This window comes from Achromobacter sp. FW305-C-13, assembly GCF_058783475.1.
In genome coordinates, this window is sequence record NZ_JBYSYN010000001.1 from 1938977 (window position 1) to 1994923 (window position 55947).

56 protein-coding genes (2 of these 56 only partly in view) are annotated in these 55947 nt (G+C 66.2%); 19 read left to right on the forward strand and 37 right to left on the reverse strand.

Going from position 1 to position 55947, the window contains the following annotated elements; all coding sequences use genetic code 11:
• From AC3WMU_RS08665 to xsc, 11 genes are all read right to left on the reverse strand, one after another.
• Positions 1-531, reverse strand: partial view of an NAD(P)/FAD-dependent oxidoreductase gene (locus tag AC3WMU_RS08665; protein WP_006223347.1) — the 5' portion only. 885 nt of this gene lie to the left of the window's left edge; the window shows 531 of its 1416 coding nt (coding positions 1-531); it begins with the start codon at positions 529-531; its stop codon lies off the left edge, out of view.
• Positions 532-602: 71 nt separating this feature from the next.
• Positions 603-995 carry a nuclear transport factor 2 family protein gene (locus tag AC3WMU_RS08670; protein ID WP_006223348.1) on the reverse strand — a complete coding sequence of 131 codons (393 nt, stop codon included), beginning with the start codon at positions 993-995 and terminating at the stop codon, positions 603-605.
• Between the two features lie 110 nt (positions 996-1105).
• Complete coding sequence (locus AC3WMU_RS08675) at positions 1106-2080, reverse strand: CobW family GTP-binding protein (protein ID WP_492282189.1); 975 nt, start codon at positions 2078-2080, stop codon at positions 1106-1108.
• Position 2081: 1 nt separating this feature from the next.
• A complete protein-coding gene (locus tag AC3WMU_RS08680; protein WP_492282190.1) occupies positions 2082-3737 on the reverse strand; it encodes an amidohydrolase in 1656 nt (551 codons plus the stop codon).
• Between the two features lie 25 nt (positions 3738-3762).
• Positions 3763-4788 (reverse strand): ABC transporter ATP-binding protein, encoded by a 1026-nt coding sequence (locus tag AC3WMU_RS08685; RefSeq protein ID WP_006223351.1) that lies wholly within the window; start codon positions 4786-4788, stop codon positions 3763-3765.
• On the reverse strand, positions 4785-5783 hold the full coding sequence (locus AC3WMU_RS08690) for an ABC transporter ATP-binding protein (protein ID WP_006223352.1): 999 nt from the start codon (positions 5781-5783) through the stop codon (positions 4785-4787). Before AC3WMU_RS08690 ends, AC3WMU_RS08685 begins: the two co-directional genes overlap by 4 nt.
• A complete protein-coding gene (locus AC3WMU_RS08695) occupies positions 5780-6682 on the reverse strand; it encodes an ABC transporter permease (protein WP_088588284.1) in 903 nt (300 codons plus the stop codon). The genes AC3WMU_RS08690 and AC3WMU_RS08695 overlap by 4 nt, the downstream gene beginning before the upstream one ends.
• Positions 6679-7647 carry an ABC transporter permease gene (locus AC3WMU_RS08700; protein WP_006223354.1) on the reverse strand — a complete coding sequence of 323 codons (969 nt, stop codon included), beginning with the start codon at positions 7645-7647 and terminating at the stop codon, positions 6679-6681. Before AC3WMU_RS08700 ends, AC3WMU_RS08695 begins: the two co-directional genes overlap by 4 nt.
• Positions 7648-7659: 12 nt before the next feature.
• Positions 7660-9243 (reverse strand): ABC transporter substrate-binding protein, encoded by a 1584-nt coding sequence (locus AC3WMU_RS08705; protein WP_492282191.1) that lies wholly within the window; start codon positions 9241-9243, stop codon positions 7660-7662.
• 124 nt (positions 9244-9367) lie between these two features.
• Positions 9368-10306, reverse strand: a complete 939-nt coding sequence (locus AC3WMU_RS08710; RefSeq protein ID WP_006223356.1) for a bifunctional enoyl-CoA hydratase/phosphate acetyltransferase — start codon at positions 10304-10306, stop codon at positions 9368-9370.
• A gap of 81 nt (positions 10307-10387) precedes the next feature.
• Positions 10388-12199, reverse strand: a complete 1812-nt coding sequence (gene xsc / locus AC3WMU_RS08715) for a sulfoacetaldehyde acetyltransferase (protein ID WP_006223357.1) — start codon at positions 12197-12199, stop codon at positions 10388-10390.
• 161 nt (positions 12200-12360) lie between these two features.
• Here xsc and AC3WMU_RS08720 point away from each other — a divergent pair, with 161 nt between their 5' ends.
• From AC3WMU_RS08720 to AC3WMU_RS08745, 6 genes are all read left to right on the forward strand, one after another.
• Positions 12361-13119 (forward strand): IclR family transcriptional regulator, encoded by a 759-nt coding sequence (locus AC3WMU_RS08720; protein ID WP_006223358.1) that lies wholly within the window; start codon positions 12361-12363, stop codon positions 13117-13119.
• A 132-nt stretch (positions 13120-13251) separates the two neighbouring features.
• Positions 13252-14640 carry an ATP-dependent RNA helicase DbpA gene (dbpA, locus tag AC3WMU_RS08725; RefSeq protein ID WP_492282192.1) on the forward strand — a complete coding sequence of 463 codons (1389 nt, stop codon included), beginning with the start codon at positions 13252-13254 and terminating at the stop codon, positions 14638-14640.
• 204 nt (positions 14641-14844) lie between these two features.
• On the forward strand, positions 14845-15252 hold the full coding sequence (locus AC3WMU_RS08730) for a DoxX family protein (protein ID WP_006223360.1): 408 nt from the start codon (positions 14845-14847) through the stop codon (positions 15250-15252).
• A 250-nt stretch (positions 15253-15502) separates the two neighbouring features.
• Positions 15503-15667 (forward strand): hypothetical protein, encoded by a 165-nt coding sequence (locus AC3WMU_RS08735; protein ID WP_006223361.1) that lies wholly within the window; start codon positions 15503-15505, stop codon positions 15665-15667.
• A 30-nt stretch (positions 15668-15697) separates the two neighbouring features.
• Positions 15698-17068: an adenylate cyclase gene (locus AC3WMU_RS08740; RefSeq protein ID WP_492282193.1), complete on the forward strand. Its 1371-nt coding sequence runs from the start codon at positions 15698-15700 to the stop codon at positions 17066-17068.
• An 82-nt stretch (positions 17069-17150) separates the two neighbouring features.
• The gene (locus AC3WMU_RS08745; RefSeq protein WP_088588289.1) at positions 17151-17687 is read left to right on the forward strand and encodes a peroxiredoxin; all 537 of its coding nucleotides are present in this window, start codon (positions 17151-17153) and stop codon (positions 17685-17687) included.
• A gap of 54 nt (positions 17688-17741) precedes the next feature.
• Here AC3WMU_RS08745 and AC3WMU_RS08750 read toward each other — a convergent pair whose 3' ends face one another.
• Positions 17742-19190: a CoA transferase gene (locus tag AC3WMU_RS08750; RefSeq protein WP_492282367.1), complete on the reverse strand. Its 1449-nt coding sequence runs from the start codon at positions 19188-19190 to the stop codon at positions 17742-17744.
• 275 nt (positions 19191-19465) lie between these two features.
• On the opposite strand from AC3WMU_RS08750, the gene phrB reads away from it, so the two are divergent.
• Both phrB and AC3WMU_RS08760 read left to right on the forward strand, forming a co-directional pair.
• Entirely contained in the window at positions 19466-20884 is a 1419-nt protein-coding gene (gene phrB, locus AC3WMU_RS08755) for a deoxyribodipyrimidine photo-lyase (RefSeq protein WP_006223365.1), read from the forward strand.
• Positions 20885-21013: 129 nt separating this feature from the next.
• A complete protein-coding gene (locus AC3WMU_RS08760; RefSeq protein WP_006223366.1) occupies positions 21014-22699 on the forward strand; it encodes a methyl-accepting chemotaxis protein in 1686 nt (561 codons plus the stop codon).
• 18 nt (positions 22700-22717) lie between these two features.
• Here the strand turns inward: AC3WMU_RS08760 and AC3WMU_RS08765 are convergent, their stop codons facing one another.
• Positions 22718-23050 carry a tetratricopeptide repeat protein gene (locus AC3WMU_RS08765; RefSeq protein WP_006223368.1) on the reverse strand — a complete coding sequence of 111 codons (333 nt, stop codon included), beginning with the start codon at positions 23048-23050 and terminating at the stop codon, positions 22718-22720.
• A gap of 207 nt (positions 23051-23257) precedes the next feature.
• Between AC3WMU_RS08765 and AC3WMU_RS08770 the strand changes: the two genes are divergently transcribed.
• The 3 genes from AC3WMU_RS08770 (at position 23258) to AC3WMU_RS08780 (ending at position 26588) form a co-directional block, all read left to right on the forward strand.
• Complete coding sequence (locus tag AC3WMU_RS08770; protein ID WP_492282194.1) at positions 23258-24796, forward strand: DUF1800 domain-containing protein; 1539 nt, start codon at positions 23258-23260, stop codon at positions 24794-24796.
• A gap of 10 nt (positions 24797-24806) precedes the next feature.
• A complete protein-coding gene (locus AC3WMU_RS08775) occupies positions 24807-26003 on the forward strand; it encodes a DUF1501 domain-containing protein (protein WP_006223370.1) in 1197 nt (398 codons plus the stop codon).
• Between the two features lie 93 nt (positions 26004-26096).
• Complete coding sequence (locus AC3WMU_RS08780) at positions 26097-26588, forward strand: glutathione peroxidase (RefSeq protein ID WP_006223371.1); 492 nt, start codon at positions 26097-26099, stop codon at positions 26586-26588.
• A 29-nt stretch (positions 26589-26617) separates the two neighbouring features.
• Here AC3WMU_RS08780 and AC3WMU_RS08785 read toward each other — a convergent pair whose 3' ends face one another.
• Complete coding sequence (locus AC3WMU_RS08785; protein WP_006223372.1) at positions 26618-27085, reverse strand: Lrp/AsnC family transcriptional regulator; 468 nt, start codon at positions 27083-27085, stop codon at positions 26618-26620.
• A 121-nt stretch (positions 27086-27206) separates the two neighbouring features.
• Here AC3WMU_RS08785 and AC3WMU_RS08790 point away from each other — a divergent pair, with 121 nt between their 5' ends.
• From AC3WMU_RS08790 to AC3WMU_RS08815, 6 genes are all read left to right on the forward strand, one after another.
• Complete coding sequence (locus AC3WMU_RS08790) at positions 27207-28118, forward strand: DMT family transporter (protein WP_280027363.1); 912 nt, start codon at positions 27207-27209, stop codon at positions 28116-28118.
• A gap of 131 nt (positions 28119-28249) precedes the next feature.
• Positions 28250-28951: a glutathione S-transferase N-terminal domain-containing protein gene (locus tag AC3WMU_RS08795; RefSeq protein WP_280027361.1), complete on the forward strand. Its 702-nt coding sequence runs from the start codon at positions 28250-28252 to the stop codon at positions 28949-28951.
• 17 nt (positions 28952-28968) lie between these two features.
• Positions 28969-29433 (forward strand): GNAT family N-acetyltransferase, encoded by a 465-nt coding sequence (locus AC3WMU_RS08800; protein ID WP_006223376.1) that lies wholly within the window; start codon positions 28969-28971, stop codon positions 29431-29433.
• Positions 29434-29463: 30 nt separating this feature from the next.
• Entirely contained in the window at positions 29464-29739 is a 276-nt protein-coding gene (gene lplB / locus AC3WMU_RS08805) for a lipoate-protein ligase small subunit (RefSeq protein WP_006223377.1), read from the forward strand.
• Positions 29736-30512 carry a lipoate--protein ligase family protein gene (locus AC3WMU_RS08810; RefSeq protein WP_006223378.1) on the forward strand — a complete coding sequence of 259 codons (777 nt, stop codon included), beginning with the start codon at positions 29736-29738 and terminating at the stop codon, positions 30510-30512. The genes lplB and AC3WMU_RS08810 overlap by 4 nt, the downstream gene beginning before the upstream one ends.
• A gap of 48 nt (positions 30513-30560) precedes the next feature.
• A complete protein-coding gene (locus tag AC3WMU_RS08815; protein WP_315130994.1) occupies positions 30561-31370 on the forward strand; it encodes an RsiV family protein in 810 nt (269 codons plus the stop codon).
• A gap of 296 nt (positions 31371-31666) precedes the next feature.
• Here AC3WMU_RS08815 and AC3WMU_RS08820 read toward each other — a convergent pair whose 3' ends face one another.
• The 18 genes from AC3WMU_RS08820 to gabT form a co-directional block, all read right to left on the reverse strand.
• Positions 31667-32782: a porin gene (locus tag AC3WMU_RS08820; RefSeq protein WP_280028504.1), complete on the reverse strand. Its 1116-nt coding sequence runs from the start codon at positions 32780-32782 to the stop codon at positions 31667-31669.
• 291 nt (positions 32783-33073) lie between these two features.
• Entirely contained in the window at positions 33074-33553 is a 480-nt protein-coding gene (locus AC3WMU_RS08825) for a thioesterase family protein (RefSeq protein WP_088588302.1), read from the reverse strand.
• A 104-nt stretch (positions 33554-33657) separates the two neighbouring features.
• A complete protein-coding gene (locus tag AC3WMU_RS08830; protein ID WP_006223382.1) occupies positions 33658-34947 on the reverse strand; it encodes a Glu/Leu/Phe/Val family dehydrogenase in 1290 nt (429 codons plus the stop codon).
• A gap of 273 nt (positions 34948-35220) precedes the next feature.
• A complete protein-coding gene (hutG, locus tag AC3WMU_RS08835) occupies positions 35221-36168 on the reverse strand; it encodes a formimidoylglutamase (protein WP_492282195.1) in 948 nt (315 codons plus the stop codon).
• Complete coding sequence (locus AC3WMU_RS08840) at positions 36165-36953, reverse strand: amino acid ABC transporter ATP-binding protein (protein WP_006223384.1); 789 nt, start codon at positions 36951-36953, stop codon at positions 36165-36167. The genes hutG and AC3WMU_RS08840 overlap by 4 nt, the downstream gene beginning before the upstream one ends.
• On the reverse strand, positions 36950-37618 hold the full coding sequence (locus AC3WMU_RS08845) for an amino acid ABC transporter permease (protein WP_006223385.1): 669 nt from the start codon (positions 37616-37618) through the stop codon (positions 36950-36952). Before AC3WMU_RS08845 ends, AC3WMU_RS08840 begins: the two co-directional genes overlap by 4 nt.
• Entirely contained in the window at positions 37615-38358 is a 744-nt protein-coding gene (locus tag AC3WMU_RS08850; protein WP_006223386.1) for a transporter substrate-binding domain-containing protein, read from the reverse strand. Before AC3WMU_RS08850 ends, AC3WMU_RS08845 begins: the two co-directional genes overlap by 4 nt.
• Positions 38359-38482: 124 nt before the next feature.
• Positions 38483-39223, reverse strand: coding sequence for an IclR family transcriptional regulator (locus AC3WMU_RS08855; protein ID WP_492282368.1), 741 nt, complete (start codon positions 39221-39223; stop codon positions 38483-38485).
• A gap of 197 nt (positions 39224-39420) precedes the next feature.
• Positions 39421-40773 carry an amidase gene (locus AC3WMU_RS08860; protein ID WP_006223388.1) on the reverse strand — a complete coding sequence of 451 codons (1353 nt, stop codon included), beginning with the start codon at positions 40771-40773 and terminating at the stop codon, positions 39421-39423.
• Positions 40774-40823: 50 nt separating this feature from the next.
• The gene (locus AC3WMU_RS08865) at positions 40824-41555 is read right to left on the reverse strand and encodes an ABC transporter ATP-binding protein (protein ID WP_492282196.1); all 732 of its coding nucleotides are present in this window, start codon (positions 41553-41555) and stop codon (positions 40824-40826) included.
• The gene (locus AC3WMU_RS08870; RefSeq protein WP_006223391.1) at positions 41552-42313 is read right to left on the reverse strand and encodes an ABC transporter ATP-binding protein; all 762 of its coding nucleotides are present in this window, start codon (positions 42311-42313) and stop codon (positions 41552-41554) included. Before AC3WMU_RS08870 ends, AC3WMU_RS08865 begins: the two co-directional genes overlap by 4 nt.
• A complete protein-coding gene (locus AC3WMU_RS08875; protein ID WP_006223392.1) occupies positions 42310-43209 on the reverse strand; it encodes a branched-chain amino acid ABC transporter permease in 900 nt (299 codons plus the stop codon). Before AC3WMU_RS08875 ends, AC3WMU_RS08870 begins: the two co-directional genes overlap by 4 nt.
• Before the next feature lie 4 nt (positions 43210-43213).
• Positions 43214-44089, reverse strand: coding sequence for a branched-chain amino acid ABC transporter permease (locus AC3WMU_RS08880; RefSeq protein ID WP_006223393.1), 876 nt, complete (start codon positions 44087-44089; stop codon positions 43214-43216).
• 24 nt (positions 44090-44113) lie between these two features.
• A complete protein-coding gene (locus AC3WMU_RS08885) occupies positions 44114-45355 on the reverse strand; it encodes an ABC transporter substrate-binding protein (protein ID WP_234704757.1) in 1242 nt (413 codons plus the stop codon).
• 120 nt (positions 45356-45475) lie between these two features.
• Entirely contained in the window at positions 45476-46675 is a 1200-nt protein-coding gene (locus AC3WMU_RS08890) for a CaiB/BaiF CoA transferase family protein (protein ID WP_492282197.1), read from the reverse strand.
• A gap of 28 nt (positions 46676-46703) precedes the next feature.
• On the reverse strand, positions 46704-47477 hold the full coding sequence (locus AC3WMU_RS08895) for an enoyl-CoA hydratase/isomerase family protein (RefSeq protein WP_006223397.1): 774 nt from the start codon (positions 47475-47477) through the stop codon (positions 46704-46706).
• Positions 47474-48454: an aminopeptidase gene (locus AC3WMU_RS08900; RefSeq protein WP_424626010.1), complete on the reverse strand. Its 981-nt coding sequence runs from the start codon at positions 48452-48454 to the stop codon at positions 47474-47476. The genes AC3WMU_RS08895 and AC3WMU_RS08900 overlap by 4 nt, the downstream gene beginning before the upstream one ends.
• 12 nt (positions 48455-48466) lie before the next feature.
• Positions 48467-49825 (reverse strand): 4-aminobutyrate--2-oxoglutarate transaminase, encoded by a 1359-nt coding sequence (gabT, locus tag AC3WMU_RS08905; protein ID WP_492282198.1) that lies wholly within the window; start codon positions 49823-49825, stop codon positions 48467-48469.
• 165 nt (positions 49826-49990) lie between these two features.
• On the opposite strand from gabT, the gene AC3WMU_RS08910 reads away from it, so the two are divergent.
• A complete protein-coding gene (locus tag AC3WMU_RS08910) occupies positions 49991-50689 on the forward strand; it encodes a GntR family transcriptional regulator (RefSeq protein WP_006223400.1) in 699 nt (232 codons plus the stop codon).
• Between the two features lie 55 nt (positions 50690-50744).
• On the opposite strand, the gene AC3WMU_RS08915 is transcribed toward AC3WMU_RS08910, so the two are convergent.
• The 5 genes from AC3WMU_RS08915 to mltG form a co-directional block, all read right to left on the reverse strand.
• The gene (locus AC3WMU_RS08915) at positions 50745-51635 is read right to left on the reverse strand and encodes an ankyrin repeat domain-containing protein (RefSeq protein WP_424626012.1); all 891 of its coding nucleotides are present in this window, start codon (positions 51633-51635) and stop codon (positions 50745-50747) included.
• A gap of 38 nt (positions 51636-51673) precedes the next feature.
• Complete coding sequence (locus AC3WMU_RS08920) at positions 51674-52444, reverse strand: TatD family hydrolase (protein ID WP_006223402.1); 771 nt, start codon at positions 52442-52444, stop codon at positions 51674-51676.
• A 68-nt stretch (positions 52445-52512) separates the two neighbouring features.
• Positions 52513-53562: a DNA polymerase III subunit delta' gene (holB, locus tag AC3WMU_RS08925; RefSeq protein ID WP_006223403.1), complete on the reverse strand. Its 1050-nt coding sequence runs from the start codon at positions 53560-53562 to the stop codon at positions 52513-52515.
• Positions 53559-54182 carry a dTMP kinase gene (gene tmk / locus AC3WMU_RS08930; RefSeq protein ID WP_006223404.1) on the reverse strand — a complete coding sequence of 208 codons (624 nt, stop codon included), beginning with the start codon at positions 54180-54182 and terminating at the stop codon, positions 53559-53561. The genes holB and tmk overlap by 4 nt, the downstream gene beginning before the upstream one ends.
• Complete coding sequence (gene mltG, locus AC3WMU_RS08935; RefSeq protein WP_035212599.1) at positions 54179-55336, reverse strand: endolytic transglycosylase MltG; 1158 nt, start codon at positions 55334-55336, stop codon at positions 54179-54181. Before mltG ends, tmk begins: the two co-directional genes overlap by 4 nt.
• Positions 55337-55489: 153 nt before the next feature.
• On the opposite strand from mltG, the gene ygfZ reads away from it, so the two are divergent.
• Positions 55490-55947, forward strand: partial view of a CAF17-like 4Fe-4S cluster assembly/insertion protein YgfZ gene (gene ygfZ, locus AC3WMU_RS08940; RefSeq protein WP_492282199.1) — the 5' end (the start) only. The gene runs 541 nt beyond the window's last position; the window shows 458 of its 999 coding nt (coding positions 1-458); its start codon is at positions 55490-55492; its stop codon lies beyond the right edge, outside the window.

A 55947-nucleotide genomic window follows, 5' to 3' on the forward strand; every position in this document is an offset into this window, starting at 1 on the left:
GTTCTGCAGAAAGCCCATCTTCTTCTGGCGGTGCGCCGTGTATAGATGCCCGCCCGGCTGCGCATCGCAATCCACCTGCGCGACCAGGCTCTTCCAGTATTCGAAGCCTTCGCGGATCTCCGCGTCCAGGCGGCGGGCGGTGTCCAGCCCCCAGCGCGCGATCCACTGCGACCGGTACAGGCGCCCCGACGCATTCTGCCCCTGGCCGCCGTTGCGGCTGGTGCAGCCCCACACGACGCGGTTGGCTTCCAGCACCACGGCGCGCACGCCGAAGTCGCGCGCCAAGGTCAGCGCCGCCGACAGGCCGGTGAAGCCCGACCCCACGATCACCATGTCGGCGTCGACGTCGCCCTGGATGGGGCCGTCGTCCTCCGGCGGTTCGCCGGCGCTGGCGACCCAGTACGTAGGCGCGTAGTCCTGCCCCCGGCCGGGCGGCGACACCAGGGGGTCATAGGTCGGGTTGTAGGCGTTGGCCCCTGGGGTGGCCGCGCGAGGCGGGCGGGAGGTGTCGAAGGGCATTTGGGTATCCATGCTTCGAATCCGAGTCCTGGGTGTGTCCGGGAAAGTGCCGGGGGGGTGTCCGGGGCTTGACAGGCCGGGCCTCAGGCACGGGCCGGCAGCGCCGGGCGCTGCTTGCGGAATGCGTTCTTCACGCGGATCTTGCCGTCCTGGAACGTGAAGACATCGACCATGTCGGCCTCCACCCGCGAGCCGTCCGCGGCGGTCCCGGTGAACGTGCATTCGGACACGCCGCGGTCGCCTGCCACCCAATGCCGGCCGTTGTTCCATTGCGCGTCGGGAAAGTTCTTCCACGCCGCGGCGAACGCGGCGCGGACCGCGTCTGTTCCGGTGTGCCGGCTGCCGCAGGCCTCGGGGCCGCCCACGGTCTCGAACACGCAGTCCTCGCTCATGAAGCTCATCAAGGCATCGATATCGTGGCGGTTCCAGGCGGCCGCGAATTCGGCCAGCATTTCCACGGTGACGGTCTTGTGCATTGCCAACCCTCCGATAGACGCCGGCGCGGCATGCGCCCGCGTACAGGATCCAAGGTAAGTGAGCGGTCCCGCAGGGTCTAGAACCAGAAAAGGGAAATCGCTTGCACCAGTCATGACGCCGTGGCGGGCGCAAGCATCGCGGACACTTGCCGCGGATCGATCGCGTCGCGCAAGCCGATGAACACCAGCCCGGTCGCGCCCAATCCATCGGGCGGCGCGGCCTGCGTGTCGTAGCGCACGCGGCGGCCCGCCCATTGCACCAGCACCAGGCCGTGCCGGTCAGTGCGGACCCATCCCTTGGCCCTCAACAGTTGACGGGGCATTTGCCGCAACTGCCCCGCCAAGTGGTCGGCATTCAGCGTACCGGGCGCTTCCCAGAGCCAGCTTTGGAAGGGATGGTCGGGGTCCTGCCCAGGCATCGCGCCGCGATGCCCGGCGTGGTCGCAGCCCGCATGCCCACACTCGTGGACAGACGCGCCCGGCATCGCCTCGCCCGACAGATAGCGCAAGTCGACGCGCCCTTCCCGCGCGGCAATCATGGCCGCGCCCTGCGTCACGTCCTTCAGCCACCCCTGCACCTCGGCCAGCGCTTGCGGCGTCGCCAGGTCTGTCTTGTTCAGCACCAGCAGATCGGCCGCCTTCAACTGCCGCGCCACGGTATCGCTCAGCAAGGGATCGGCGGCCAACGCCCGTACGTTCGCCACATCCACCAACACCACAACGCCTTCCAGTTGCAGCAAGGGGTCGCACATGCCCACCTGCGCAATCCGCGAGGGGTCCGACACGCCGCTGGCCTCGATGACGATCCATTCCGGCAGCGGGTCCAGCGCCAGCACACGCGCCAGCGCATCATCCAGGCCACCAGCCATCGAACAGCACACGCAGCCGTTCGCCAGACGGATCACCGCGTCCGCACGTTGCGCGACGAGACCCGCGTCGATATCGATCGGCCCGAAGTCATTGACCAGCACCGCCGCCCGGCGGCGGCTGGTGCTCAGCACATGGTTCAGCAGGGTCGTCTTGCCCGCGCCCAGAAAGCCGCCGACGACCGTCAGCGGAATGCGCACCGCGCCAGTGGCGGCCATCTCAGGCGCCTTCCAGCGCCAACGGCCGTCCGCCGACGACGGTTCCCAGCACGGCAACGTCCTTCAACCGGTCGGGGGGCACCGTCGTGGGATCGTCTTCCAGCACGCAGAAGTCGGCGTACTTGCCCACTTCGATGGAGCCGACCAGATGGTCCATGTGCAAGGTATAGGCGGCACCCAGCGTGACGGCATGCAGCGCTGCATCCACGCTGATCCGCTCGGACTCGCCCAGAATGCGGCCCGAGGCTGTCTGGCGGTTGACCGCGCACCAGGCGGTGAACAAGGGTCCAAGCGGCGTGATCGGCGCATCGGAGTGGATCGAGAACGGGACCCCCGCGCTCGCCGCCGACGCGCAGGCGTCCATGCGGTTGGCGCGGTCGGGCCCCATGGTAAGCGCGTAATGGGCGTCGCCCCAGTAGTAGAGATGGTTAGCGAACAGGTTGGCGCACATGCCCAGGCTGGCCATTTTCCGGAACTGCGCCGCATCGGCCATCTGGCAATGCTGCAGGGTGTGGCGGTGGTCCCGGCGCGGCGTGCGGCGCAAGGCAAGGTCCACGGCCTCGATCGCGCGTTGCGTGGCTTCATCGCCGTTGGTGTGGATGTGCAGTTGCACGCCGGCATCGTGATAGGCCTGCACGGTTGCGTCCAGCTCGGCGGGCGCGATGACCCAAATGCCGTTGGGAGCCCCGTTGTAATAGCCGGGCCAGCGCACCCGGGCGGTGAAGCCCTGGATCGATCCGTCCACCACCAGCTTGACCATGCCCAGGTGCAGCTTGTCGTGGTTCAAGCGCTTGGCGGCCGCCAGTTTTTCCAGGCAGCGCGCGGGGTCGCCCGCATACGTCAGCGCCGAGGCGGCGGGCACGATGCGCACGGGATAGTCGGGTTCGGCCGTGATGCGCGCCAAGGTCGCCACGCCCTCGTCGCCCAGTTCGTTGACCAAGTCCGTGGCGGTGGTCACGCCCGCCCATTGCGCCACCTTGCCAAACATGCGCAGCCCGTCTTCCGACAGCCCCACCGTGCGGAACGGGCTGCCAATCAGCCGCATGACCGGAAACATGGCCGCAAATTCGCACAGCTCGCCGCTGGGCTGGCCGTCTTCCATCCGCGTCACGCCTTCGATGTCGGTATCGCGGTCGATGCCCGCCCGGGCCAGCATTGGCGTGTTCACGTTCATCAGGTGCATGCTGGCGTGCATGACAACCACGGGGCGCGCCGCGGACACACGATCCAGATGTTGGACGCCCATGCGCTGGCCGTCGAAGAAGATGGGATCGAAGCCCCAGCCGATCAGGGTTTCTCCCGCCGGCAGGCTGCGTTCGGCCTCGCGCAGCCGGTCGGCCACCGCGTCGAAACTTTTCAGGCCTTCCCAAAGGCGGCCATCGGGCCCACGGCGATCATAGAAGCCTACGTACACGAATTTCCACATGCCGCCTTCGGGCAGATGGCAATGCCCTTCCACCAGGCCGGGCATCAGCACCTTGCCGGCATACCGGTCGTCCACGTCCGCCGGACCCCATCCCGCCAGGTCTTCCCTGCTGCCCACGCCCAGGATGCGGCCGTCCCGCACCGCGACGTGGGTGGCGCGCGGCTGGGCCGGGTTCATGGTCAGGATGCTGCGGGCGGCGTAGATCGTCGTGTTGCCTTCAGGCCGGGTCATCGAGGGTTCCTTGTGACGGTTGGATTCAGCCCTGCAACGGCGCCACCACGGCGCCGTCGCGGACCTCTACAAAATGGCAGGCAACGCGGTGGCCCGGCACGACTTCGCGCAGTTCGGGCTCGCGCGTCGAACAGGCCGGCTGCGCGGCCGGGCAACGGCCGGCAAACCGGCAACCCGGCGGGGGGTTCACCGGACTGGGCGGGTCGCCCATCAGCCGCACGCGGCGCGCGGCCGATTCGCGCCCGCCCTTGACTGTCGGTACCGCCGACATCAGCGCCACGCTGTAGGGATGCAGCGGGCGCGTGAAGAAGGCGCGGCGCGAAGCTTGTTCGATGATCTTGCCCAGATACATCACCGCGATGTCGTCGCAGATGTGCTCGACCACGGCCATGTCGTGCGAAATGAACAGGAAAGATTGCCCCTGCTCCCGCTGGATCCGCCGCAGCAGGTTCAGAATCTGCGCGCGGATGGCAATGTCCAGCGCCGACACCGGCTCATCGCACACGATCAGGTCCGGCGCGCTGGCCAGCGCCCGGGCCACGTTCAGGCGCTGCCGTTGCCCACCGGAAAACTGGTGCGGAAACAGTTGGCGCTGTTCGGGCCGCAGACCCACCAGTTCAAACATTTTGGCCACGCGCGCTTCGCGCCCGCCGGGCGGGTCGATGCGCATCAAGTCCAGCGGCGCCCGCACAATGTCTTCGGCGCGCTGGCGCGGGTTCAGTGACGAATACGGATCCTGGAACACCAGCTGCAGCCGGCGTCGCATCTGCCGCAACGAGGCGCCGCCTAGGGCGGTCAGGTCGGTGCCGTCGAAATGGATGGAGCCCGCGGTTGGGTCCGCCAACCGCAGTACGGACAGCGCCGTGGTGGTCTTGCCGGAGCCGGACTCGCCCACGATCGCCAACGTGCGGCCACGCGCCAGGTCAAACGACACGCCGTCCACCGCCTTGACCACGACTGGCTTGCCGTCGGCGCCCTTGCCCCCCACGGGAAAGTGCACGGCCAGGTTCCGGACGGACAGCAATGCGGGAACATGCGGCTGCGGCGTCATGCGGCCTCCTGATAGAGCCAACAGGCCACGTCCTGGCCCTCGTCCACGCGCACCAAGGGCGGGAATTCACTGCGGCAACGCGCCAGCGACCGGGTGCAGCGGTCCAGAAAGGGGCACCCCACGCCGCGGTCCCACACCGAGGGCACCACGCCCGGTATCTCGGGCAGGTCCGGCCGGATATCGTCGGGTTCCCGGTCCAGTTCGGGCAGGCAGGCGATCAGCCCCTGTGTGTAGGGATGGCGGGGATGCGCCAGGATCTGCCGCACGCCGCCCTGCTCCACGACCCGCCCGCCGTACATCACGACGACGCGATCGGCCATTTCCGACACCGCGCCCATGTCGTGCGTGATCAGCAGAACGGCAGTGCCGCGCCGCGCCTGCTGCTCGCGCAACAGGTCGAAGATCTGCGCCTGGACGGTGACGTCCAGCGCCGTGGTCGGTTCGTCGGCGATCAGGACGTCGGGATCGCAGGCCAGCGCGATGGCGATCATCACCCGTTGGCGCATGCCGCCGGACATCTGATGGGGGTAGTCGTCCACGCGCCGCTCGGGGACCGGGATGCCCACCGACTTCAGCATGTCGATGGCGCGCGCGCGGGCGTCGGCGCGGCTTAGGCCCTGGTGCAGCCGCAAAGGCTCCGCAATCTGGTCGCCCACTGTGTACACGGGATTCAGCGCCGTCATGGGTTCCTGGAAGATCATCGAGATCTTGTTGCCGCGCACCCGCCGCATGGCCTCGTCGTCGTGCAACGCCAGGTCCGCGCCCGACAAGCGGACGCGGCCGGCGCCGATCCGCCCCAGCGCCGGGATCAGCCGCATGATGGCCAGCGCCGTCATGCTCTTGCCGCAGCCCGACTCCCCGACCAGGCACAGCGTTTCGCCCGCACGCAGCTCGAAGCTGACCTGGCTCAATACCTCCGCCACGCGGCCACGCGAGCGGAACTCCAGGCTGAGGGCCTCGACTTCCAGGGCGGGAACTTCCAGGCGCGCGTTCATGAGCGCCCCCGCGACGTGGGGTTCAATGCGTCGTTCAGTCCGTCGCCGATCAGGCTGACGGCCAGCACCGTCAGGAAGATGGCCGCGCCGGGCAGCGTCACCGCCCACCACGCCGTCAGGATGTAGGGGCGGTTGCTGCCGATCATCAGCCCCCAGCTCATGATGTTGGGGTCGCCCAGCCCCAGGAACGACAGGCCCGCTTCGAACAGGATCGCCGTGCCGATGGCCAGCGTGGCCGACACGATCAGCGGCGCCAGCGCGTTGGGCAGGATCACGCGCCAGATGATGCGCGCGTCGCCCGCGCCGATCACGCGTTCGGCCAGCACGTATTCCCGCCGTTTCAGGCGCAGGAACTCGCCCCGCGCCAGCCGCGCGGTGCCGGTCCAGCTGACCACGCCGATCGCCACCGCGATGGTCGCAAGCGATGGGGTGAACAACGTCACCAGCACCATCGCAAAGAGCAAGGTGGGCAGCACCTGGAAGAATTCGGTGATGCGCATCAGCGTCTCGTCGACCCAGCCGCCGTAGTAGCCGGCCAGCGCGCCGACCGTCAGGCCGATGGCCATCGACAGCACCGCGGCCACCACGCCGACCAGCAAGGTGGCGCGGCCGCCATAGACCATGCCGGTCAGCACGTCGCGCCCCAGGTAGTCCGTGCCCAGCAGCATCTCGCCGCCGGGCGGTTCCATGGGCGCGCTGGCGATCTCGAACGGGTCCGCCTGCATCAGCATCGGACCGAAGATCGTCACCGCCAGGATGGCGGCCAGCAGCAGCACCCCAAAAACAGCCGACGGATTGCGGACGAACACCCGCAAGGCCTCGTAGGATTGCCGCGACGGCGCGCGCGACGCCGTGGCAGCTACGGCAGGCAGGGGAATCACGGAAGGCGCTTGGCTCATGATGTCTTGATCCGGGGATCGATCAGGCGGTAGGCCAGATCGGTTAGCTGATTCATCACCACCACCAGCAGCGAGGCGAACAGCAGGATGCCCAGCAATGTCGGGTAGTCGCGCCGCAGCACAGAGTCGAACGCCAGCCGCCCCAGCCCGGGCCAGTTGAAGACCGTCTCGACAAGGATGGCGCCTGCCAGCACGTTGCCGAACTGCAGGCCCAGCATGGTCACCACCGGCAGCACGCCGTTGCGCAAAGCGTGCTTGTACAGGACCGAGCGCTCCGGCAACCCCTTGGCGCGGGCGGTGCGGATGTAGTCGGCGGACAGCGCTTCCATGACGCTGGCGCGCGCCAGGCGGCTGTACTGCGCCAGGTAGACGAACGCCAGCGTGAACGCCGGCAGCGCCAGGTGATGCAGCACGTCCACCACACCCGCCCAGCCGTCCTGCGGCCCACCCGCCGACCGCATGTCGGACACCGGGAAGACCGGCAGCACCGACGCAAACAGGATGATCAAAATGATGCCCGTCCAGAACACCGGCGCCGAATAGCCCACCACAGACAGCAGCGTGATGCCTTGCGACAGCGGTCCGTTGGGCTTCCTGGCGGCCAGTGTGCCCAGCAGCGTGCCCACGATGAAGGCGCTGAATACCGAGGTCACCACCAGCAGCAGCGTGGCGGGCACGCGATCCCAGATCAGGTGGGCGACGGGTACGTTGAAGAAGTAGGAATAGCCCAGGTCGCCGCGCAGCACCTGCGCCAGGTACAGGCCCAACTGCACCAGAAAAGGCTTGTCCAGTCCGTACTGCGTACGCAACTGGGCCCGCAGGTCTTCGCTGATGCCGCCCATGGAACCGGCGATGGTCTCGACGGGATCGCCGGGCGAAATATGGATCAGCAGGAAATTCAGCGTCACCACGGCCAGCAGCAACAGGCCCGCGTAGGCGAGACGGCGCAAGATGAAACGCAGCATGGCGGCTCCGCCTTATTGCAGGTAGACGTCGTCCAGCGGCGACAACATGCCCCATATCCCCTCGGGCATACCGTGCACCTTCTTGGACGTCAGCGTGTGGTACGGAATCACCGTCAGGAAATCGATCGGCACGTCCTCGGTCACCAGGCGCTGGAACTCGGCGTATTGCGCGCGGCGCTTCTCCACGTCGGTCTCCATGCCCGCCTGCGCCAGCAGCGCGTCGACCTTCGGATTGGAGTAGGACTGCGTATTGGTCCAGATGATGTCGCGGATGTTGCTGGACAGGTAGGTGCGGTGCACGCCGATGACCGGGTCGCCCCAGTTGAAGACAATATCGGTCGTCATGTCGAAATCATGGCTGGCGATGCGCTTGGCCCAGGTCGGGAAATCAGGCGATGCGCGCACCTGCACCGCGATGCCCACCTTCTTCAACTGGCTGCGCAGGTACTCGGCCACGTTCTTGCCCTGCACGTCCGAGCCGGGCATGTAGTCCACCGTCAGCGTCATGCGCTCGCCCTTGGCGTCCTTCTTGAAACCGGCCTCCTCCAGCAGCTGCTCCGATTTCTTGAGGTCCAGCGGGTACTTCTTCACGTCCGGCGTGGCGTAGGGGCTGGTGCCCACGATCGGGCCGTCGGCGGGTTTGGCGAACCCCGCGTTCAACGCCTTGGTGATGAACCCCTTGTCGGTCGCGTAGGCGATGGCTTGGCGCACGCGCACGTCGTTCAAAGGCTTGCGCGCCGTATTGAAGGCCAGCCAGCTCAGCGCGCCGATGCCCTCGTAGCCGCGATTGGTCATGACGATGGCGGCGTTGTCTTTGGCGCGCCGCAAGATGGTCGGCTCGGTCATGAAGGGCAAGGCCCCGATGTCGCCACGTTCCAGCCCGATCAACAGGTTGGTGGCGTCCGGATTGATCTTCACCACGATGCAGTCCAGATACGGCTTGCCCGGCAGGAAGAACTTGTCGAACCGCTCCAGCACGATCTCCTGGCCGGGCTTGAACTCCTTGAACTTGAATGGGCCCGACCCCACTACGTCCGTCGAATTCCGGGGATGCGTCTTGATGTCTTGCCCGTCGTCGTAGATATGCTTGGGCAACACGGGCATCAGCGCCGGCGACAAGGCCAGCAGGATCGCCGGGTGCGGCTGGCTCATGCGCAGCACGGCCGTATAGGGGTCGGGCGTCTCGACGGCTTGCACGGGCGCGAACATGGTCTGGAACGGATGGTTGTTCTTGACCGCCATGACCGAGAACGCCACGTCTGCGGACGTAATGGGCTTGCCGTCATGAAACACGGCGTCTTTGCGCAAATGCAGCGTCAGGGACTTGCCGTCCGGCGCCAATTCCCACGATTCGGCCAGATAGGGTTGCGGCTTCCAGTCCGCGTCGTAACGAAGGGGGCTGGCAAAGAGCTGCGCGCTGGGCAGCGCGGTTGCCGTACCCGATTGCACCGCGCCGTTCAGATGGCGGGGCACCTGCGTCGATCCCACGACCAGCGTGCCGCCGGGCTTGGGCGCATCCGCCGCCACCGCCCCGCCCGCCATCGCCATCGCCATCACCGCCAGAATCGTTGCCAAGCCTTGTCGTGCGCTGCGCATGATTTTTCCCTTGATGTGTTTGGCCACTCGTTGGATGGCTTTCGCGTAAGCGTAGCCATCCAATGGACCAGGCCTTAGTACCAAACAGGCAGAGTCTTTGGTGCCAGCGACGCCAGCGAGACGGTCATGCGGAAACGGCGGCGCTTGCCGCGCAGGCGCGTGCATACAGGACGGCGACGGCGCAGCTGTTGACGCGCGCCTGCATGGAGTCGGAGCGGCTGGTCAGCAGCACCGGCACACGCGTGCCCAGCACGAGGCCGGCCGTGCCCGCACCGGCCAGCCAGGTCAGCTCCTTGTAGAGCATGTTGCCCGCCTCGATGTCGGGCACCAGCAGGATGTCGGCGTCGCCGGCCACGCGCGACACGATGCCCTTCTGGTCCGCCGCGTCGCGCGAGATCGCGTTATCGAACGCCAGCGGCCCATCGATATCGCCGCCCCGGATCTGCTGCCGGTCGGCCATCTTCGACAGCGCGGCGGCGTCCAGCGTGGCCGGCATCGACGGATTGACGGACTCGGTCGCGCACAGCACCGCAAGCTTCGGGCGCGCCACGCCCAGCGCCCGCGCCAGGTCGATGGCGTTCTGGGCGATGTCCGCCTTTTCCTGCAAGGTCGGTGCGATGTTGACGGCCGCGTCCGTCAGGATGAACAACTTGGGATACGCGGCCACCGCCATGACGAATGCGTGGCTGATGCGGCGGTCCGTGCGCAGCCCGGATTCGCGGGCCACCACGGCCGACATGAAATGGTCCGTGTGCAGGCTGCCCTTCATCAACATGCTGGCCGCGCCATCGCGCGCCAAGGCGGCGGCGGCCCGCGCGGCAAGCTTCTCGTCATCCGGCGTGTCCACGATCTCAAGTTCGCCGGCACGCACGCCCATCTCGGCCAGCAAGGCGGCGATGCGGCGCGCCGGGCCCACCAGCACCGGCTCGATGTAGCCGGCGTCCCGCGCCTGGACGGCCGCGCCCAGGCTTGCCGGGCACAGGGGATAGGCCACCGCGGTGCGCAGCCGCCCGGCCGATAGCGCGGCATCGCGCAGGGGTTCGAACAATCGGTCGATTGCCATGGGTACGTGCTCCTGCCGCGGATGTCCGCAAGGTCAAATGGAATGCCTGCGGCGCGGCACCGGCCGCGCCGCAGGCATCGGTCACCCCTTGACGGGATCGATCGACAGCGGCACTTCGCCCGAATGGAACGGCTGGTTCACGTACTGCTTGTACTTGTCCAGCAAGCGCAGCGGCTGCTTGAGCGCGTCGCGCCGGAACGGGTCGCCCAGTTCCTGGCTGACCATCATCTCCAGCACCGTGGTCTTGCCTTCCGACTGCGCCTTGCAGGCGGCCTGCAACGCGGCGCCGACCTGATCGGCGTGCTCAACACGGATGCCTTCCGCGCCCATCGCACGGGCCAGTTCCGCGAAGTTGGGGTTGATCAGGTTGCTGCCTACGAAGCGACGCCCGTAGAAGTCCACCTGGTTCTTCTTTTCCGCCCCCCACTGCCCGTTGTGGAAGACCACCGCCGTCACCGGGATCTTCTCGCGCACGCAGGTCAGCAATTCCTGGAAGCTCATGCACCAGGCGCCATCACCCACGTAGGCCACCGCCGGCCGGTCGGGGCGGCCCAGCTTGGCGCCGATCAGCGCCGGCAGTGCATAGCCGCAGTTGCCGAAGCTCATGGCGGCCAGCATGGAGTTCGGTTCGTCAAAGCGCAGATAGCTGTTGGAGACCGAGCAGATGTTGCCGATGTCGGTGGATACCATCACCTGCTTGGGCATTGCGCGTTCCAGCTCGCGCAGCATGCGGCGCGGATGCATGCGGCCGCCGCCGTGTTCGATGATGTCCAGGCTCCAGTCGTCGCGCTCGTGCGACCACCCATCCAGTTCCTTTTCCCATTCGGCCTTCTGCGAGGCGATCTCGTCGCCGCGCGCCGTCTTGGTACGCGTGCAGGCGACCTCGCGGTCCTTCAGCTTGGCGGTCAACGCCGCCGCGGCCGGCCGCGCGTCGCCGCAGATGCCCACCGACACCGGACGCACCAGGCCCAGCATGCGGTGGTCGGCGTCCACCTGGATGATGCGCGCGCCTTGCGGCCAGTAGTCCAAGCCATGCTGCGGCAAGGTGCCGAACGGCCCCAGGCGCGTCCCCAGCGCCAGCACCACGTCGGCTTGAGACAGCAGTTTCATGCCGGCCTTGGCGCCCTGATAGCCCAGCGGCCCGCACCACAGCGGGTGGCTGGCGGGGAACGCATCGTTATGCAGATAGCTGGTCACTACCGGCGCGCCCAAGAGTTCGGCCAACGCCACGCATTCCGCCTGGCCTTCCGAGAACAGCACGCCGCCCCCCGCCACGATGACCGGGAACTTGGCCTCGGCCAACAGGCGGGCCGCCGCTTCCAGGTCTTCTTCCGAACCCGGCCCGCGGCGGATGCGACGTGGTTCCGGGATGGCCACATCGATTTCGCCGTAGAAGTAGTCGCGCGGAATATTCAGTTGCGTAGGGCCGCGTTCGGCCATTGCATTGTCGAAGGCCTTGGCCGTGAATTCCGCCATGCGGTCCGGGCGGTTCACATGCGCCTGATACTTGGTGATGCGCGAAAAGATGGGCAGCTGTTCGGTTTCCTGAAAGCCGCCCAGCCCCATGCCGGACGTGCCGGTCTCGGGCGTGATCGCCACCACCGGGCTGTGCGCCCAATACGCAGCGGCCACGCCGGTCACAAAGTTGGTGATGCCGGGGCCGTTCTGCGCAATGCATACGCCGTGGCGGCCCGTCACCCGGGAATAGCCGTCCGCCATGTGCGCGGCGCCCTGCTCGTGCACCGTGGGCACGAAGCGGATGCCTGCGGCGGGGAACAAGTCCAGCGCATCCATGAAGGCCGAACCGACGATGCCGAATACGTCTTTGACGCCCTGCGCGACCAGCGTTTCAACAAACGCTTCGCTGGGGGTCATGTGTTGCTTGCTGCTCATGGTCTCTCTCCTGGCAGGCCGGCGCTTGTGTGGTTGCATCGTGGCCGGGGTGATTCGATACTGCCGGAGAAAACCCGCCTGTCCCACCCCTCTGCGTTTCATTTTCTGCAAAATCCGTGCGACGATGGGTCATTGGCCGCCGAATCTTCAAATATTGAAAGATGAAAGACGAATCCTCCGCCGCGTTGCGCGCGCTGACCTTGCTGGAGCAGGTCGCCCGATCCGAATCACCCGTGTCGCTGGCAGCGCTGACCGACGCCACCGGGCTGCCCAAGCCGTCCGTGTTGCGCATCCTGACGCGCCTGGTCGAAGCCGGCATGTTGCTGCGCGAACCGGCCGGCAAAAGCTATGTCAGCGGCCCCCGCCTGAGCGCGCTGGCGCGCGAGACGCTGCTGAATTCGCCTTTGCGCGGCGAACGCCACCGCATCCTGGACAGCCTGGTCGATGAAATCGGCGAGACCTGCAACTGCACCATGCTGGACGGCGACGAAGTCATCTATCTGGACCGCGTGGAAACCGCCTGGCCGCTGCGCGTGAACCTGCAGACCGGGTCGCGCGTGCCGCTGCACTGTTCGGCCAGCGGCAAACTGTTCCTGGCCCATATGCGGCGCGAGCCCCGCGCGCGGCTGCTGGCCGCCGCCCCCTTGCCGCGATACACGCCGAACACCTTGTGCGACGTCGCCGCGCTTGAGCAAGAGCTGCGCGCCATCAAGAAAGAAGGCGCCAGCTTCGACCGCGAAGAATTCCTGCTGGGCATCGTCTGCATGGCCGTGCCCATCCTGCATGGGCCGCGCGTCATCGCCGCCGTAGCCCTGCACGCGCCGGTCGCCCGCCTGTCCATCGACGGCGCGCGAGCCTGGCTCCCCCGCATGCAGGAAGCGGCCCGAGCGCTGGCGGGCACGTACGAACCGCAGCCGTAGCCTGCGGCGTCATGCGCACTGCGTCCCTGATTTATCTGGGCGCTCCGCCCGCCCGAGCGAAGGTCTGGCCATGCCCAGGGCTTACACTGTCGGTCGACTCTGTTTTTCGCATTTTTTGCGATACCTCCTATTGTGACCAACACGCCCTTCTCCTCCCTGCCCCTCTTGCCCGCCCTGCTCGACAACCTGCAAAGCCTGGGGTTCGAGCAAATGACGCCCATCCAGGCGCAAAGCCTGCCGCTCATCCTGGAAGGCCGCGACATCATCGCGCAAGCCAAGACGGGCAGCGGCAAGACCGCGGCGTTCGGCCTGGGCGTGCTGCAAAAGCTGGACACGAGCCGCCTGACGCCCCAGGCGCTGCTGGTCTGTCCCACCCGTGAATTGGCTGATCAGGTCGCGCAGGAACTGCGCCGGCTGGCGCGCCTGATTCCCAACGTCAAGATCCTGACCCTGTGCGGCGGCGCCGCCGCCCGCCCCCAGGCCGAATCGCTGGCGCGCGGCGCCCACCTGGTCGTCGGCACGCCCGGCCGCATCCAGGACCACCTGACGCGCGGCAGCCTGGACCTGGCCGGCCTGACCACGCTGGTGCTGGACGAAGCCGACCGCATGGTCGACATGGGCTTCTATGACGACATCGTCGCCATCGCCTCGCACTGCCCGGCCAAACGCCAGACGCTGCTGTTTTCGGCCACCTACCCCGACAACATCCGCAAGCTCAGCGCCCGGTTCCTGCGCAACCCGGCCGAAGTCAAGGTCGAAGCGCAGCACGACGCCAGCCGCATCGAACAGATCTTCTACGAAATCGACGGCAAGGACCGCCTGGACGCCGTGGCGCGTCTGCTGGCGCACTTCCGCCCCGTCTCCACGCTGGCCTTCTGCAACACCAAGATCAGCAGCCACGACCTGGTCGAACGGCTGCAGGCCGACGGCATCAGCGCCCAGGCCTTGAACGGCGACCTGGAGCAGCGCGAACGCGACGAGATCCTGATCCAGTTCGCCAACCAGAGCTGCGCGGTCCTGGTCGCCACCGACGTGGCCGCCCGCGGGCTGGACATCCAGAACCTGGGCGCCGTCATCAACGTGGACGTCACCAAGGACACCGAAGTCCACGTGCACCGCATCGGCCGCAGCGGCCGGGGCGATCAGAAGGGCCTGGCGCTCAGCCTGTGTTCGCCCGACGAAATGCGCTGGGCCAACCTGGTCGAGCAATACCAGGGTTCGCCGCTGAAGTGGGGCGACATCAAGTCCTTGAAACCCAAGGCCGACCGCCCCCTGCGCGCGCCGATGGTCACGCTGTGCATCCAGGGCGGCAAGAAGGACAAGTTGCGCCCGGGCGACCTGCTGGGCGCCCTGACCGGCGACGGCGGGCTGACTTTCGAACAAGTCGGCAAGATCAACATCACCGAGTTCAACTCCTATGTGGCACTGGACCGCCAGATCGCCAAGCAGGTGTTCTCGCGCGTATCCAACAGCAATATCAAGGGCCGCCGGTTCCGCATGCGGTTCCTCGAAGAATTTTGATTGCTGCCGGGACAGGGAATTTTTCTGATCGACCGGTCGAAAGACCGCGATGAAAGCTTGATGATTTTGCTCGGGTTTTGCCATAATGGCCCCGCCTGGCCCGGCGTTGCCGCCTCAATCGGGGCGCGCCGGACGCGGAACCAAAGGTAAACAGCGCGCTCCAACGAGCCGCTGTCCCCTTAACCATCACAAGAGAAACTCACCATGATCAAGTCCGACGATACCGGCAAGCTGATCCTGCGCCTGACCCTCGGCATTCTGATTCTGCTCCACGGCCTGTCCAAACTGATGGGCGGCGGCGTCACCGGCATCAGCGGCATGCTGTCGTCGCACGGCCTGCCGGGCTTTCTGGCCTATGGCGTGTACGTGGGCGAAATCATCGCGCCCGTGCTGCTCATCATCGGCGTTTACACCCGCCTGGGCGGCCTGATCATCGCCATCAATATGGTGGTTGCGATCCTGCTGGCCCATACCGGCCAGTTGGGCACCATCACCAACACCGGCGGCTGGGCCCTGGAACTGCAAGGCATGTTCCTGTTCACCGCCCTGGCCATCGCTTTCATGGGCGCCGGCCGTTTCAGCCTGGCCGGCAACGGCGGCCGCTGGAACTAACCACCTGGCTTGGCGTTGCGCCCTCACCCGGCGCGAGGCAATACAACGGGGTCGCTCAGGCGGCCCCGTTGCTTTTTCCGCAGAGATTGATACGAACGACATGCGCCGTCACGCAGCCGCAAACATCCGTCACTTGAAAGCTGTTTCGGAACGATTACAGCCGCGAACTCCCGCCTGAGGGTATGGCCTAATCCGTATCAGCGCATTAGGAAGTAAGCCACACACCTGGCGCTGGTTGGGAGTGACTCAAATGAAGAAGCGTCTGCTGTTGGTGCTGGCCATAGCCAGTTCGTTGACTGGATGCGTCGTGGTGCCGGCCCGCCCGGCCTACTACCGCCCGGCCCCCGTCTATTACACGCCGCACTACTATTACCCGGCGTACCCCGCTCCGCATTACTACTACCGCGGATATTGATCCTCGCACCCGAGGCGATCAGGAACAGCCATGACACCGTCCGTTCGGATTTCCCGCTTTCGGCCCCTGGCCACCGCAGCCTTGCTGGCGATTTGTGCCGGCGCGGCCGCGCAGACCTATGCGCCGCCCCCTGCGCCCGCTGCCCCGGCCTATGACAACGGCGACCCCGCCAACGCCAACCTGGCCCTGGTGGACCGCAGCCCGGAACCACCGCCGCCCCTGCCCGTCTATGTGCAGCCGCCCGCACCGGCAGACGGCTACATGTGGGTGCCCGGCTACTGGAGCCGCAATCGCTACGGCTTCTTCTGGGTGCCCGGCGCATGGGTGATGGCCCCCTACCATGGCGCGCTCTGGACGCCGGGCTACTGGGGCTTCGTGAACGGCCTGTATGTCTGGAACGCCGGCTACTGGGGCCCTCACGTGGGTTTCTATGGCGGCATCAACTACGGCTTCGGCTATGTCGGCATCGGCTACGTCGGCGGCTACTGGAACCGCGACCGCTTCTACTACAACCGGTCCGTGACGAACGTGAACGTGACGCGCGTCACCAATGTCTACAACCACACCGTCGTCGTCAACAACGTCGACAACCGTCGCGTGAGCTACCACGGCGGGCCTGATGGCATCCGCCGCGACGCCGACCCCCGCGAATTAGCCGCCCGCAACGACCGGCACGCCCCCCCCACCGACATGCAGCGCGGGTTCATGCGCGATGCGGGCAACAACCGCGCGCAGTTCTACGATCACAACAAGGGCCGCCCGCCCCAGGCGTTCGTCGACCATCCCAACAACAACGGGCGCCCGCCTGACGCGCCACGTCCCGGCGGCGAGGCGCGCCCGGGCAATGGCCCAGGAAACAATCCCGGCAATGGACGGGACCACGGCCGCGACAATCGCCCGGGGCCTGGCGCCGGCAATGGCGCGCCCGCCGCCAACTTCGCTGGCGGCCAGGGTCCGGGACAAACCGTCTCGGGCACGGCGCGCCCCCCACAATCGCCAGCGCCGCAGCAGGTGCGGGACCCGGCACGCGACGCGGCGCGGGACCAAGCCAGGGGTGCGCAGCAGCAGGCGCAACAACAAGCGCAGCAGCAACAGGCGCGCGATCAGCAAGTGCGACAGCAACAGGCCCGCGACCAGCAGGCGGCGCGGCAGCATCAGGATCGCGAGCAGCAACAGCAGGCGCGGCAGGCCAGGGACGCACAGCAGCAGGCCCGCCAGCAACAGGCCCGCGATAGCCAGCAGCACCAGCAGCAGCAACAGGCCCGCGAGCAGCGTCAGCAAGCGCAGCAGCAGGTGCGCCAACAAACCTCGCCGCGTCCGGAAGGACACCCCCAGCAGGGCGGCGGCCGAGACCGTGAAGCGCAGCGCGGCGAGGGTCGCGGCGGGCCGAACCGCGACTGAACTGGACCCCTGCCAACGGCGGGACTACAGTAGGCACTTTGCCGCGCCCGCCCGCGCGCCACACTGGATATCGGAGCCTCCCATGAAACGCCTTGTCTCCTGCTTGATGCTTTGCGGCCTGCTGGCCGGCACGTCGGCCCAGGCCGCCTTGAACGTGGGCGCGCCCGCGCCTGACTTCAGCACCCAGGCCTCGCTGGGCGGCAACGTCTTCACATTCAAACTGACCGAGGCCTTAAAGCAAGGGCCCGTCGTGCTGTACTTCTTCCCCGCCGCGTTCTCCAAAGGCTGCACGATCGAAGCGCACAACTTCGCCGAAGCCACGGACGAATACAAGTCTCTGGGCGCCACCGTCATTGGCGTGTCGACGGACGATATCGACACGTTGAACAAGTTTTCGGTCAGCGAATGCCGCAGCAAGTTCGCCGTGGCGGCCGATGGCGACGGCAAGATCATGAAGGCCTACGACGCCGTGCACGACAAGCGTCCCGACTACGCGCAACGGATCTCGTACGTGATCTCGCCGCAAGGCAAGATCCTCTATGAATTCACGGACATGAATCCGGACTCGCACGTAGCCAACACCATGCGCGCGCTGCGCGACTGGAAGGCGAAGCAGTAACACGTAAAAAAGCCCGGCTATTCGTCCGGGCTTTTTTACGACGGCGCTTGCGGCCTAATTGAACGGCCAGACAGGCGGATGCGTGCCGGGCGGATTGGACGGGCGCGTCCACCGCGCCGGCGTTTCCGAGAAGCGGGCGGCATGACGCACCGCCAGCAATTCGCCAAAGCCCGACGGCTCGGTTTCCAGCAAACCCTCGAATTCCGGCATCTGACAGGCCAGCCCGCCATCCACCCGGCCCAGGCTGCGCAGCCAATGCGCGGTTTGCGCCAGCGACACGCGCACGTGCCAGCTTCCACCCTCGGTCACCTGCCGCGCCAGCGCGACTTGCGCGCCGAATGCCATCAGGTACCCGGACGCATGATCCAGAATCTGCATGGGCAGGGGCTTGGGCGCTTCCTGTCCTGCCGCCTGCGCCTCGGCGTGGTTGAAGCCCGTGGCCGTCTGCACCAGTGAATCGAACCCGCGCCGGTTGGCCCAGGGGCCGGTATTGCCGTAGGCCGATAGCGACACATAGACGATGCCAGGCCGGATGCGCGCGGCGTCCTGCGGCCCAAAGCCCAACGCGGCCATGCCGCCCGGCCGATAGCCCTGCACGAACACGTGCGCGCTGCGCAACAGGTTGCCCAGCGCGATGCGGCCGTCGGCCGTGTCCAGGTCGGCCAGCACCGACAGCTTGCCGCGGCTGGTGTCGATGATGTTGTCGATATTGGGCAGTTGGGGCGAGTTCACCAGCATCACGTCGGCGCCATAGGCGGCCAGCGCGCGTCCACAGACGGGCCCGGCGATGATGCGAGTCAAGTCCAGTACCCGGATGTCCTTCAGCGGCCGCGCGTCGTGCCCGTACTTCGGCAAGGGCCGCGGGTCGGCCTCACCGATGCGTTCGATGGTCATCAGGGGCTGCGAGGCGATTGCCTGGCCCTGCGCATGGCGGTCCCATTCGTCAAAGCTGCGCATGGCGGCAACCACCATGCCCGCATCGGCGGCGACCTGCTCGAAGTCCAGCGCCTTCCAGCGGCTCAGCGCACGCTCCACCGTTTCCCGCGTGGTGCCCTCACCGGTCGGACAGCCCAGCAACGCCAAAGCGCCGTCGCGATGATGCGCGAAGTTGGCGTGGATACGCACCCAGCCTCCGTCGCCGCAGCGGTACACGCCACTGACGGGATCCCACGGATTGGGCGTCACGCCGTTGATCTTGAAATGGCTGCGGCATTCCTGGGCGGCATGCAGCATGTCGACCGAAACCTGTTGACGCGTGCCGCCGCGTAGATGCCAGAGTTCGGCCGCAGCCAGTGCGGCAGCGGCCATGCTGGCTTGCGCCGCCGCGCCAACCGCAAAGGACGAGGGCAGCACCGGGTCCGCGCCGGTCAGCAACACGTGATCCAGCGACTCGTCGGGAAGGTCGAGTGAACGCCACAGTTTTTGCAGGACATCGAGCGACGTCTTGCCGGCGGTTGTGCGTCCCCTCAGAAAGGACGGGCGTAGGTCCATCAGATTTCCCATAGCGTTCACTTTTGCTCTCGTCGTTAAGTGAATTACATGGCGCGGGGACAAGCGCGTCAATACGTATGCGGCCTCAGCGTGTTTCATGGTTTGACCGCGTGCTGTCGTGGAAACCTCGGATCTGGCCCAGTGCCCCACCCGTCCCCCGCTGAGTTGCCCCGGTCACATCTACTCGTAGTTTTTACATCGTCTTCCATGGACGGGCCGCGCGATAGAATGCCAGCCTCAATGGCCGGGCGCGCCTGTCCGCCGATTTCCGTCCTGGATTGCCCTAGATGAACACGCTGCTCTGGCTACGCACCGATCTGCGCCTGCACGATAACCCCGCTCTGGCCGCCGCCGCCGAAAACGGCACGGTCACTGCGCTGTTCCTGGCGTCGCCCGGCCAATGGCGCCTGCATGGCGACGCGCCGGCCAAAGTAGATTTCTGGCTGCGCAACCTGCGCGAACTCTCGGCCGACCTGGGCAAGCTGGGCATTCCCCTCAAATTATTGACGGTCGCGGACTGGAGCGAGGCCCCCGGCGCCATCACCGGCTTCTGCCAGGCCCACGGCATTGGGCAAGTCCACGCCAATACCGAATGGGCCATCAACGAACGCCGCCGCGATGCGGCCGTGGCCGACGCGCTGCAAGCAAGCGGCGTGGAATGGACGCTGCATCACGGCGCCTCGTTGCTGCGCCCCGGCACGGTGCTGACAGGCAAAGGCGAGTGCTACCGCGTCTACACCCCCTATGCGCGCACGTGCAGGGAACGCCTGCGAACCGCGCCGATCCGCCCCGTGCCCGCCCCCCGCGCCCAAACCGCGCCGGCGTGGAAGGCCGACGCCCTCCCCGACGCCTTCGACGGATTCCCGCCTGCAAACGATGCCGTGCGCGCGCTGTGGCCCGCCGGCGAAACCGCGGCCAGCGACCGGCTGGCCGCCTTTGCCGACGGCGTCATCGACGCCTACAAGGACGAGCGCGACTTCCCCTCGCTGCCCGGCACCAGCTGCCTGTCGCCCTATCTGGCGGCCGGCGTACTGTCGCCCGGGCAAGCGCTGCGTGCGGCGCTGGCAGCCAATCATGGCGAATTGGATAGCGGCAAGGCCGGCGCCGCCACATGGATCAACGAACTGCTGTGGCGCGAGTTCTACCAGCACCTGCTGGCCGCCTACCCGTCGCTGTCCATGCACCAGCCCATGAAACCCGAGACCGCCGCCGTGCCGTGGCGCGACGCGCCTGCAGACCTGCATGCCTGGCAGCAGGGAAAAACGGGCATTCCCATCGTCGACGCCGCCATGCGGCAGCTGCTGGCGCTGGGCTGGATGCACAACCGGCTGCGCATGGTGACCGCCATGTTCCTGTCCAAAAACCTGCTGATCGATTGGCGCTTGGGCGAAGCCTGGTTCATGGCGCAATTGGTGGACGGCGACCTGGCCGCCAACAATGGCGGCTGGCAATGGAGCGCATCCACGGGGGCCGATGCGGTGCCCTACTTCCGCGTGTTCAATCCTCTGTCGCAATCCCGCCGGTTCGATCCTCGCGGCATCTTCCTGAGGGAATGGCTGCCTGAACTGGCGCACCTGGACGATCAAGCCATCCATGACCCCAGCCCCATGGAACGCGCGGCCGCCGGCTATCCCGCGCCCATCGTGGACCTGGCGCAAAGCCGGCTTCGCGCGCTGGAAGCATTCGGCAACCTGCCTGCCGTATGACCCACATCGCATGAATTTACGTTTTGCATAACATTCCAATATCTTGATGTAGATCAACCCCGCGCACGCGCCCCTCCCCGATGATCCCCGGCTGCACCACGCCCCCGCCCATCACAGGACGACAGACGCATGCGCAACAATCAGCCGGTTTACGACAAGGAATACACGCTTCACGACGAGCAGTACCTGATCTCCCGCACCGACGCCCGTGGCCGCATCATTTACGCCAATCCCGCGTTCGTGGAAGTCAGCGGCTTCTCTCGCGAGGAACTGGTGGGCGCCGCCCACAACATCGTGCGCCACCCGGATATGCCCGAAGCCGCCTTCGAGGATTTGTGGCGCACCATCCAGCGCGGCGCATCCTGGACGGGCGTCGTCAAGAACCGCCGCAAGGATGGCGGCTACTACTGGGTGCTGGCCAATGTCACCCCCATCATCGAGCGCGGGGAAACCGTCTGTTATGCGTCGGTTCGCGTCAAGCCGACCCAAGCGCAGATCGACGCAGCCGACAAGCTCTATAGAAGACTGCGCGACGGCACGGCGCGCGGCGTGCGGCTCGTGCGTGGCCAGGCACGGCCGACGGGCATCGCCGGCATCCTGGCGCGCGGCAAGCTGTGGCGCCTGACCGGCGTGCGTTCGCGCATGCTGGCCTGGGCCATGCTGGCGTCCACCCTGTTCCTGGGCGCGGCCGGCGTCGCGCTGTACGGCATGTTCGACCGCATGCAGCCCGAAGAACTCGCCATCGCCGCGGCCGTGCTGGCGGCAGGCGTGATCCTCATCTTCGCCTCAGGCTGGGGATTCGCGCGCAGCATCTCGGGGCTGCTGGCGACCGCCACCGACTTCACGCGGCAGATCGCCGCGGGCAACCTCAGCACGCCCCTGCCCTCGGCCAGCCTGCGCGATGAGATCGGCGCCCTGAAGTTCTCGCTGGAAGTCATGCGCAAAAGCCTGGTCAGCATCACGCGCGACGTGCACGATGGCATTGAAAGCGCGCTGCACTCCGCCTCGGAGATTGCCGACGGCAACGAGGACCTGTCCGCGCACACCCAACGCCAGGCCGCGTCGCTGGAAGAAGCCGCGGCCAGCATGGAACAGCTGGCCGCCACGGTGAAGCAGAACGCGTCAAACGCGCACGGCGCAGACCGGATGGCTAGCCAGGCCTCGGACGTAGCCAAGCGCGGCGGCCAGGTCGTAAACGAAGCGGTGGCCGCCATGCACGGGATCGTCGAGAGTTCCTCGCGCATCACCGAAGTGGTGGGCATCATCGACGGCATCGCGTTCCAGACCAACATCCTGGCCCTGAACGCCGCTGTGGAAGCCGCCCGCGCCGGCGAATCCGGCAAGGGCTTCGCGGTAGTGGCCACGGAAGTGCGCAGCCTGGCGCAGAAAAGCGCCACCGCTGCCCGCGAAATCAAAGCGTTGATCGAAGCGTCCAACGAGCGCGTCAACGATGGCGTGCGGCACGTGGAGCGTGCGGGCGCCGCCATGCTGGACATCGTGGATTCCGTGCAGCAGGTCACGCAGATCATGAATGAGATCGCGGCCACCTCCACCGAACAGCACACCGGCATCGACAACGTCAGCCGCACCATTTCGGAAACGGATACCGCGGCCCAACGCAATGCGGTGCGGGTCGAGCAGGCCGCGCTGGCCGTGGACAACTTGCGCACCCGAGGCGCGCAACTGCGCCACGCCATCGAAGTGTTCCGCGTGGCCGGCAGCCAGACGGTACTGCCCAAGCGTGCCGCCACGCCTGTATCGGCGGGATTGATCGCGACGCCTAGCGCGCGGCCGTTGCTGGAAGGCCAGGCCTGACGATGACGGGGGGCCGGCTCAGACGCCGGCCGCCGCCTGCTTGTCCAAGCGCTTGATGAATACCTGCAGTTCTTTTTCGACCTGTTTGTCGCCACGCGCCTGCGCGGCCTCCATGCCCGAGTTCCACGCCGCCCGTGCGCCTTCCACGTCGCCCAGGCCCAGGCAGGCCTTGCCCAGCCATTTCCAGGCGACCGAGTAAGCGGGGTCGAACGCCAGGGCCGCCCGCAAGTGCGGTTCAGCCTCGCGAAAGCAATCCTGCTCGGCATAGGCCTTGCCCAGCGAAAACCGCAGCAGCATGTTGTCGGTGCCCTTGGCCAGCATGGCCTCCAGGCGTTCAATCATTCCTTCCATCGCGGCGCTCCTGCTGGCACTTGAAGATCGTTGCGACATGATAGGACGGCGGCTGCGTTGCCGCCTGAATGGCCCCTCACACGCACGGGGATAGGTTCGTCAGGAACAAACGATCCGTTTCCTTGCGTTTCAAGAATACGCCGCCGGGGAATGCTTCAGTGAATACTCTGTCTGACATCAAGTGTCCTGGTTGAAGGAAACCGATTTATGGCACGGCTGACCTCCTGGCTTTTCCGCTTGGCCCCCTTGCTACTGCTGCCGCTGGCCGCAGGGGCGCTCGCCGAGCAAGCCTCCCCACAGCAGGCGCGGGACGCCGCCTTGGTCAATCGGGTGACCTGGGGCGCCACGCCGACAGAATTGGCGCGTGCCCAGACGATGGGGATCGACCGCTATCTGCTTGCGCAATTGCATCCCGCGGCTCAGGCGCCATTGCCGCCCGAGGTGCAGCAACGCATCGATGCCTTGTCCATTTCGCAGCAATCGGACGAGCAGGCACGGGCAGCCCAGATAGACATACGGCAAAAGGCCAAAGACCGTTCCGACGAGGACAAGCTGAGCGCGAACCGCCAAGCCAGACAAATGGCGCGTGAACGCGGCGCCGAGGTCGGCGAACGCGCCTTGTGGCGGGCGCTTTACTCTCCCAATCAATTGCAAGACCAGATGACCTGGTTCTGGATGAACCATTTCAGCGTGGACAGCGAGAAAGGCGACGTCGGCATATTCCTTTCCCAGTACGAAGACCGCGCGATCCGTCCGCATGCCCTGGGCAAGTTCCGCGACCTGCTGGCCGCCACCATGCGGTCTCCGTCCATGCTGATCTATCTGGACAATACGCAGAACGTGGCGGGCAAGATCAATGAGAACTACGCTCGCGAACTGATGGAGCTGCACACGTTAGGCGTGGATGGCGGCTATTCCCAGAACGACGTGCAGGAGTTGGCCCGCATCCTTACGGGACTGGGACTGGGCAACAGCCTTGAGCCGCCCAAGGTCAAGACGGCGTTGCGCGGGCAAGTCGTGCAGCAGGGCTATTTCCTTTTCAACCCGGCTCGCCACGATTACGGCACCAAAGTATTCCTGGGGCACACCATCGCTGGCGCTGGCATGCGGGAAGTGGAACAAGCGGCCGACCTGCTGGCCCGCCAGCCGGCCACCGCGACATTCATCAGCCGCAAGCTGGCGGTTTTTTTCGTCGGTGACGCGCCGCCCCCCTCCCTGATCGACAAGATGAGCCGGACCTTTCTGGACAAGGGCGGCGATATCTCCGCCACCCTGCACACCCTGTTCTCCTCGCCCGAATTTGCCGCGTCCCTGAAGTCGGGTGTCTTCAAGGATCCGGTCCACTACCTGTATTCTTCATTGCGATTGACGTACAACGGCTTGCCGCCCATCGTCAATGCCCGGGGCAGCATCAACTTGCTCAAGCAGCTTGGGCAACCCTTGTATCAGCGGTTGACCCCGGACGGCTACCCGCCGTCCCAATCGGATTGGGCCGGGTCTGGCCAGATGACGGCGCGCTTTGAAATCGCCAGCACCATTGCCGATGCGCCGCGCGTGTTCTATCGGGAAAAGCCCGACGAGCAGCCGCCAAGCGTACCGCGCCCGCCGAACCTGCTGAAAGCCAACGCGGGCAATGGCCTCTTCTCGACGTTGTCGCGCCGCACGCAAGAGGCCGTGGAACAAGCCAAATCGACACCTGTCGCCAACACCTACCTGCTGGCCTCGCCAGAGTTCATGCGCCGCTAGGAGCCCCCTCATGGATCGACGCCGACTGCTTCAATTGATGGCTGCCGCCCCGCTGGTGCTGGGCGGCAGCCGGCTCTATGCCGCGCCTGCCGCGTCGGGCAACCGCTTGCTGGTGGTCTTCATGCGCGGCGCGTACGACGCGGCCAGCCTGCTGGTTCCCGCAAGCAGTGATTTCTACTATGAAGCGCGGCCCACCATCGCGATTCCCCGGCCGGGCGGCGGGCCCGGTTCCGCCCTGCCGCTTGCCGACGGCTGGGCCTTGCATCCGGCCCTGGCCGACAGCCTGCTGCCGTTCTATGAAAAGCGGCAGTTGGCCTTCGTGGCATTTGCCGGCACCGACGACCTCAGCCGCAGCCATTTCGAAACGCAGAACAGCATCGAGCGGGGACAGGCCTCTGGGAAAGGCGGCGACTACCGGTCGGGGTTCCTCAATCGGCTGACGACCGCGTTGAATGCCAAGCGCTCCCAACCCGCCGCCTTCACCTCAGACGTCCCGCAGATATTCCGAGGCGACACGCGCATCCCCAATATCGACTTGCTGGGAGCCGGACGCAAATCCCGCCTGAACGAAGAAGATGCCCGGGTGATCGCCTCGCTCTACGAGGGTACGGACCTGCACGCAGCCGTCACCGAAGGCCAACGCGTCATGGGCGCCGCGCGCGCAGAGATCGACGCCGAAATGCAGGCGGCCAACGGCAACGCCATCTCCACCGACAAGCTTGAACTGGAAATCCGCCGCATCGCCCGCTTCATGACCGACCGCTACAACCTGGGCTTTGTCGACGTGGGCGGCTGGGACACGCACGTGGGCCAAGGCGCCGCCACCGGCGCGCTGGCCAACCGCCTGGGCCAACTGGGCCGGGCGCTTGCCGCCTACGCCGACGCGATGGGCCCTGCGTGGCAACAGACCACCGTCGTCGTGATCAGCGAATTCGGCCGGACCTTTCGCGAAAACGGCAACAAGGGCACCGATCACGGGCATGGCACCGTGTACTGGGTGATGGGCGGCAATGTGCGCGGTGGTCGCATCGCGGGCCGGCAAGTCGCGGTCAAGCGCGACACCCTGTTCCAGGACCGCGACTATCCCGTGCTGAACGAATACCGCGCGGTCTTCGCCGGCCTGTTTTCGCGGCTGTACGGGCTGGACAAGGCGCGCCTGGCGCAGGTGTTTCCCGGCGTGGCCCCGCTGGATCTGAAGTTGGTCTGAGTTCCAGCGCCGGCGCCGGGCCAGGCGCTACACTCGACGGGCAAGCCAGCGCACTGGCGCCCTCGCGTCCAGACGCCTGACACAGGAGCCCGCATGAGCAATATCTTCGATTTCACGGCCCGCGACATCAACGGGGAGGACCAATCCCTGGACATCTACCGCGGCCGCGTGCTGCTGGTGGTGAACGTCGCCTCCAAGTGCGGCTTCACACCGCAATACGCGGGCCTGGAAGAACTCTACCGGTCGCTGCGCGACGACGGGCTGACAGTGCTGGGCTTTCCTTGCGACCAGTTCGGTCACCAGGAGCCCGGCGACGAGGCCGCGATCCGCAACTTCTGCTCGACCCAATACGACATCACCTTCCCGCTTTACGCCAAAGTGGACGTGAACGGCGCGGATGCGCATCCGCTGTACCGTTGGCTGAAGGGCGAAAAGCCCGGCGTCTTCGGCACCGAAGGCATCAAATGGAACTTCACCAAGTTCCTGGTGGGCCGCGACGGCCAGGTCATCAAGCGCTACGCACCGACGGACACGCCGGCGGGCCTGAAGGACGACATCGTCCGGGCGCTCTCTGCGCCGGTCTGAGCCGGCTCGCGGCTGGGGCCTAAACCGCCCTAGCGCAAGGGCGGCAGGCGCCGACGCACCGTGTGTGCCTTGACGATGGCGGTATTGGTTTCGGCGAACTCCGTCACGCGCTCAAGAATTCCGTCCAGGTGCGAAATCGACCGCAGCACCACGCGGGCGATGAAGCAATCATCGCCCGTCACCTTGTCGCATTCCACGAATTCCGGGATCTCCTGGATCAGCCCTTCCACATGCCGCAACTGCCCGGGCAAGGGCCGGATGCGCACAATGGCTTCCAACGTGTAGCCCAACGCTACCGGGTCCACATCCAACGTGTAGGCGCGTATCACGCCCGATTCCTCCAGCCGCCGCAGGCGGTCCGCCACGCTGGGCGCCGACATGCCCACCTGCCGGGCCAGGTCGGCCGTGGTGGTGCGCGCATTGGCCGACAGGGTCTCGACCAGGCGGCGGTCGATGCCATCCAGAACAGGGCTTTCGTTTTTTAGGTCGTTTTGCATAAATTCCACCTAAAAGAAGGTATGACGTTAAAAGCACCACACGAACATCATATAACCACCTTGATCTGCCTGGGATAATTTCTCCATCGTACATCGCGGACAGCCCGCCCGGAGAAAGCTCATGAATCCCGCATCAGAACGCCTCGGCCTGGCGCAAATGGCCGCCGCCATGACCCTGTCCGGCACACTGGGCGTGTTCGTCATCGAGTCCGGCCAAAGCGCCTGGAACGTCGTGTTCTTCCGCTGCGTCTTCGGCGCGTTGTCGTTGTTCCTGTATTGCTGGGCGCGCGGACTGCTCAGGCCCGGCCTGTTCACGGCCCGCACGCTGGCCCTGGCGCTTGCCGCCGGCGCTGCGCTGGTCCTGAACTGGGTGCTGCTGTTCTCGGCCTATCGGCTGGCGTCCATCTCGTTGGCCACGGCCGTCTACAACGTGCAGCCCTTCTTCCTGATCGGGCTGGGTGTGCTGTTCCTGGGCGAACGCCCTACACGCGGCAAGCTTGCCTGGTCGGTGGTGGCATTTGCCGGATTGCTGCTGGTGCTGCGCCTGTCGGAAACCGGGGGGGCTGGAGGCAGCGAATACCTGTCGGGGCTGATGCTGGGCCTGGGGGCCGCGGCCCTCTATGGCATCACCGCCATCATCGTCAAGCGGCTCAAGGGCATCCCGCCTCAGGTGCTGGCGCTGGTGCAGGTGACGCTTGGCGCCATCATGCTGCTGCCCATGGCGGATTTCAACGCCCTGCCCGCCGCGCCCTTGCAATGGGGCTACCTGGTCGCCCTGGGCCTGATCCACACCTGCCTGATGTACATACTGATGTATTCGGCCATCCAGAAGCTGCCCACCACGTCCACCGCCGCACTCAGTTTCATCTACCCTGCCGTGGCCATCATGCTGGACTTTCTGGTCTACGGCCACCGGATGGACGCCACGCAGGTCGTGGGCGTGGCGATGATCTTCCTGGCCGCCGCGGGCGTCAGCCTGAACTGGACCTGGCGCCTGCCGGGCCGCCCGCGCCCCGGCGCCGGCACGGCCTGACCGCGGCAGCGGCACCGGAAACCCGCACCCCGGCCCCGGTTATTCAGGGCGGGGCCAAGCCGTCCCCGCTATCATGGCTTTTCCATCCGCCGGCCCCCGCCGGCGGCGCCATGATTCCCAGGACGCTCCCCATGATCGATCTCTACTACTGGACCACCCCCAACGGCCACAAGATCACGCTGTTCCTTGAAGAAACCGGCCTGCCCTACAAGATCCACCCGGTGAACATCAGCCGCGGCGATCAGTTCAAACCCGAATTCCTGGCCATCGCGCCGAACAACCGCATTCCCGCCATCGTCGACCAGGCGCCCGCCGACGGCGGCGCGCCGATCTCGCTGTTCGAGTCTGGCGCCATCCTGCAGTATCTGGCCGAGAAGACCGGCCGCTTCCTGCCCGCCGACGTGCGCGGCCGCGCCGAAGTCTCGCAATGGCTGTTCTGGCAGATGGGTGGCCTGGGGCCCATGGCCGGCCAGAACCACCACTTCTCGGGCTATGCGCAAGAACGCATCGCCTACGCCATCGACCGCTATGTCAAAGAGACCAACCGCCTGTACGGTGTATTGAACAAGCGCCTGGCCGACCGCGAATTCGTGGCGGGCGAGTATTCCATCGCCGACATGGCCGCCTACCCCTGGATCGTGCCCCACGCCAAGCAAGGCCAGGACCTGAACGACTTCCCGCACCTGCAGCGCTGGTTCAACGCCATCGCCGCGCGACCCGCCACCCAACGCGCCTATGCGCTGGCCGACACCATCAATACCGCCCCGTCCATCAGCGACGAGGAGTCCCGCCGCATCCTGTTCGGCCAGACCGCGCAGCAAGTCACCCGCTGATTCGCCGGAGACCGCCCATGACAGCACCGAAACTGGCGTTCCGCCGCGCGCGCGCCGAAGACCTGCCGCATATCATCGCGATGCTGGCCGACGACGAATTGGGCGCCACGCGCGAAGACCCGTCCGTGCCGCCGAATCCGCGCTACATTGCCGCGTTTACCGCGATCAACCAGGATTCCAATCAATTCATGGCAGTGGTCGAGCAGGATTCCCACCTGGTCGGCTGTTTGCAGTTATCGTTCATACCCGGCCTGTCGCGGCAGGGCCAATGGCGCGGACAAATCGAGAGCGTGCGCATCGCCTCGTCTTACCGCAGCCAGGGCCTGGGACGCGCCATGTTCGAATGGGCGATTGAACAATGCCGCATCCAGGGATGCGGCCTGGTCCAGCTGACCACCGACCGCGCGCGTCCGGACGCGCGCCGGTTCTATGAAAGCCTGGGTTTCAAGGCCAGTCACGATGGCATGAAACTCAGCCTGTAGTGCAAGTAGATGATTTTGCAAGGAGCGCCCATGCATGGCGAATATAAAGTCCCCGGTGGCAAACTGGTCGTGGCGGATCTGGAAGTGCGCGACGGTCGCCTGGCCGACGTGCGTATCAGCGGCGACTTCTTTCTTGAACCGCCCGAAGCGCTTGAAGCCATCAACAATGGCCTGAACGGCATGCCGGCCGACGCCGGCGAACTGGAACTGGCGGTTGCCGTCCAATCGGCCCTGCCCGCCGATGCCGAACTGTTCGGCTTTTCCGCCGAGGCCGTCGCCGTCGTCCTGCGGAGGGCGCTCGCATGACGCGCACCGACTGGAACGACTACGACTGGCAACTGATCCACGAAGGCCCGCAGGAGCCGTCGCTGCACATGGCGCTGGACGCCGTCATCACTGATGAAGTCGGCGCCGGCCAGCGGCCGCCCACCTTGCGCATCTGGGAATGGTCCGCCCCCGCCGTGGTGATCGGCCGCTTCCAATCCCTGAAGAATGAAGTCGATCCCGAGGGCGCCAAGCGCCACGGCATCGAGGTCGTGCGCCGTGTAAGCGGTGGCGGCGCGATGTTCATCGAGCCCGGCAACTCCATCACCTATTCGCTCAGCGCGCCGCAAGCGCTGGTGCACGGCATGAGTTTCCAGGAATCCTATGCCTTCCTGGACGCCTGGGTGCTGACCGCGCTGCAGGGCCTGGGCATCAAGGCCTGGTATCAGCCCTTGAACGACATCGCCTCGGACATCGGCAAGATCGGCGGCGCCGCGCAAGCGCGCCGGGCCGGCGCCGTGCTGCACCACGTAACCATGTCCTATGACATCGACGCCGATAAAATGGTCGAAGTCTTGCGGATCGGCCGCGAAAAGCTATCCGACAAGGGCACCACCAGCGCCAAGAAGCGTGTCGACCCGCTGCGCACGCAGACCGGGCTGGCGCGCGAGGTCATCATCGACCGCATGGTGGAAACTTTTGCCGGCCTGCACCGTCTCACCCCCGGGCAGATCGGCAGCGACACGCTGGCGCGCGCCCGACAACAGGCCGAAGAGAAGTTCTCCACCCCTGAATGGACCGGCGTGGTGCCCTGACCGCCAAAGCCTGTTGCCATCAAGCCTAGATTTTGTGGAGGTAGTTCAATGCGTCGCACGTTCACGCCGCAAGGCGCGATAAGCGGTCTGATCCTGGGCGCTGCCCTATTGGCGCTTGCCGGCTGCGGCAGTGCGCCGCCGGCGAACATCACCCTGGCCAGCCCCACCTCCTCCACGCCGGAGAAGGTGGGGGACCTGTCCACCGAACGCATCAAATGGGCCTCGAACAAGCCCGGCTGCGAGGGCGACTGCCCGCGCATTGAAATCGACAGCGTGGCGTTTCCGGGCATCCCCAAGCTGACGGCGCTGGTGGATCACGTGCTGGCCTACATGACCGGCACCGACGCCAACCGCCGCGGCCCGTACAACACGCTGTCGGAGTACACGCAGTATTTCTGGTCGACGGCCCGTCCGCGCGACGCCACCTATTTCAAGGCCAGCGTCAAGGACACCGTGGGCGACATCGTGTCGATCGAACTGCACACCGAGCAGTTCCTGACCGGCGCCGCGCACGGCATCCCGGCCACGCAGTACTTGAACTGGGAACGCAGCCGCGACCGCGTCATGAGCCTGGACGAAGCGCTGATCCCTGGCCGTCGGGCCGAATACGTGGCGGCGCTGCAGCGCGCCCACGCTAAGTGGCTGACGGCCAATCCGGATGCCAAGCGGGACCCCGCGGCCTACAGCAAGATGTGGCCCTTCCAGGAAAGCGACAACTTCGCGCTGACGCGCGACGGCATCGTCGTGAAGTACGACGCCTATTCGATTGCGCCGTACTCGCATGGCGAGCCCGAGCTCAGCATCCCGTACGCGGACCTGCGCGGCATCTTCAAACCGGAGTTGCTGCCGAAGTCGTAGCCGATAGCGGTTGCGGCGAGCTGCAAGCAAGCCGTCGGGCGAGATGGTTTGCGCTCCCGATACGCGAAGGCCGGCAACAGGCATCTGCCTGTTGCCGGCCTTTTGCACGCGCCGCGGCGCGCAAGGTCTCTTCGAGACCGGGGTTCGGGTGAGCGGACTGAGGGTGGAGCTAGGGAGGTGGCCGCTTTTTTCGCGTCTATGGCCGGGTAAGACGCCCAGTCCGCTCAATGCAACCGCGGCCTGAAGGAGCCGGCGGCGCGCCGCAAGCGCGCCCGCCGCCGGCTCACGTCAGGCGCTTAGAAGCGGTGACGGATACCCACGATACCGACAGAGCTCTTCAGACCGTCGACAAACGCGAAGTCGGTGGCGTAGGAGCCCAGCGCGTACAGGTTGGTGCGCTTGGACAGGTTGTACGTGTAGCCGATGCTGTAGACGTTCATCGTCGACTCGTTGCCGGCCGTCAGCGGGTTGCTGCCGTTCGGGTCAGCACGCTGCCACGACGCCAGGATGCTGCTGGCGCCCAGCGGCACGGTCAGGCCGACCAGGTACGAGTTGGCCTTGAAGCCCGACACCGCGACGTTCGTGCCGAAGCTGGTCGCCGTGGGGCTGCCGCTGCCGAACGAGTTGACGCTTTGGCCGGTGAACCAGCCGTCGCGCGTCTGGCCGAAGCCCAACGCCAGCTTCACGACTTCAAAGTCGTACGCACCGGCGATCGTCCACGACTTGGGCGTGGCATCGGTGTTCAACTGGTTGGCGGGGTTCAGCTGGTCATACGTCAGCGCGACGTTCACCGGGCCGTTGACGTAGCGCAGGCCGGTCGTGATGGCGCGGGTGTTGTCGGCGGTCTTGAAGCCGGTTTGCGCGGCGGTGGTGTCAGCCGCGTTGAACGAGTAGCCGACGCCGAACTGGAAGCCGCTGAACGACGGGGTCGAGTACTGCACCATGTTGTCGTAGCGGACCGTGTTGGCGGCGCTGAAGGCCACGCCGACGTTGGCTTGGCCGTAGCTGCCGGCGAACGGCTCGATCGCGGCCAGGTACTTCGACGCGATGTTGGTCTGACGGCCGAATTCCAGCAGGCCCCAGGAATCGCTCTTCAGGCCGACGGTGGCTTGGCGGCCGAACAGGCGGCTGCTTTGGCCCGATTGGCCGTTGGCCGAGTTGAAGCCGCTTTCCAGCGTGAACACGGCGCTCAGGCCGTCGCCCAGGTCTTCGGCGCCGCGCAGGCCCCAACGCGAACCGCTCGACACGCCATTGACCATGCCGAACTTGGATTCTTTGTAATCGTTATTGCCTTTGATTTGCTGGAAGCCGATACCAGTATCGATCAGGCCGTACAGCGTCACCGAGGTTTCGGCTTGGGCCACGCCGGACAGGGCGGCGAACAGCGCGGTGACGAGCAGAGTCTTTTTCATTGCGTAATCCCTTTGATTGAACATACATGCGCAGGTGGCTGGGTTTGCATGGCAAACGGCGTGCGGCGCATGGCAGGAACGAATTCTAGGGACGCAATGTGTCAGTTTTCTAGACGCAAGGAAAACCCGTCCAAGATCTCGAAAAAAACGCCTACATGTGGCCTGAGCTCCACACCCGGGCTAAGTGTAGGGCGCGGTCGCAAGGCTGTCATCGGGGTGTGTTAACAAGCAACATTCGGCGCGGATGCCGGCACGCCTCCAAGATAGGACGTGCGTACCGGCGCCGGATGCTCAGCGAGCCCCCTGCAACGGCAGCAGCCGCCGGTAGCCTTTGGGTAGGGGGTGTTCGGCGTGTTCTGCCACCGTGCGCGCCAGCCGCGCTGCCAGCGCGTCCGGGAACGGCGTGGCGCGCCGCGTGTTCAGGTCGACGTGCAGCGACAACTGCTCCATCGTGGCCGCCAGATAGCCGTCGCGCGTTTGCGTCAGCTCCATCAGGCAGAGCAGCCGCTTGTTGTCGGACTCAAGCAGGCGCACCTGCAGCATCAGGGGATCCCCCTCCAGCACTTCCCGCAGGTAGGCCACGTGGACGTTCATCGTATAGATGCCGCAGCGCGTGGCCTCGGTATAGTCCAACCCGACACCCACCTGGCTGAGCAATTCGAATCCCACCCGGTCGAAGATGCCGACATAGTGGGCGGCGTTCAGATGGCCGTAGGCGTCGATCCAGGCGGGATCCACGGCAAGTGTCGTGGATGGCAAGTGTTGCGTCATGCGTATCTCCTGAAATGGAAATCGCCCCTTTCGGGGCGATTTCTGTTTTTGTCTCCCTCTACCTCCTCGACGAGTCGTTCAAGAACGCCTCGCCGATTCAGTCATCAAGGATACAGGCCGCGCACTTGGCGCGCTTGCAGGATCCGGGTGCAAGCCACGATGAACGCGGCAGTGCGCAACGTGACCTTGTGTTCCTTGGCCACTTGCGACACGGAGCCGTAGGCTTCGCGCATGATGCGTTCCAGGCGCTGGTTGATCTCTTCTTCGCTCCAGAAGAAGCTGGAGAAGTCCTGCACCCATTCAAAATAGGACACTGTCACGCCACCGGCGTTGGCCAGCACGTCCGGCACCACGTAGACGCCGTGTTCGGCCAGGATGTCGTCCGCTTCCGGGGTGGTCGGGCCGTTGGCGCCTTCCACCACGACCTTCGCGCGCACCTTGGGCGCGTTCTCGGCGGTGATCTGGCTTTCCAGGGCAGCCGGGATCAGGAATTCGGTTTCCAGCGTCCAGAATTCGTCCTTGTCGAAAGCCTGGCCGCCCGAGAAGCCGCCCACGCCGCCGTGCTGCGACACGTGCGACAGCAGCTTGTGGACGTCCAGCCCTTCGGGGTTGTGCACCGTGCCGGTATGATCCTGCGCGGCGATGACCTTCGCGCCGGCTTCATGGAACAGGCGGGCGGCGGTGCCGCCCACGTTGCCGAAGCCCTGCACGACCACGCGCGACTTCGAGACGTCGATGTTCAGGTCGCGGGCGGCTTCGCACGCCACGACGAACACGCCGCGGCCGGTCGCTTCGACACGGCCCAGGCTGCCGCCCAGCGCGATCGGCTTGCCGGTGACCACACCGGTGGCGGTCGCGCCTTCGTTCATGGAATAGGTGTCCATCATCCAGGCCATGGTCTGGGCGTTGGTGCCCACGTCAGGCGCGGGGATGTCTTTGGACGGACCCACGATCACACCGATTTCGCTGGTGTAGCGGCGCGTCATGCGCTCGAGTTCGGATTGCGACAGGTTGCGCGGATCGACACGGATGCCGCCCTTGGCGCCGCCGTAGGGCAGGTTCACCGCCGCGTTCTTGACCGACATCCAGGCGGCCAGCGCCATCACTTCGGACAGGGTCACATCCTGGTGGAAACGCACGCCGCCCTTGCCCGGGCCGCGCGACACGTTGTGCTGCACGCGATAGCCCTCGAAGTGGGCGATCGTGCCATTGTCCAGTTCGATCGGCACATCGACGATCAGCGCGCGCTTCGGGCGCTTCAGGGTCTCGACCCACCGGCTCAGCGTGCCGAGGTACGGGGTGACCCGGTCGACTTGTTGCAGGTAATTACCCCAGGGGCCGAGGTCATCGGCATTCAGATAAGACGGCAAGGCATGGGTGGGAGTTTGAGACATGAGCATGATCTCCTGACAAAGTTGCGCCATTTTATCCACGAAAGTTATAGCGTCCCCATTTAAATTTAAAATATATTAAATAGGGACATATAGCTGTTGCGGATACCGTACGGGTCACACGCCCGGTCTTGGAACTGCCCCTATCCTAAGCTCCCGTTCCGCAAGCGTCCAGCTTGCCCGGCCGCCGCTTCGCCGACGCGGGGCCACCCGCGCCGGCACGCAAAAAGGGGCGACCTCCCTGAGGAAGCCGCCCCTTGATCACCGCATCCGCCTTCAGGCCGACAGCAGTTGCCAGGCCAACCGGGCGGCCGCGCGGGCGCCGTGCCCGTCCACGTCGAAGCGCGGGCTGTACTCCGCCATATCGGCCAGCCGGAGCTTGCCGCTGGCTTTCACCCGCAGCACGATTTCCTCGATCACCGACATCGGCACCCCATAAGGCGCCGGGGCCGACACCCCGGGCATGACTGCCGCGGGCAACACGTCCAGGTCGATCGTCAGGTAGACATGGCGCGCGCGCGCCAGCAAGGCGTCCACGTTGGCCAGGCGGGCTTCAAGATGCCGTTCCTGCATGTCGTGGTCTTCGACCCAGACCGCGCCGACCTCGGCCGCCCGGGCGTACAGCGCGGGCGTATTGGCCAGCCGCGACACGCCCAGGCAGGCATATTGCAGCGCCTGCCCGCGCGCTTCGCAGTAGCGGGTGATCTGGTCGAACGGCGTGCCCGAACTGCCCGGACGGCCCGTGCGCAAGTCAAAGTGCGCGTCCAGGTTCAGCACCAGTACGGGGTCCGTGTCGCCACGGGCTTCCAGCCAGCGCGCCAGGCCCTGAAAGCTGCCCCAGGCGATCTCGTGGCCACCGCCCAGCACCAGCGGGCGGGCGCCCTGCCCCAGCAGGTCGGCCACGCGCAGACCCAGGCGTTCCTGGGCGTCTTCCAGCTGGTCGCCCACGCACGCCACGTCGCCCGCGTCCAGCAGTCGCGTCAAACCATGGGCAGGCAGGCCCGCCAGGAACTTGCGGATGCCGGCCGGGCCTTCGGCCGCGCCGACACGCCCCTGGTTACGCGCCACCCCGGCGTCGCAGGCAAACCCCAACAGCACGGGCTCGCCCTTTTCGACCTGCCCCGCGGCGGCCTCGACGATATGCGCCAGGCGGCGCGTGTCGCCTTGCTCGGCGCTATCGTCCCGCGCCTTCCACACGCTTTTATCCAATTGCGGGGAAGTCATGCCGCCGCCCCCTGCCCTGCGCTCAACACGGCTTGGAGGAATTCCCGGGTACGCGGTTCGCGCGGCTGGCTGAAGATCACCTCAGGCGGGCCGGATTCCAGGATCACCCCGCCGTCCATCACGGCCACGACGTCGGCCACGTCGCGGGCGAAGCCCATTTCGTGCGTCACGACCATCATCGTCATGCCTTCGCGGGCCAGCAGCTTCATCACCTGCAGCACTTCGCCCACCAGTTCCGGGTCCAGCGCCGACGTGGGTTCATCGAACAGCATGACCTTGGGCTGCATGGCCAGCGCCCGGGCGATCGCCACGCGCTGCTTCTGCCCGCCCGACAGGCTGGCCGGCATGGCGGCCGTCTTCTGCGACAGGCCAACCTTGCGCAGCAAGTCTTCCGCCAGTGCATTGGCCTCGTCGCGGCCCATGCCGCGCAGCTTGCGCGGACCGACCGTCACGTTCTCCAGCACCGACAGATGGGGAAACAGGTTGAAGCCCTGGAAGACCATGCCCACCTGCATGCGCAACTGGTTCAGTTGCGCCTCCGGCAGCAGCTGGCCGTGGTCCAGCAAGGTCTGGCCGCAGATATCCACGGTGCCGGCTTGCGCCACTTCCAACCCGTTGCAACAGCGCAGCAAGGTGCTTTTACCCGAACCGCTGGGCCCGATCACGACCACCACCTGCGAAGGCAGCACGTCGAAATCGATGCCCCGTAGCACGGCGTGGTCGCCGTAAGACTTGTGCAGGCCGCGGATGCGGATCATTTCCTGTGGATTGCCGAACTGGTTCATTGCACCATCCCTCCGGCGCGCAGGCGTTGTTCCACCTTGCGCAAAATCACCATGGCGGCGGTCGTCAGGACCAGATAGATCAATGCCACCACCAGATAGGTTTCCAGCGAGCGATACGACACGCTGATGATCTTCTGCCCTTCATGCATCAGATCGTGAATGGTCAACAACGACACCAGCGCGGAATTCTTGATCAGCGCGATGAACTCATTGCCCAGCGGCGGGATCATGCGCACCACCGCCTGCGGCAGGATGATGATGCGCATGGCCTGGCCGGATGACATGCCCAGTGAACGCGCCGCTTCCGTCTGGCCACGGTCGACCGACTGGATTGCGCCTCGCACGATTTCCGACACGTAGGCGCCGGAATACATGCCCAGGCCCAGCACGCCGCAGGCGAACGCCGGCAGCGTCACGCCGAACTGCGGCAGGCCGAAGAACCAGATGAACAGCTGCACCAGCAACGGGGTGCCGCGAAAGAACAGCAGATACGTGCTGCACAGGTGGTAGATGACGCGGCGCTGCGGGTTGAGCCGGCCGACGCCGACCAGCAGGCCGATGACGCAACCCAGCAGCAAGGCGCCGGCGGTCACCTCGACGGTGACCACCGCGCCGCGCAGTAGCGCGTCGAAGTCGGCAAAGACGGGAGAAAAATCCAGGTTCATTTCGCGGGCGCCTCGAACCACTTGGTCACGATGGCCTGATAGCTGCCGTCGCTCTTCAACTTCTGCAGCGCCGCGTTCAGCTCGCGCGTCAGTTCAGGCTTGTTCTTGGGCACGGCGATGCCGTAGTCCTCGGTGGTCACCTGGTCGTTCAGCACCGTCAGGCCCGTGGTGCTTTGCGCGAACAGCTTGGCGGCAGGCTTGCCCGTCACGGCGGCGTCGGCGCGGCCGATCTGCACCAGGTTGAACATTTCCTGGTTCTTTTCGACTTCCACGCGCTGCACGGCCGGGAAGTGGTCCTTCAGGTAGTTGACCGACTTCGTGCCGACCTGCACCGACACCTTGCGGCCGTCCAGGTCCTTCAGCGTCTTGATGGGGCTATCCGTCTTGGTCAGCACCACCAGCCCGCCCGCGTAGTACGGATCGGTGAAGTCCACGACCTTGCTGCGCTCGGGCGTGATGTAGATGGCGGACACGGCGATGTCGGCACGGCCGGCCTGCAAGGCGGGAATCAGGCCCTTGAAGTCGATGTCGATCCACTCGACTTTCTTGCCCATGGCGCCTGCCAGCGCTTCGACCAGCTCAATGTCGAAACCGGTGCGCTTGCCGTCTTTGACAAACTCCATCGGCGGGAAGGTGGCGTCAGTGACGGCGCGGATGGTTTCCTGGGCGTGCGCGGGGCCGGCGCTCCAGGCCAGGCCCAGCGTCAGGGCGGCGGTCAGCAATGTGCGGCGAGTGGTCATGGTCAGTCCTATGGGAAAGGGGTACGGCGATGAATACGGCGGATGAAATACGGCGGATGGGTACGGCGATGGTTGCGGTACAGCGTGGAATTCAAACTGGCGGGGCAAGCCGGAGCACGGCGGGTCAGTGCACCTTCAAACGGTCGGAAATGCGGCGGGCGGCGCCCACGGTCAGGTCGATCAACGCCCGGGGACGCTGGGCGGCCCGGGTGGACGGCGCCATCAGCGTGATGGAGGCCACGGCCTGGTTGGGACGCTGGAAGATGGGCACGCTGACGCCCCACACGCCGGCGTCGACTTCGCTATCGGTCACGGCGTAGCCTTGGGCCCGGATCAATTCCAGTTCGTCGGCCAGACGGGCCGCGTCCACGCCGGCTTCGGCAGCCAGATAGGCCAGCGCGGCCTGCAAGCGGGCTTGCGGCATGAAGGCCAGCAGGGATTTCGCGGAAGCGCCGCGCGCCAGCGGCAGGCCCCGGCCCTTGGTGAAGGAACAGCGCAGCGGGTGTTGGCTTTCCACCATGTCCAGACAGACGGCCTGGTCCTTAACGGCCACCAGCAGGCCGATGGTTTCTCCGGACGCCGCGGCCAGCGCGGCCATGTCGGGTTGCGCCTCGTGAATCAGGAAAGACGACTGGTCAAAGCCCCAGGCCAGTTGGACGCACAGCGGCCCCGGGCCGTATTCGCCTTCGTGCTCGGCCACGAATCCCCAGCGCTTGAGCAACGCCACCTGCCGGTACAGCGTGCTTTGGGCCAGGCCGGTCTTCTCGGCCAACGCCGCGATCGTCAGCGTGCCATCGTGCCGGGCCAACGTGGCCAACACATAAAGGACACGGTCTGCGCCCGCCCCTACCGAGGGTTCCGACATCAAGATATAGCTCCAAGCAATGAACGCTCAGATTATCAATTTCCGGCTATATCCTTGCTTTCGATTCCCGAATATTGAGAAACAACAGGGAAAACCCCGAATTCCTGGGCGAAAAAATGGCGCCGCAAGGCGCCAAACAGTCCGAAATTGCCGACGAACCGCTTCGGACTGGCATCCGCTGCAGCTGGAGCCTGCCCTCAAGCCTGGTGGGCGGTCGACCCCAGGATGTGTTCGGCGCAACGGGCCCAGTACAGCAGCCGGGCGTCTTCCTTGACGAAGCCCACCATCTGGAAGCCCAGCGGCAGGCCGTTGGGCCCGCGCGCCACCGGCAACGTGATGGACGGGTTGTGCAGCAGAGACCAGATACGGATGAACGCCGAACTACCAGTGCTGCTGGCAAGCGGGGCTTCACCCAGCGTGGACGGCATCACGACCGTGTCGACGTCGCGCGCCACGTCGTAGAAGGCGCGGCGGCAAGCGTCCGCCGCGTCGAGCGCGCCAGCGTAATCGGCGGCCGACAGCCCCTCGCCCATCGTCAGGTAGTCGATCAGCCCTGGGTCGCACAATGCCGCGTGGTCGCGCTTTAGCGCCGCGTACTCGCGCGCCAGGTCATAGGCCATGATCACGTCCTGCGCCTCGCCCATCGTGTCGAACGCAGCCGGCATGGCCAGTTCCGTCACTGTCACTCCAGCGGCGGACAAGGCCCGCAGGTTCGCCTCGAAGCGCTCGCGCATGCACGGCTCGGTATCAGCCCAGTCCTTGGGCCGCCACACGCCTGCGCGGAAGTCGCTGCGCACGGGCAGGCGCGGATCGTAGCGCGGGTCGCCCGTGAAGGCGCGCATGAACAGCGCCGCGTCGTCCACACTGCGGGAGATCGGGCCGATCACGTCCAGGACGCGCGAATACCGCCGGATGCCGACGTAGGGGATCGCATCCAGCGTGGGCTTGAACCCCACCGCGCCGCAAAAGGCGGACGGCCGCAGGATGGACCCCGCGGTCTGCGTGCCGATGGAGAGCGGCGTCATGAAGTCGGCAACGGCGGCGGCCGAGCCCGCGGAGGATGCGGCGGGCGTGCGGCTCAGGTCATGCGGGTTGCGAGCGGGCCCGGGCAGCATGATGGCGTGCCGCGACACCGTGTTCTTGCCCAATACGTTAAAGCCCAGCGCATGCGCCTGCGTCACGACCGGCGCATCCGCATCGGGCTGGCGCCCGGGAAAAATCTCCGGGTCGCCCAGTTCCGTAGGCATATCGGCGGTATCGATGGTGTCCTTGATGCCCAGCGGCACCCCGTCCAGCAATTGCGGCCGGCCATGGCGATCCCATTGCCGCGCGCGCGCCAGCGCGCGGTCGGCGTCGACCTGCACCCAGGCCTTGACGCCGGCGTTGCGTTCCTCGATGCGGTCCAGGCAGGCCCGAGCCCAGGCTTCGCAGGTCAGCCGGCCCTGCTCCAGCGCCGCCAGCCCCTCGGTGGCGGTCAAGGCGGCGGTGGCGCTGGGCGCGGGGCGGCGTACGGGGGACGCCGGGCGATCAATCGTGTCGGTAGCAGGCAAGATACGGCTCCAGAATGTCGATGAAGGATGCGGACGAGGACGGTGCCGCCTCAAACCGCCGGGCGGGCATTGGACGAATGGCCGCCCCGCCCGATGTACAGATCGCTCATGTGCTGATTGGCCAGCAGCGCCTGCCCGGTGTCGGTCAGCACGATCCGCCCCGAGTCCAGGATGTATCCCCGGTCGCTGAAGGCCAGCGCCTGGCGGGCACGCTGCTCGACCATCAACACGGCCACGCCGATCTGCGGCAAGCGGCGCACCTCGGCAAACACCTGCTCGGTCAGCGCCGGCGACAAAGCGGCCGACGGCTCGTCCAGCACCATCAGCCGGGGCGACGACATCAGCGCCCGCGCAAACGCCAACTGCTGGCGTTCGCCGCCGGACAGGTTTTCAGCATGCGTCTTGCGCCGTCCCGCTAGCGCCGGGAACAGCTCGAACATGTCCCGGATACGCTGCTCGCGCCCCTGCACGTGCTCCACCACCTGCAGGTTCTCCAGCACGGTCAACGCGCCGAACACGTTGCGCACCTGGGGCACGTACGAGATGCCGATGCGCACGCGTTCCTCCACGGGCAGCGCCAGCAGGTCGCGGCCATCGAACGCCATCGTCCCAGCGATACGCGGCAAAAGCCCCATCGCTGCCTTGACCAGCGTGGACTTGCCCGCGCCGTTGGTGCCGGCGATGGTGACGATCTCGTTGGCGGCCACCGTCATGTCGATGCCGCTGACGATATCCACCTCGGCATAGCCGCCGGACAGGCCTTGCATGACGAGCAAACTCATATCACCCCTCCCATATAGGCTTCGCGCACGCGTTCGTTGGCCAGCACGCCATCGGGCGCGCCTTCGGCGATCACGCGCCCCCGGTCCATCACATACATGCGCGGCACGATCCGCGCCAGCTCGTCCAGGTTGTGCTCGATGATCGCCACCGTCAGGCCGCGCTGGTTCAATTCGACGATGCGCGCCGACAGCTCTTCGATCAGCACCGGATTGACGCCGGCAAACGGTTCGTCCAGCAAAATGCAGCGCGGCTCCAGCATCAGCAGCCGGCCGAGCTCCAGCAGCTTCTTCTGCCCGCCCGACAGCTTGCCGGCCGGCTCGTCCGCCACTCGCGACAAGTTCAGAAACGCCAGCAGTTCATGCACGCGCTCGGCGTTGCGCGCCTCTTCTCGAGCCACCTCGCGTCGCGCAAAGACCAGCGCCGCCAGCTTTTCGCCGCGCTGGTCGGGCGCTGCCGCCATCATGTTGTCAAAGACGGTCAGCTGGCTGAATTCGCGCGGCACCTGAAACGTGCGCGCCAGGCCGCGGCGCACGCGTTGATGCACCGCCACCCCGGTGATGTCCTCGTCCGCGAAGCGCACGCACCCGGAGGTTGGCGGGATGTACCCGGTAACGACCGAGAACAGCGTGCTCTTGCCCGCGCCGTTGGTACCGATCACCCCGACCAGTTCGCCCTTGCGGACTTCCACCGAAACGTCGTCCAGCGCCTTGAAGCCGCCGAAGCTGGCGCTCAGCCCTTTGATCGAAAGCAGCGTCATGCCTTTCTCCTGCGAGTCGAGGTGTTGCCGAACAGGCCTTGCGGCCGGTACAGCACCACGCAGATGAGCGCGATGCCGATGATGCCGATGCGCACGCTGGCCATCTGCACCTCGGAAATGCCCCCGACGAAGTCGCGCACGAAGCGCGACCCTTCCAGGAAGCCGACCAGCAGCACGGTCCCGGCCACAACGCCGCTCAGGCGACCGACCCCGCCCAGGATGATGGCGATCCAGATGTAGAAAGTGATCAGCGGCACGAACTGCTCGGGGCTGATGAACGTCAGGTAGTGCGCCTGGAACGCGCCGGCCAACCCCGCCAGCCCCGCCCCCAGCATCAGCGAACGCGTCTTGAACTTGGCTGGGTCCTTGCCGAGCGCGCGCACGGCGACCTCGTTATCGCGCACCGCCTCGATGACGCGGCCGAAGGGGCTGCGGATCACCAGGTGGATCAGCAGCAGCGCGCCGGCGTTGACCGCAAGCAGCAACAACATGATCCACAGGTCCACGGTCTGCGGCGACGCCCAGCCGGCGAACAGACGGGGAATGCCTGGCAGGCCATGCATGCCGCGCGTCAGCCACTCCTCGGTCTGCAAGACCATGCGTACGGATTCCGAGAACCCCAAGGTCACGATGGCCAGGTAGTCGCTGCCCAGCCGCAACGCGATCATGCCCAGCGGATAGGCCGCCAGCGCGGCGAACGCAGCGGCCGCCGCCATGGATACCGGCACCGGCACGCCTTTCAGCGACAACAGCGCTGACGTATACGCGCCGATGGCGAAGAAACCGACGTGGCCGAAGTTGATCAGTCCGGTAAACCCGTAATGCAGCGACAGGCCGAAGGCCAGCAGCATGTAGATCAGGATACCGATGGCGATTGCAATCAGATAGGCTTCCATGATGTCACCTCGCCGCCATCGGCCGGCCGAAAATACCCTGGGGACGCAGCAGCAGCACGCACAGCAGCACCGCGAACGCGAAGACGATCTTGTAGGCCGGCCCCACCACCAGGCTGGCGACTTCCTGCGCAATGCTGAACACCATGATCCCGGCAATGGCGCCCAAGGGATTGCCGATGCCGCCCAGGATCACCGCCGCGAACATGGGCATCAGCAGTTCCCAGCCCAGCTCGGGAATCACCACCGCCTTGATGCCCAGCAGCACGCCGCCCAGGCCGCAGTAGGCCCCGGCAATGCTCCACAGCGTGACCATGACGCGCCGCCCGCGGATGCCGCTGGCCGCCGCCAGTTCGGGGTTGTCAGCCACCGCCCGCATGCGCCGGCCCGTCGGCGTCATGTGCATCAGGGCGAAGACCAGCGCCAGCGCGCCCACCGCGATGCCCACGATGTAAACGTCGGTCGGCAGAATGCGCACGCCCCCGAAGTTCCACGCCCGCGTCAGGGGAAGATCAAAGGTGTATTGGTCTTGCCCGGCAAAAAACGTGATCGTGCTGCGCAAGGCGAACGCGACGCCGATCGAGGCGATCAGGCGCGACACGTTCGATCGGGACTCCAGCGGCCGGAACACCCAGGCATAGAAGAAAAGGCTGACGGCGGTCGTCGCCACGACAGCGGCCACGCCGCCCGCCAGCAGGGATCCGCCGGCCAGCGCCTGGGTAAAAACGGCGGCGTAGGCCCCGAGCGTCATGTAGTCGCCGCTGGCGGCGTTGGGAAAGCGGGCAATGCCGAACACCAGCGTAATCGCCAGTGCCGGCAACGCCAGCAGCATCCCGATCACAACGCCGTTGATCCCGGCGTTGATGACGGTGATTGCATCCATCTTATGTTCCCCTTGGATTGGCCGTCAGACCTTGCCGGCGATGACTTCGTTAAGCACCAGCTTGCCGTCACGGATGTCGAACACGCCGAAATCGGGCACGGTCTCGCCCTGCTTGCCGAAGTCCAGGCGCGACGAGGCGCCGTCGTAGTCCACCGGCTTGCCGGCGCGTAACAGGGCCTGCCCCTGCGCGAAGCCGCTGACTTTCTCGCCGCCGCCTTCCGCCGTTACCGCACGGATCTTGCCGTTGATGGCCGCCACGTCCGCCGTGGCGCCTGCGGCCTCGATGGCCAGCGCCAGCGTGATCACCATGTCATAGGACTGGGACGCGAAGATGTCCGGCTCGCGCTTGGTGCGCTTGCGGAACTCGGCGGCAAAGCGCTTGTAAGCCGCATGTTCGTGCGCGGCCACATTCGAGATCGAAATGATGCCCTCGGTCGCCTCTTTGCCCAATGCCTTGACCAGGTCTTCATTGGCGGTCCAGCCCGGCATGATGAACTTGCAGTCCTGGCCGGTCTGGAACCATTCCTTGAGGATGATGGTGGCGTCGGGCCGGTAGGCACTCAGTGAAATCACATCGGGCTTGGACGCCAGCACCTTGTTCAGTTCGGTGCGGTAGGTGGTCTGGTTCGGCTCGTAGACGGTGAACGCGCTGACGTCGCCGCCCTTCTCCCGCCAGGCGTCCCGGAAATAATTGGCCTGCCCGACGAAGGTGGAATTGTTGAACGCCATCACCGCCGGCCGCTTGAAGCCGCGCTGGCGTGCCACTTCGGCGAACGCGCGGCCGAACACGGCGTTGGACGCCTGGTACATCCAGGCGAGCCCCAGCTTGTTCTCGGTCAGCATCTCAGGCGCGCCGCAGGTGTTCATCGTGATGAGGCCCGCCGCGTTGGTGATCGGCATGGCGGCCAGCCCGACCGACGACGGCCAGATGCCCACCACCGCTTCAACCTTGTTGATCTCGATCAGTTTTTTCACGGCCAGTACCGCCGCATCGGGCTTGGTCTGGTCGTCTTCGGCGTACAGCTGTATCTGCCTGCCCGCCGCGCCGCCCGCTGCGTTGACTTCCGCAATGGCGATCTTGATAGCCTCCAGCATGGCGGGCCCGTATGGCCCGCCGACCCCGGTGATGGAATTGAGCGCGCCCAGCCGGAATGGCGGCGCTGCCTGGGCCTGCGCCCAGGCCAGGCCGGGCACCGCGCCGGAGGCGGCAAGCGCGGCGCTGGCCGCGAGGAAATCGCGTCGGGAAAAATGAGTGGGCTGCGTCATGAAGGTTCCTTGCGGCGTGAACATCGTTGTTCAACTTCGAATAGCCGCCGGCGTGCGCGACGCCGGCGTCCCCTTGTGGCTTGGATGCAACTTCGGTACTGCCTGCTGCGGGTGTACGGTCTACGCGATCACCCCCCGGGCGCGCATGCCCGCGATACGGTCGTCGGATACGCCGAAGCGCCGCAGCACGTCGTCGGTGTGCTGGCCCATCAGCGGCGCCGCCGTGCGCAAGGCGCCCGGCGTCCGCGAGAATTTGGTGGGGATGCCGATGGTCTTCATCGTGCCCAGCACGGGATGGTCCAGCTCCTGCACCATGCCGCGCGCCAGATAGTGAGGGTCTTGCATGGCCTGTCCGAAATCATTGATCGGCCCGCACGGCACCGAGGCCCGTTCGCAACGTGCGATCCATTCCGCGGCATCGGCGCGGGCGAACTCGGCTTCAAGGATGGGCTCCAGCTCGGCGATATGCGCCAGCCGGTCGGAGTTGGTCACGAAGCGCGGATCGGTAACCAGTTCGGGACGCTCCAGCACGTCGGTGCACAGGCGTTCCCAGGTGCGCTGGTTGGCGGCCCCGATCATGATGAAGCCCATGCGGGTGTCGAACGCCTGATACGGCGCGGACACCCGGTGCCGGCTGCCCGTGCCTTCCGGCACCGTGCCGTCGGCGAAGTAGGCGGCGGCCTCCCACACGAACCACGGCAGTCCGCATTCCGCCAGCGCGATGTCGATGTGCTGGCCTTCGCCCGTCTTCATCTGGTGGATGCAGGCGGCCAGGATGGCGTAGACCGCCGTCAGCCCCGCGCCCACGTCGTAGATGGCGATGCCGGACTTCAATGGCCTACCGCCTGCCTCGCCGGTCATGCTCATGATGCCGCTCATGCCTTGCGCCACCAGATCGAAACCGCCCTTGCCCGCGTAAGGCCCGGATTGGCCATAGCCGGAAATCGAGCAATACACCAGGCGCGGATTGATCCCCGAGAGCGTCTCATAATCCACGCCCAGCGACCGGGTCACGCCGACCCGGTAGTTCTCGACCACCACGTCGGCCCACCGCGCCAGGTCGTACAGCACCTCGCGCGCCTCGGGGTCCTTCAAGTTCAGCGCGATGCCCTGCTTGTTGCGGTTGATCTGCGCAAAGCAGGTGGACTCCCCGTTCACATAGGGCCCCATCTCGCGGGAATCGTCGCCCGAGCCGGTCTTCTCGACCTTGATGACCTCGGCGCCTAGGTCGGCCAGCACCATCGTGCAAAACGGGCCGGCCATGATCTGGGACAGATCCAGGATCTTGATGCCGGCCAGGGGGGATGCAGCTTGAGTCATGTGGGATCCGTCTTGGTTCGGTGGCCGGTCAGCGGCCGGTGAATGCGGGAACCTGCTTCTGCGCGAACGCCTCGCGGCCGCGCCGGTAATCTTCGGTACCGAAGCACGCGTAGGCCTCGCGGCGCTCCGCATCGGTCAGCGGGCGGCCGGCGCGCAACTGGGCGGCGAAACGCTTGTGCCAGCGGTTCACCAGCGGTGCGGCGGCCGCAATACGGCGGGCCGTGGCATAAGCGTGTTCAACCACCTGCCCGTCGTCCACGACCCGGCTCAACAGCCCTTTGGACATGGCCTCGTCGGCGCCGAAGACATGGCCCTCCAGCAGGATCTCCAGCGCCCGGGTGGCGCCGATCACCGCGATCAGGTCCGCCAGTTCCTGGTGGTCGACGGTCAAACCGATCCGGTTGACGGGGATCCCGTACCGGCTGCTTCGCCCGGCGATCCGGATGTCGCACAACGCCGCCAGTTCCAGCCCGCCGCCCACGCATACGCCTTCAATGCAGGCCACTGTCGGGTGGCGCAGGTGCTTCAGCCTGTCCGTCATCGACAGCGTGAAGGCAGCATAGTCCGCCGCTTGCGCCGCGCCGTCGCGTTCGTCGCCAAAGCCCGCGATGTCGCTGCCCGCGCAAAACGCGCCGCCCGCGCCGCGCAGCACGACGCAGCGCACCCCGTCATCGGCGTCCAGCTCGCCCATGAGGCGGCCGAATTCCCGGTACATGTCCAGCGTGAAGGCGTTGCGCTTGGCCGGGCGGTTCATCAGCACGGTTGCCACGCCGTCCGGTTCGCGGTTCAGGTCGATGCTCATGCCGCTTCCTCCAGCCGAAGGTCGGTGCCTTGCAGCACTACCCGGCCGTCCAGCGTCAACGTGGCGTCCGTGACGATGGTGTCGTAATGCGCCGCCGCCTTGACCGTGCCACCGATATAGGCGCTGGTGCCCAGCGCAAGCTGGATCGACCCGTAGACGGATTCATCCGACAGCATCGTGCCATCCAGTTGGCAGCGCGGGTTCATGCCTACACCCAGTTCACCCAGGTTGTAGACCAGCGGATCGTTGAAGCTGGCCAGCAAGTCGCGGAACTGGCGGGCCACTTCGCCCCCTTCGATCGCCACCGCCATCCCCTTCTCGATATGGATGCGCACCGGCTCGTCGCGGATCAGCGACACGCCGGGAATGCTGGCGTTCACCACGATCACGCCCTCGGCCGTTCCTTCCACCGGCGCCAGGCTGGATTCCAGGCAATACCCCGCCGAAATGTCCGTCGTGTTCGCAAACCCGTGCAGCGCCCGACCCCGACGCCCGGCAATGCTCATCGTCACGTCGGTGCCCAGTTCGGTCGTCACCCGCGCCGTGTCCGCCCGCGTCAAGGCGTCCGCCAGGCCTTCGATCTGCGGACGCAAGGCATCGAAATCGGCCTCCCAACCTTCGGCCAGGAAGAAGTCCGGCTGATGCGATTCCGGCAGGACGATCACGCCGACGCCAGCGCGGGTCGCCTGTTGGCGCGCATCCGTATGTGCGGCATTGGCGCGGGTCAGCGCGATCACCAGGTCCGCGGCCTGCATGGCCTGGGCGACCACGGGCGACAATTGGCGGCCATGCCGTGCGGACCCCGCGATCTGCAACAGGTTCAAGCCCGCGCCCGCTTCGTCCACGGCGATGGCCAAGGGCTCGACATTGTGGCCGGTGTACAGGTCGTACAGCACCAGCACTTCCATCCCGGGCCGGGCGGCGCCCAGTTGGCTGACCACTTTGCGGGCGTTCTTCAGTTTCAACAACGTGTGCATGCCAAACCCCCTTTATGCCGCGTGTCGCGCGTGGGCATCGGCCGCTTGCTGGACCTCTGCGACCGCGCGCTCAAGAATGTCCAGCCCGCGGGCGAGCTCGTCGTCCGTAATGCACAGGGGCGCCAGAAACCGGATGACGTTGCCGTGAAAGCCCGCTTTCACCAGGATCAGCCCGCCTTGATAGGCCGCCTGCACGATCTGTGCGGCCAGGTCGCCGGCCGCCTCGTGCCCCGTCTTGTCCCGGACCACTTCGAACGCCACCATGGCGCCCAGGCCGCGCACGTCGCCCACTATGCCGAAGCGCGAGGCCCACGCCGCAAAGCGTTCACGCACCCGTGCGCCCACGTCGCGGGCTCGGGCCGGGTAGTCTTCGCGCCGCATGACCGCAATCGTCGCCAACGCCGCGGCGCAGGCCAGCGGATTGCCACCATAGGTACCGCCCAATCCGCCCACTTTGGGCGCGTCCATCAGGTCGGCGCGACCCACTAGCGCGGCAATGGGCAGCCCGCCCCCCATCGACTTGGCCAAGGTGTAAAGATCGGCCTCGATGCCGGCATGCGCGGTGGCGAACCATTCGCCGGTGCGGCAAAAGCCCGACTGGATCTCGTCGGCAATCAGCACGATGCCGTGCTGCGTGCAGTACGCCCGCAGCGCTTGCAGGAAGGCCGGCGGCGCGTCATGGAAGCCGCCCTCCCCCTGGATGGGTTCGATGATCACGGCCGCCAGTTGCTCGGGCGTGATCTCGGTTTCGACCAGCCTGCGGAACGCATCGAACGCCGCCTGGGCGCATTCCGCCTCGCTCAAGTCCGAGCGGTACCGCACGGGGAACGGCGCACGGTACACCTCCGGGGCAAAGGGGCCAAACCCGCTTTTATAGGCCGGCGCCTTGGCCGTCAGGGACAGCGCCATGTAGGTGCGCCCATGAAAGGCGCTTTCGAATGCCACCACCGCTTGCCGGCCCGTCGCGCGCCGCGCCACCTTGATCGCGTTTTCCACGGCTTCCGCGCCCGTCGTCTGCAGCATGGCCTTCTTGGGCCAGTTGCCGGGCACCAGATCAATCAGGGCTTCGGCCAATTCGATATAGCCCGGGTACATGACGATGTTGAAGCAGGTGTGCAGATAGCGTTCGGCCTGTGCCTGCACCGCCGCAACCACCTCGGGATGGGCGTGCCCCACGTTCAGGGTGCCGATGCCACCGGCGAAATCGATGAAGGCATTGCCATCCAGGTCGGTCAGCGTCGCGCCCGCCGCACGTTCCGCAAATACCGGCGGGCCGTTGGCCACGCCCGCCGCCACAGCGGCATTGCGCCGCCCCAGGTAAGCCTGGCACTGCGGGCCAGGAAGTTGAGATGACTGCACGGCGTCTTTCATTGCCCTGGGCTCCTTGGATGCGTGGGTAAGCCGACGAAGTGAAGTCACTATATTCTTGTGCGTTTTATTGTGTCAACGACAATTTACAATTTCGCATTCTTGATTGTGCACAATCTTGAGTTCAAAATAATGCTATGCTTCCCGCGACTCAATCCAGGTGCCTACATGCCCACTAAACGCGCCAATCCCCCCTCTGACGCCGCCACGACAGAACAGCGCAAGGCGGCCTCGACCCACGAGGTCATCCGCGACCTGCGGGAACGCATTGCCTCGCAGGCTTTGCTGCCGGGCACCCGCGTGCCCGAAGAGGATCTGGCCCAGGCCTACGACATCCCGCGCGCCAAAGCGCGTGAAGTGCTGGCCACGCTGGAAGACCGCGCGCTGGTTGAACGGGTGCCCAATAAAGGCGCCGTCGTCGCCCTCGTCGACATGGAAACCACGTATCGGCTTTATCAGGTGCGCGAAGCGCTGGACGGCTTGGCCGTGCGGCTGGCGATCGCCAATGCCACGCCTGCCGATTGGGAGGCCATGCAGGCCCTGCTGGGCGAGCCCTTCGAACAAAGCCTGAAAAACGGCGACATCGAGGCCCACGTGGCTACGATCGAACAGTTCCGCAATCACGTCAAAGAACTGGCGGGCAACCCCGTGCTCAGCGACATGATCGAACGCATCTACGACCGCACCCGCGTGTCGATGCGCCGCGTGGCGTTGCTGCCGGGCCGTTCAGAGATGGGAATCAAGCAATACCGCGCCCTGCTGGACGCGATGGTTCGCGGCGACGCCGACGAAGCCGAGCGCTGCGTGCGCGAATTGAATGCCAGCGCCCGCGAGTACATCGAGCGCTACAAGAACTACGTGATTTAAGCGGCGCGGGCGGGAGGCCAGCCGTGGCTGACGCGCCCGGGCCAGGCGCCGCGCCTCAGGGCGAAGCCGGCGTGTCGTAGTTGTTCAGCTTCACGCCCGACACACCGCCCACGCTGGGCGATGCCGCCGGCGCGGGCGCGTTGCCCGACGCCGCAGCCGGGGCGGGCGGTACGTCGGGCGCTGCCGTCGGGGCGATCGCTTCCGGCACCGGGGCCGTCTCGGCCTCGGCAGGCGCCGGGTTGGCGGCTCGGCGCGCACGCTTGGCATCGTCCGCGCGTGCCACCATAGCCGTCAGTTCGGTCGCCAGTGACGCTGATTTGCCATTGCGGGCCCAGTCGGCCGCGCTCTGCCCTTTCAGGTCGCGCGTGGTCACGTCGGCGCCCGACTTCACCAGCAGGTCCACCATTTCCTTGTTGCCGCCCAATGCCGCCATCATCAGCGGCGTCTCGCCCCCGGGGGCTGGGGCATTGACGATGGCTTTCTTCGACAGCAACAGGCGCGCCATCTCCATCTGCCCTTTCGATGCCGCATAGTGCAGCGGCGTCCATCCCAGCCGGTTGACCTGCGCCCCGCGGGCGATCAACGTCTTCGCCCGCTCGGTCTGGCCGGCGATCGCCAGGTACATCAGCGGCGTCTCTCCCGCCGGGTTCTCGGCGTTCACATCGGTGCGCTTGTCCGCGGCGATCACGTCAAACACCTTCCAGGCGCCATCCACCACCGCGCGCATCAGCGCAGGCTGGCCGTTCTTGTAGCGCACGTTGGGATCAGACCCGTGGGCCAGCAGGTCTTTGATGTCGTCCGGATAGTCATTGGCAACGTAGACCCACCAGTCGCCAGGGTTGGCCGCATGCGCCATCGGCGCCGCCAGCCCAACCGCCAGGGCCAACAGCGCTCCCCGGCAACGCGACAACAGAAAGTGACGGGCGGTCGGGGTTTGGGCGGTCATGGCTATCCTAGGAATCAGATTGAATAATCAGGTTTAACTTATTTCTTTATCTTATTGAAAAGACGGAAGAAATTGTCGGTGGACGCTTGCGCCACTTCGGCCACGGTGATGCCTCTCAGGTCGGCGATCTTCTCGGCTACGTGGATCACCTTGGACGGGTCATTGAGCTTGCCCCGATACGGCACGGGCGCCAGATACGGCGAGTCCGTCTCGATCAGCAGGCGGTCCAGCGGCACCTTGGCGGCCACCTCGTGCACCACCTGGGCGTTCTTGAACGTGACGATGCCCGACAGCGAGATGTAGAAATTCTGGTCCAGCGCGGCCTGCGCCACTTCCCAATTCTCGGTGAAGCAGTGCATGACGCCGCCCACTTCCGACGCGCGCTCTTCCTGCAGCACGCGCACCGTATCCTCGGCAGACGCACGCGTATGGACGATCAGGGGCAGCCCCGTGTCGCGGGCGGCGCGGATATGGCGGCGGAAGCGCTCGCGCTGCCAATCCAGCGGTTCGGACAGGCGGTAGTAGTCCAGGCCGGTCTCGCCGATGGCCACGACCTTGGGGTGTTCGGACAGCCGGACCAGTTCTTCCGGCGACGGGTCAGGCGTGTCCTCGTAGTCGGGGTGCACGCCCACCGAGGCCCACAGGTTCGCCTGCGGTTCGACCAGTGCCATCAGGCCAGGCCACTCGGGCATGTTGACGCTGACCACCAGCGCGTGGGTCACCTGGTTGGCGGCCATCCGATCAAGAATGGCCGGCAGATCAGCCGCCAGCTCCGGAAAATTCAAATGACAGTGGGAATCGACGTACATGTTTTGACTACAGAAAAAGCGGCGGCGCCCCAACCCGTTGCCGGGCGAATCGCCGCTGGATCAGGGACTTACGCCTGGCAGGATAGCACCACGCGTTGCAGGGTGGCGTGCGCGAACAGCTTGGCGTTCAACGGATGAGTGGCCAGCGCGCGCTGCCGCGTCAGCCAGCGCGCGGCTTCGGCCACGCGGGCGCGGTCCATGCGTGCGGCGACCTGGGCAACGCCCGTGGCCAACGCTGGAAAGTACCGCACCGGCGCGCCCGCGCTGGCCAGCATCAGGTCGGTGTACACGCGTTGCAGCGCGTCGATCCATTCACTGGCCGGCACCTTCTCCAGCGATTCGGCCAAGGTGCCCACGTCGGGCGACTGCCCCTGGGCCAGCGGGCCGATCAGCTGTGACAACCACGGCGGACAAGCAGTGTCGCCCGCTTGCGCCAGGCGCAACGCGGCCAGCGGCGCGCCGCCTGCCGCCGCCAGCCATTCGCGCGCGGGCTCAACGTTCTGCGCGCGCAACCACTGCAACGCGGTGTCCGGGTCCGGCGCCGGCAGCGGCAAACGCCGGCATCGCGACACCAGGGTCGGCAGCAGACGATCCGGGGCGTCCGCCACCAGCAGGAAAACCGTATGGGGCGGCGGCTCTTCCAGCACCTTGAGCAAGGCGTTGGACGACACCACGTTCAGCGCGTGCGCGGGATACAGCAGCGCCACGCGCCAGCCACCGCGGTGCGTCGCGGTATTGAACCAGGACTCCAGCGAACGGATCTGGTCGATGCGGATTTCCTTGGACGGCGCACGCTTGGCGGGGCCGGTCGCAGGTTCGGCATCTTCAGCGGGCTCGGCGGCGTCCGCCCCCTCTTCCACCGCAACGGCTTCGGGCCGGATGCGGCGCAAGTCGGGGTGGTTGCCGCTGGCGAACCAGGCACAGGCGGCGCAATGGCCGCAGGCCAGACCATTCTCGGGCGTTTCGCACAGCAGGCTGGCGGCCGCGGCAATCGCGAAATCCAGCTTGCCGATGCCGGCCAGGCCGTGCACTAGCCAGGCGTGGGCGAAACGGTCGCGGTTGCCCAGCCAGGCCCGCGCCGTGTCCATCTGCCAAGGCAGGAATTGGGGTGCGCTCATGCCGGCACGGCCAGCAGCGCGCGCAGCCCCGCTTCCAGTTCCGTGCGGATCTGGTCGATGGACTGCGTGGAATCCACGATATGGATGCGGCCGGGGTTGGCCTTGGCGCGGGCGTGATAGGCCTGGCGGGTGCGCTCGAAGAATTCGGCGCCCTCGCGCTCGAAGCGGTCGGGCTCGCGCGCATCGGCCAGACGGGCGCGAGCCACTTCCAGCGGGACGTCGAACAGCCAGGTACGGTCGGGCTGACCCGCCTGCATCCAGTCTTCAAGCACGGCGATGCGTGCCGCGCCCAGGCCGCGTCCGCCGCCCTGATAGGCGTAGGTCGCATCGGTATAGCGGTCGCATACCACCCAGGCCCCGCGTGCCAGCGCCGGTTCGATCACCTGGCTGGCATGCTCGCAGCGGGCCGCGAACATCAGCAAGGTCTCAGTATCCAGCCCCATCGTGTCCGTCAACACCAGGGCGCGCAGCTTCTCACCCAGCGGCGTGCCGCCCGGTTCGCGCGTGGACACCACTTCCACGCCTTGCGCGCGCAAAAAGTCCGCGATCCAGACGGTGTGCGTGCTTTTGCCCGCGCCGTCCACGCCCTCCAGCGTAATGAAGCGTCCGCGTGAGGTCATTGATCTTGTCCTTGTGCTGTTTCGGAATCGGTTTCAGGGCTTGCGCCGGCAGCCTGGCCGCCATCGGCGGGCGCGGCAGCGGGGGCACTGGGCGCCCCGGCAGGCGTGGGCGCCGGCGCCGGCACGGCGGTCGGGCGCGTGGTCTGCCCCTGCCCCAGAATGTAGCGAGAGACGTTGCGGTTATGCCCCGACAGGTTTTCGGCGAATTCGCTGGTCCCGTTGCCGCGCGAGACGAAGAACAGGTATTTGTGCTGCTCGGGCTGCACGGCGGCAAGCAGCGCCGCCCGGCCCGCGGCGGCGATCGGCGTCGGCGGCAGGCCCGGACGCGTGTACGTGTTCCAGGGCGTATCGGTCTGCAGGTCGCGCTTACGGATGCGTCCCTGATAGTTCTCGCCCATGCCGTAGATGACGGTAGGGTCGGTCTGCAACAGCATGCCGATCTTCAACCGGTTGGTGAACACGCCGGACACGCGCCGGCGATCCGGGCCGTGGCCGGTTTCCTTTTCGATGATGGACGCCAGCACCAGCGCTTCGTAGGGCGTGGCCACCGGCAGGCCGGACTGGCGCTTGGCCCACGTGTCCTGCAAGATGCGCTGGCCTTCCTGATAGGCGCGGCGCAGCAGATCGTAGTCGCTGCTGCCGGGCGTGAAGATATAGGTATCGGGGAAGAACATCCCTTCGGGATGCGTGATGTCCGACCCCAGCCGCTCCATCAGCGCTTCATCGCTGGTGTCGCCCAAGGTCTGCTTGACGTCGGGATGTTCGCGCAGCGCCTGGCGGATCTGGCGGAAGGTCCAGCCTTCCAGGAAGGTGATCTGGCGTTGGGTCATGTCGCCGCGCGCCAGGCGTTCCAGCAGCAGCCAGGGGGTATCGCCATTGATGGCCTGGTATCCCCCCGCCTTCATCAGCTTGTCTTGCTCAGTCAGGCGGGCCATCCAGACAAAACCTGGCTCCCACATCGGCACGCCGACCGCATTGAGCGCGCGCGCGACCGTACGCGGGCTGCTGCCCGGGTCCACTACAAAATCAATCCTGTCGGCCGGTAAATGCATGGGCCGGTGCATCCAGCTCCATGCGGCGCCCACGGCTGCCGCGGCGGCAATCACGATAAGCAGGAATGACCACAAGACGTAAAAACGGAGTCGCTTCTTCATAAGTCCCAGAAGTTTAATGGATCAGGCGGACCTGTCGCGGCAAAAGAGGGGTCGGAATGCGCGGCACAGCCCTGCGCCTGTCGGGGGCTTGGTGCTTGCGCAGAGGGAAGGCGGCTATCATCTGCTCTTTGATGACGCGATAACACCGCCGCCATGCACGCTTTCTATGCTTCGATCCCCGTTCGTCCCGAAGGTTGCGCACAATGCGCCCCGCTGGAAGATTTTGTGGTCTTCAGCGCGTCCGGCGCCGATGCCCTGACCTTCCTGCACGGCCAACTGACGCAAGACGTCACCGGCCTGCCCGCCGACGCCGCCCGCCTGGCGGGCTACTGCACCGCCAAGGGCCGCCTGCTGGCCACAATGGTCATGTGGCGTGCGGCCCCCGGCGCGGATGATGCCCCGCAACTCTATGGCCTGGTCCGCCAGGACCTGTCGCAAGCGCTGATCAAGCGCCTGTCGATGTTCGTGCTGCGCGCCAAGGTCAAGCTGGCCCCCGCCCCGCTGCACGTCGCGGGCGTGCAGGCAACGGCCGAAGACGCCGCCGCGCTGGAAGCCGTGACCGGCGCCTTGCCGCGCGCCGCATGGCAGCGCGCCGACCTGCCGTCGGGCAC

Excerpts from the sequence above, each read along its gene's own strand:
- AC3WMU_RS08670 (WP_006223348.1), bottom strand. The coding sequence starts at position 995 with ATGCACAAGACCGTCACCGTGGAAATGCTGGCCGAATTCGCGGCCGCC.
- AC3WMU_RS08675 (WP_492282189.1), bottom strand. The coding sequence starts at position 2,080 with ATGGCCGCCACTGGCGCGGTGCGCATTCCGCTGACGGTCGTCGGCGGC.
- AC3WMU_RS08680 (WP_492282190.1), bottom strand. The coding sequence starts at position 3,737 with ATGACCCGGCCTGAAGGCAACACGACGATCTACGCCGCCCGCAGCATC.
- AC3WMU_RS08685 (WP_006223351.1), bottom strand. The coding sequence starts at position 4,788 with ATGACGCCGCAGCCGCATGTTCCCGCATTGCTGTCCGTCCGGAACCTG.
- AC3WMU_RS08690 (WP_006223352.1), bottom strand. The coding sequence starts at position 5,783 with ATGAACGCGCGCCTGGAAGTTCCCGCCCTGGAAGTCGAGGCCCTCAGC.
- AC3WMU_RS08695 (WP_088588284.1), bottom strand. The coding sequence starts at position 6,682 with ATGAGCCAAGCGCCTTCCGTGATTCCCCTGCCTGCCGTAGCTGCCACG.
- AC3WMU_RS08700 (WP_006223354.1), bottom strand. The coding sequence starts at position 7,647 with ATGCTGCGTTTCATCTTGCGCCGTCTCGCCTACGCGGGCCTGTTGCTG.
- AC3WMU_RS08705 (WP_492282191.1), bottom strand. The coding sequence starts at position 9,243 with ATGCGCAGCGCACGACAAGGCTTGGCAACGATTCTGGCGGTGATGGCG.
- AC3WMU_RS08710 (WP_006223356.1), bottom strand. The coding sequence starts at position 10,306 with ATGGCAATCGACCGATTGTTCGAACCCCTGCGCGATGCCGCGCTATCG.
- xsc (WP_006223357.1), bottom strand. The coding sequence starts at position 12,199 with ATGAGCAGCAAGCAACACATGACCCCCAGCGAAGCGTTTGTTGAAACG.
- AC3WMU_RS08720 (WP_006223358.1), top strand. The coding sequence starts at position 12,361 with ATGAAAGACGAATCCTCCGCCGCGTTGCGCGCGCTGACCTTGCTGGAG.
- AC3WMU_RS08730 (WP_006223360.1), top strand. The coding sequence starts at position 14,845 with ATGATCAAGTCCGACGATACCGGCAAGCTGATCCTGCGCCTGACCCTC.
- AC3WMU_RS08735 (WP_006223361.1), top strand. The coding sequence starts at position 15,503 with ATGAAGAAGCGTCTGCTGTTGGTGCTGGCCATAGCCAGTTCGTTGACT.
- AC3WMU_RS08740 (WP_492282193.1), top strand. The coding sequence starts at position 15,698 with ATGACACCGTCCGTTCGGATTTCCCGCTTTCGGCCCCTGGCCACCGCA.
- AC3WMU_RS08745 (WP_088588289.1), top strand. The coding sequence starts at position 17,151 with ATGAAACGCCTTGTCTCCTGCTTGATGCTTTGCGGCCTGCTGGCCGGC.
- AC3WMU_RS08750 (WP_492282367.1), bottom strand. The coding sequence starts at position 19,190 with ATGGGAAATCTGATGGACCTACGCCCGTCCTTTCTGAGGGGACGCACA.
- phrB (WP_006223365.1), top strand. The coding sequence starts at position 19,466 with ATGAACACGCTGCTCTGGCTACGCACCGATCTGCGCCTGCACGATAAC.
- AC3WMU_RS08760 (WP_006223366.1), top strand. The coding sequence starts at position 21,014 with ATGCGCAACAATCAGCCGGTTTACGACAAGGAATACACGCTTCACGAC.
- AC3WMU_RS08765 (WP_006223368.1), bottom strand. The coding sequence starts at position 23,050 with ATGGAAGGAATGATTGAACGCCTGGAGGCCATGCTGGCCAAGGGCACC.
- AC3WMU_RS08770 (WP_492282194.1), top strand. The coding sequence starts at position 23,258 with ATGGCACGGCTGACCTCCTGGCTTTTCCGCTTGGCCCCCTTGCTACTG.
- AC3WMU_RS08775 (WP_006223370.1), top strand. The coding sequence starts at position 24,807 with ATGGATCGACGCCGACTGCTTCAATTGATGGCTGCCGCCCCGCTGGTG.
- AC3WMU_RS08780 (WP_006223371.1), top strand. The coding sequence starts at position 26,097 with ATGAGCAATATCTTCGATTTCACGGCCCGCGACATCAACGGGGAGGAC.
- AC3WMU_RS08785 (WP_006223372.1), bottom strand. The coding sequence starts at position 27,085 with ATGCAAAACGACCTAAAAAACGAAAGCCCTGTTCTGGATGGCATCGAC.
- AC3WMU_RS08790 (WP_280027363.1), top strand. The coding sequence starts at position 27,207 with ATGAATCCCGCATCAGAACGCCTCGGCCTGGCGCAAATGGCCGCCGCC.
- AC3WMU_RS08795 (WP_280027361.1), top strand. The coding sequence starts at position 28,250 with ATGATCGATCTCTACTACTGGACCACCCCCAACGGCCACAAGATCACG.
- AC3WMU_RS08800 (WP_006223376.1), top strand. The coding sequence starts at position 28,969 with ATGACAGCACCGAAACTGGCGTTCCGCCGCGCGCGCGCCGAAGACCTG.
- lplB (WP_006223377.1), top strand. The coding sequence starts at position 29,464 with ATGCATGGCGAATATAAAGTCCCCGGTGGCAAACTGGTCGTGGCGGAT.
- AC3WMU_RS08810 (WP_006223378.1), top strand. The coding sequence starts at position 29,736 with ATGACGCGCACCGACTGGAACGACTACGACTGGCAACTGATCCACGAA.
- AC3WMU_RS08815 (WP_315130994.1), top strand. The coding sequence starts at position 30,561 with ATGCGTCGCACGTTCACGCCGCAAGGCGCGATAAGCGGTCTGATCCTG.
- AC3WMU_RS08820 (WP_280028504.1), bottom strand. The coding sequence starts at position 32,782 with ATGAAAAAGACTCTGCTCGTCACCGCGCTGTTCGCCGCCCTGTCCGGC.
- AC3WMU_RS08825 (WP_088588302.1), bottom strand. The coding sequence starts at position 33,553 with ATGACGCAACACTTGCCATCCACGACACTTGCCGTGGATCCCGCCTGG.
- AC3WMU_RS08830 (WP_006223382.1), bottom strand. The coding sequence starts at position 34,947 with ATGTCTCAAACTCCCACCCATGCCTTGCCGTCTTATCTGAATGCCGAT.
- hutG (WP_492282195.1), bottom strand. The coding sequence starts at position 36,168 with ATGACTTCCCCGCAATTGGATAAAAGCGTGTGGAAGGCGCGGGACGAT.
- AC3WMU_RS08840 (WP_006223384.1), bottom strand. The coding sequence starts at position 36,953 with ATGAACCAGTTCGGCAATCCACAGGAAATGATCCGCATCCGCGGCCTG.
- AC3WMU_RS08845 (WP_006223385.1), bottom strand. The coding sequence starts at position 37,618 with ATGAACCTGGATTTTTCTCCCGTCTTTGCCGACTTCGACGCGCTACTG.
- AC3WMU_RS08850 (WP_006223386.1), bottom strand. The coding sequence starts at position 38,358 with ATGACCACTCGCCGCACATTGCTGACCGCCGCCCTGACGCTGGGCCTG.
- AC3WMU_RS08855 (WP_492282368.1), bottom strand. The coding sequence starts at position 39,223 with ATGTCGGAACCCTCGGTAGGGGCGGGCGCAGACCGTGTCCTTTATGTG.
- AC3WMU_RS08865 (WP_492282196.1), bottom strand. The coding sequence starts at position 41,555 with ATGAGTTTGCTCGTCATGCAAGGCCTGTCCGGCGGCTATGCCGAGGTG.
- AC3WMU_RS08870 (WP_006223391.1), bottom strand. The coding sequence starts at position 42,313 with ATGACGCTGCTTTCGATCAAAGGGCTGAGCGCCAGCTTCGGCGGCTTC.
- AC3WMU_RS08875 (WP_006223392.1), bottom strand. The coding sequence starts at position 43,209 with ATGGAAGCCTATCTGATTGCAATCGCCATCGGTATCCTGATCTACATG.
- AC3WMU_RS08880 (WP_006223393.1), bottom strand. The coding sequence starts at position 44,089 with ATGGATGCAATCACCGTCATCAACGCCGGGATCAACGGCGTTGTGATC.
- AC3WMU_RS08885 (WP_234704757.1), bottom strand. The coding sequence starts at position 45,355 with ATGACGCAGCCCACTCATTTTTCCCGACGCGATTTCCTCGCGGCCAGC.
- AC3WMU_RS08890 (WP_492282197.1), bottom strand. The coding sequence starts at position 46,675 with ATGACTCAAGCTGCATCCCCCCTGGCCGGCATCAAGATCCTGGATCTG.
- AC3WMU_RS08895 (WP_006223397.1), bottom strand. The coding sequence starts at position 47,477 with ATGAGCATCGACCTGAACCGCGAACCGGACGGCGTGGCAACCGTGCTG.
- AC3WMU_RS08900 (WP_424626010.1), bottom strand. The coding sequence starts at position 48,454 with ATGCACACGTTGTTGAAACTGAAGAACGCCCGCAAAGTGGTCAGCCAA.
- gabT (WP_492282198.1), bottom strand. The coding sequence starts at position 49,825 with ATGAAAGACGCCGTGCAGTCATCTCAACTTCCTGGCCCGCAGTGCCAG.
- AC3WMU_RS08910 (WP_006223400.1), top strand. The coding sequence starts at position 49,991 with ATGCCCACTAAACGCGCCAATCCCCCCTCTGACGCCGCCACGACAGAA.
- AC3WMU_RS08915 (WP_424626012.1), bottom strand. The coding sequence starts at position 51,635 with ATGACCGCCCAAACCCCGACCGCCCGTCACTTTCTGTTGTCGCGTTGC.
- AC3WMU_RS08920 (WP_006223402.1), bottom strand. The coding sequence starts at position 52,444 with ATGTACGTCGATTCCCACTGTCATTTGAATTTTCCGGAGCTGGCGGCT.
- holB (WP_006223403.1), bottom strand. The coding sequence starts at position 53,562 with ATGAGCGCACCCCAATTCCTGCCTTGGCAGATGGACACGGCGCGGGCC.
- tmk (WP_006223404.1), bottom strand. The coding sequence starts at position 54,182 with ATGACCTCACGCGGACGCTTCATTACGCTGGAGGGCGTGGACGGCGCG.
- mltG (WP_035212599.1), bottom strand. The coding sequence starts at position 55,336 with ATGAAGAAGCGACTCCGTTTTTACGTCTTGTGGTCATTCCTGCTTATC.